The sequence below is a fragment of the Flavobacterium aestuarii genome (genome assembly GCF_040049115.1).
In the GTDB taxonomy this organism is placed as follows: domain Bacteria; phylum Bacteroidota; class Bacteroidia; order Flavobacteriales; family Flavobacteriaceae; genus Flavobacterium; species Flavobacterium aestuarii.
In genome coordinates, this window is record NZ_JBDLZZ010000006.1 from 115,343 (window position 1) to 173,013 (window position 57,671).

36 protein-coding genes (1 of these 36 cut by a window edge) are annotated in these 57,671 nt (G+C 37.6%); 30 read left to right on the forward strand and 6 right to left on the reverse strand.

The features are described from left to right. Positions 1–57: 57 nt before the first annotated feature. The 3 genes from fsa to ABEG11_RS08310 form a co-directional block, all read right to left on the reverse strand. Positions 58–714: a fructose-6-phosphate aldolase gene (fsa, locus tag ABEG11_RS08300; protein ID WP_194643752.1), complete on the reverse strand. Its 657-nt coding sequence runs from the start codon at positions 712–714 to the stop codon at positions 58–60. Positions 715–855: 141 nt separating this feature from the next. Further along, positions 856–2,895: a transketolase family protein gene (locus ABEG11_RS08305; RefSeq protein ID WP_348823704.1), complete on the reverse strand. Its 2,040-nt coding sequence runs from the start codon at positions 2,893–2,895 to the stop codon at positions 856–858. 800 nt (positions 2,896–3,695) lie between these two features. Then, positions 3,696–4,694 carry a GntR family transcriptional regulator gene (locus ABEG11_RS08310; protein ID WP_348823705.1) on the reverse strand — a complete coding sequence of 333 codons (999 nt, stop codon included), beginning with the start codon at positions 4,692–4,694 and terminating at the stop codon, positions 3,696–3,698. A 96-nt stretch (positions 4,695–4,790) separates the two neighbouring features. On the opposite strand from ABEG11_RS08310, the gene ABEG11_RS08315 reads away from it, so the two are divergent. The 7 genes from ABEG11_RS08315 to ABEG11_RS08345 all read left to right on the forward strand — a co-directional run bounded on the left by ABEG11_RS08315 (position 4,791) and on the right by ABEG11_RS08345 (position 15,578). Beyond that, positions 4,791–5,831 (forward strand): aldose epimerase family protein, encoded by a 1,041-nt coding sequence (locus ABEG11_RS08315; protein ID WP_348823706.1) that lies wholly within the window; start codon positions 4,791–4,793, stop codon positions 5,829–5,831. A gap of 51 nt (positions 5,832–5,882) precedes the next feature. After that, positions 5,883–6,923, forward strand: a complete 1,041-nt coding sequence (locus ABEG11_RS08320) for a glycoside hydrolase family 53 protein (protein WP_348823707.1) — start codon at positions 5,883–5,885, stop codon at positions 6,921–6,923. An 87-nt stretch (positions 6,924–7,010) separates the two neighbouring features. Beyond that, positions 7,011–8,183 (forward strand): galactokinase, encoded by a 1,173-nt coding sequence (gene galK / locus ABEG11_RS08325; RefSeq protein WP_348823708.1) that lies wholly within the window; start codon positions 7,011–7,013, stop codon positions 8,181–8,183. 140 nt (positions 8,184–8,323) lie between these two features. After that, entirely contained in the window at positions 8,324–9,373 is a 1,050-nt protein-coding gene (locus ABEG11_RS08330) for a UDP-glucose--hexose-1-phosphate uridylyltransferase (RefSeq protein ID WP_348823709.1), read from the forward strand. A gap of 1 nt (position 9,374) precedes the next feature. Next, positions 9,375–12,500 carry a beta-galactosidase, LacZ type gene (lacZ, locus tag ABEG11_RS08335; RefSeq protein ID WP_348823710.1) on the forward strand — a complete coding sequence of 1,042 codons (3,126 nt, stop codon included), beginning with the start codon at positions 9,375–9,377 and terminating at the stop codon, positions 12,498–12,500. Between the two features lie 59 nt (positions 12,501–12,559). After that, positions 12,560–13,594 carry a UDP-glucose 4-epimerase GalE gene (gene galE, locus ABEG11_RS08340; protein ID WP_348823711.1) on the forward strand — a complete coding sequence of 345 codons (1,035 nt, stop codon included), beginning with the start codon at positions 12,560–12,562 and terminating at the stop codon, positions 13,592–13,594. Between the two features lie 298 nt (positions 13,595–13,892). Next, entirely contained in the window at positions 13,893–15,578 is a 1,686-nt protein-coding gene (locus ABEG11_RS08345) for a sodium/sugar symporter (RefSeq protein ID WP_348823712.1), read from the forward strand. Positions 15,579–15,624: 46 nt separating this feature from the next. Here ABEG11_RS08345 and ABEG11_RS08350 read toward each other — a convergent pair whose 3' ends face one another. Continuing rightward, on the reverse strand, positions 15,625–16,065 hold the full coding sequence (locus ABEG11_RS08350) for a LexA family protein (protein WP_348823713.1): 441 nt from the start codon (positions 16,063–16,065) through the stop codon (positions 15,625–15,627). Further along, on the reverse strand, positions 16,056–17,330 hold the full coding sequence (locus tag ABEG11_RS08355; protein ID WP_348823714.1) for a Y-family DNA polymerase: 1,275 nt from the start codon (positions 17,328–17,330) through the stop codon (positions 16,056–16,058). Before ABEG11_RS08355 ends, ABEG11_RS08350 begins: the two co-directional genes overlap by 10 nt. Positions 17,331–17,682: 352 nt before the next feature. Here ABEG11_RS08355 and ABEG11_RS08360 point away from each other — a divergent pair, with 352 nt between their 5' ends. The 7 genes from ABEG11_RS08360 to ABEG11_RS08390 all read left to right on the forward strand — a co-directional run bounded on the left by ABEG11_RS08360 (position 17,683) and on the right by ABEG11_RS08390 (position 26,893). Then, entirely contained in the window at positions 17,683–18,468 is a 786-nt protein-coding gene (locus ABEG11_RS08360) for an L-fucose dehydrogenase (RefSeq protein ID WP_348823715.1), read from the forward strand. A 29-nt stretch (positions 18,469–18,497) separates the two neighbouring features. Then, positions 18,498–19,802 carry an L-fucose:H+ symporter permease gene (gene fucP / locus ABEG11_RS08365; protein WP_348823716.1) on the forward strand — a complete coding sequence of 435 codons (1,305 nt, stop codon included), beginning with the start codon at positions 18,498–18,500 and terminating at the stop codon, positions 19,800–19,802. Between the two features lies 1 nt (position 19,803). Then, positions 19,804–21,444: a UxaA family hydrolase gene (locus tag ABEG11_RS08370; protein WP_348823717.1), complete on the forward strand. Its 1,641-nt coding sequence runs from the start codon at positions 19,804–19,806 to the stop codon at positions 21,442–21,444. Between the two features lie 138 nt (positions 21,445–21,582). Further along, positions 21,583–22,347 (forward strand): SDR family NAD(P)-dependent oxidoreductase, encoded by a 765-nt coding sequence (locus ABEG11_RS08375; RefSeq protein ID WP_348823718.1) that lies wholly within the window; start codon positions 21,583–21,585, stop codon positions 22,345–22,347. A gap of 91 nt (positions 22,348–22,438) precedes the next feature. Continuing rightward, positions 22,439–23,290 carry a fumarylacetoacetate hydrolase family protein gene (locus ABEG11_RS08380; protein ID WP_348823719.1) on the forward strand — a complete coding sequence of 284 codons (852 nt, stop codon included), beginning with the start codon at positions 22,439–22,441 and terminating at the stop codon, positions 23,288–23,290. Between the two features lie 106 nt (positions 23,291–23,396). Next, positions 23,397–24,224 (forward strand): amidohydrolase family protein, encoded by an 828-nt coding sequence (locus tag ABEG11_RS08385; RefSeq protein ID WP_348823720.1) that lies wholly within the window; start codon positions 23,397–23,399, stop codon positions 24,222–24,224. Positions 24,225–24,463: 239 nt separating this feature from the next. Then, positions 24,464–26,893, forward strand: a complete 2,430-nt coding sequence (locus ABEG11_RS08390; RefSeq protein WP_348823721.1) for a T9SS type A sorting domain-containing protein — start codon at positions 24,464–24,466, stop codon at positions 26,891–26,893. Positions 26,894–27,042: 149 nt separating this feature from the next. Here ABEG11_RS08390 and ABEG11_RS08395 read toward each other — a convergent pair whose 3' ends face one another. Then, on the reverse strand, positions 27,043–27,762 hold the full coding sequence (locus tag ABEG11_RS08395; RefSeq protein WP_348823722.1) for an NUDIX hydrolase: 720 nt from the start codon (positions 27,760–27,762) through the stop codon (positions 27,043–27,045). A 390-nt stretch (positions 27,763–28,152) separates the two neighbouring features. Between ABEG11_RS08395 and ABEG11_RS08400 the strand changes: the two genes are divergently transcribed. The 16 genes from ABEG11_RS08400 to ABEG11_RS08475 all read left to right on the forward strand — a co-directional run. After that, positions 28,153–29,646: a xylulokinase gene (locus tag ABEG11_RS08400; RefSeq protein ID WP_348823723.1), complete on the forward strand. Its 1,494-nt coding sequence runs from the start codon at positions 28,153–28,155 to the stop codon at positions 29,644–29,646. Positions 29,647–29,648: 2 nt separating this feature from the next. After that, positions 29,649–30,974 (forward strand): xylose isomerase, encoded by a 1,326-nt coding sequence (gene xylA / locus ABEG11_RS08405; protein ID WP_348823724.1) that lies wholly within the window; start codon positions 29,649–29,651, stop codon positions 30,972–30,974. A 48-nt stretch (positions 30,975–31,022) separates the two neighbouring features. Then, entirely contained in the window at positions 31,023–34,124 is a 3,102-nt protein-coding gene (locus ABEG11_RS08410) for a SusC/RagA family TonB-linked outer membrane protein (RefSeq protein WP_348823725.1), read from the forward strand. Positions 34,125–34,136: 12 nt separating this feature from the next. Next, complete coding sequence (locus tag ABEG11_RS08415; protein WP_348823726.1) at positions 34,137–35,720, forward strand: RagB/SusD family nutrient uptake outer membrane protein; 1,584 nt, start codon at positions 34,137–34,139, stop codon at positions 35,718–35,720. A 24-nt stretch (positions 35,721–35,744) separates the two neighbouring features. Continuing rightward, positions 35,745–36,626, forward strand: a complete 882-nt coding sequence (locus ABEG11_RS08420) for a hypothetical protein (RefSeq protein ID WP_348823727.1) — start codon at positions 35,745–35,747, stop codon at positions 36,624–36,626. Positions 36,627–36,873: 247 nt separating this feature from the next. Further along, entirely contained in the window at positions 36,874–39,357 is a 2,484-nt protein-coding gene (locus ABEG11_RS08425) for a glycoside hydrolase family 2 TIM barrel-domain containing protein (RefSeq protein WP_348823728.1), read from the forward strand. A gap of 30 nt (positions 39,358–39,387) precedes the next feature. Then, positions 39,388–41,787: a glycoside hydrolase family 31 protein gene (locus ABEG11_RS08430; RefSeq protein ID WP_348823729.1), complete on the forward strand. Its 2,400-nt coding sequence runs from the start codon at positions 39,388–39,390 to the stop codon at positions 41,785–41,787. Between the two features lie 85 nt (positions 41,788–41,872). Beyond that, a complete protein-coding gene (locus ABEG11_RS08435) occupies positions 41,873–43,879 on the forward strand; it encodes a glycoside hydrolase family 97 protein (protein ID WP_348823730.1) in 2,007 nt (668 codons plus the stop codon). A 119-nt stretch (positions 43,880–43,998) separates the two neighbouring features. Then, positions 43,999–46,158 (forward strand): glycoside hydrolase family 3 C-terminal domain-containing protein, encoded by a 2,160-nt coding sequence (locus ABEG11_RS08440; RefSeq protein ID WP_348823731.1) that lies wholly within the window; start codon positions 43,999–44,001, stop codon positions 46,156–46,158. Between the two features lies 1 nt (position 46,159). Beyond that, positions 46,160–47,740, forward strand: a complete 1,581-nt coding sequence (locus tag ABEG11_RS08445; RefSeq protein WP_348823732.1) for a GH39 family glycosyl hydrolase — start codon at positions 46,160–46,162, stop codon at positions 47,738–47,740. A gap of 41 nt (positions 47,741–47,781) precedes the next feature. After that, the gene (locus ABEG11_RS08450; protein ID WP_348823733.1) at positions 47,782–50,010 is read left to right on the forward strand and encodes a glycoside hydrolase family 3 C-terminal domain-containing protein; all 2,229 of its coding nucleotides are present in this window, start codon (positions 47,782–47,784) and stop codon (positions 50,008–50,010) included. A gap of 52 nt (positions 50,011–50,062) precedes the next feature. Next, positions 50,063–50,257 carry a hypothetical protein gene (locus ABEG11_RS08455; RefSeq protein WP_348823734.1) on the forward strand — a complete coding sequence of 65 codons (195 nt, stop codon included), beginning with the start codon at positions 50,063–50,065 and terminating at the stop codon, positions 50,255–50,257. Then, positions 50,203–51,567 (forward strand): cellulase family glycosylhydrolase, encoded by a 1,365-nt coding sequence (locus ABEG11_RS08460; protein WP_348823847.1) that lies wholly within the window; start codon positions 50,203–50,205, stop codon positions 51,565–51,567. The genes ABEG11_RS08455 and ABEG11_RS08460 overlap by 55 nt, the downstream gene beginning before the upstream one ends. Positions 51,568–51,718: 151 nt before the next feature. Beyond that, positions 51,719–53,665, forward strand: a complete 1,947-nt coding sequence (locus ABEG11_RS08465) for a sialate O-acetylesterase (RefSeq protein WP_348823735.1) — start codon at positions 51,719–51,721, stop codon at positions 53,663–53,665. A 149-nt stretch (positions 53,666–53,814) separates the two neighbouring features. After that, positions 53,815–55,317 (forward strand): family 43 glycosylhydrolase, encoded by a 1,503-nt coding sequence (locus ABEG11_RS08470; protein ID WP_348823736.1) that lies wholly within the window; start codon positions 53,815–53,817, stop codon positions 55,315–55,317. Between the two features lie 169 nt (positions 55,318–55,486). Continuing rightward, positions 55,487–57,671: the 5' portion of a glycoside hydrolase family 95 protein gene (locus ABEG11_RS08475; RefSeq protein ID WP_348823737.1), read on the forward strand. Its footprint extends 224 nt past the window's final position; 2,185 of the gene's 2,409 nt are visible here — the first part of the coding sequence; its start codon is at positions 55,487–55,489; its stop codon lies off the right edge, out of view.

Here is a 57,671-nt window from a genome sequence, read left to right on the forward strand (position 1 = left end):
AAAAAAAGGAAGATTCAATCGAATCTTCCTTTTTTTATTTGGGGACAAATAGGGTTTTTAGCTGTTGCCTTTCTGGTAATCAGCCAGGAATGTTGCCAATCCGCTGTCAGTCAAAGGATGTTTTAATAATCCGGTGATTGAAGATAAAGGTCCAGTCATTACATCGGAACCTACTTTGGCACAATTAATTACGTGCATAGTATTTCGTACAGAAGCTGATAAAATCTGCGTCTGGAAATCATAATTGTCATATACTTGTCTGATTTCGGCAATAAGTCCCATACCGTCAGTACAGATATCATCCAGTCTTCCTAAAAATGGAGAAACATAGGTAGCGCCGGCTTTGGCGGCAAGCAGTGCCTGCCCAACTGAGAAAACCAAGGTCACATTTGTTCTGATTCCTTTATCCGAAAAATATTTGCATGCCTTTATTCCGTCTTTAATCATTGGGATTTTAACCACAATCTGCGGATGTAAAGCAGCTAGTTTTTCTCCTTCGGCAATCATTCCTTCAAAATCGGTCGAAATTACTTCGGCACTTACATCGCCATCAACCAATTCACATATTTTTACATAATGTGCAAGAATGTTGTCGGCTCCAGTGATTCCTTCTTTTGCCATAAGTGAAGGATTTGTAGTTACTCCGTCTAATATTCCTAAATCATTGGCTTCTTTGATGTCTTTTAAATTTGCTGTATCGATAAAAAATTTCATATTTTTTTAAGTTGTTAAGATTCTAAGTTGCTGAAATTCTAAGTTTTTTTATCTCAGAACTTGGAAGCTTATGGTTTATAATTAGTTTTTTTAAGTTGCTGAGATTCTGTTTTTTTCTCAGTAACTTAGCGGCTCAGTAACTTAGTTACTTCCTTTAATATATTTCAGTATTTCTGCAGCAACGCTTTGGCTGTTAAATCCGAATTTTTCGTCCAGAACACCGGCCGGCGCCGAATAGCCAAAGTGATCCAGTCCTGCTATTTTTCCGCTGTCGCCTATCAATCCTTCAAGGTTTACAGGAAGTCCTGCAGTGAGTCCAAAAACAGGTTTTCCTTTTGGAATAACGCTTTCCTGATACAATTTGGACTGTGATTTAAATAACCCTTCGGATATAATTGAAGCGATATTTATTTTCAGATTATGTTCTGATTCTAAAATCACAGCAGCATCGATAAGCGTAGAAACTTCCGATCCGTTTGCGATTAAAGTAATATCCGGATCTGCAGTCTGTTTTACCAGATAACCTCCTTTTTGGGCTCCAAGAGCTTCATCATATCTTGAATTTTGAACTGCCGGAATATCTTTAATACCTTGTCTGGAAAGGATTAAGGCCGTTGGAGTGTTAGTGTTTTTCAAAGCCATATCCCAGGCTACCGAAGTTTCAACGGCATCGGCAGGGCGAAGTGCCAAAAGGCTTTGGTGTCCCTTATGATTTTTTACTTTTTCTAATAAACGCATCTGAGCTTCTTGCTCAATAGGCTGGTGCGTAGGCCCGTCTTCTCCTACGCGGAAAGAGTCGTGAGTAAGCACATATTTTACAGGAAGTTCCTGTATAGCTGCCAGTCGGATGGCTGGTTTCATATAATCTGAAAACACAAAGAATGTTGCTACTACAGGGATTACACCGCCATGAAGTGCGATTCCGTTAGCGATGGAAGTCATCGTAAGTTCGGCAACTCCTGCCTGTAAAAAGGCACCGCTGAAATTATTTTTCTGCAGTACAGATGATTTTTTCAAAAAGCCGTCGGTTTTATCACTGTTGGATAAATCGGCAGAGGAAACGATGATATTTTCTACGTTTTCAGCCAGATAAGCCAGCACTGCAGACGAAGCATCTCTGGTTGCCGCATTTGGTTTCTGAACCACTTTGCTCAAATCCAGTTCCGGTAATTTTCCGGATAAAAACAGTTTCATTTTTTGTGCCAATGCCGGGTTTTCATTCTCCCACTGCGCAATCTGCTGTTTTTTGGCAGAAGCTTTTTCTGTTTTTTTGGACAGAATAGCAGCATAATGCGAAGCTACTTCCTGATAAATTGTAAAAGGATCTTCTGGATTTGCCCCTAAGTTTATTAAGGTTTTAGTATAATCCGCTTTGGTATCGCCGATAGGTTTTCCGTGCAGTTCGCATTCACCTTCATACATGCCTCCGTCAGCAGTAACACAGCCTTTCCCCATGATTGTTTTTCCGATAATCAATGTTGGTCTTTCTTTTTCCTGATTGGCAGTATCGAGTGCTTTTCGGATCTGCGAATGGTCGTGGCCGTCAATGGTGATTACATTCCACCCCCAGGCCTGGTATTTCATGGCAGTATCTTCGGATGTTACTTCATCAGTCATTGAAGAAAGCTGTACGTCATTTGAATCATAAAACATAATGAAATTGTTCAGTCCCAAGTGTCCTGCGATTCTTCCGGCTCCCTGCGAAATCTCTTCCTGAACACCTCCGTCGGTGATGAATCCGTATATTTTGTGGTCAAAAAGACCTTCGAATCTTGCTCCAAGGAATTTAGCAGCGATGGCCGCTCCAACTCCCATTGCGTGGCCTTGTCCAAGAGGTCCAGATGTGTTTTCGATTCCTCTCAATACATCTACTTCAGGATGTCCCGGCGTTACCGATCCCCATTGCCTGAACTGCTGTACATCTTCTTTTTTATAGTTTCCCAATAAATAATACTGTGCATACATCAATGCCGATAAGTGTCCCGCATCCATAAAGAACCGGTCTCTGAAAGGCCAATCCATCTGTGATGGATCATAATTTAAATATTCAGTATATAAAATGTGCATAAAATCAGCACCTCCCATGGCACCTCCCGGGTGTCCTGAATTTGCTTTTTCTACCATAGAAATAGCCAGAGCTCTTATGTTGTCTGCGGCTAATTGGTCAATTTTCTGGTTCATAATCTGTTTATTGTAATTGTTTTTAATAGCGGTCAATTAGTTTCTTAGGTTTTATGACGAATCATTTTATCCTGTTTTCGAAACTTTATCAGGATTTTAAACAGCGGTATAGATGTAAATGCCTTGCGATTTAAAATGATGAATGGGGTTTATTTTTTTATTTCGTGTATCGTAAACTCTTTTAATAACTTCCTATTTGTGAGATGATAATGGAAAATAAAATAATAAGTGTAAAAAATACATTTGCAAATATAACTAAATTTGTTTTACGAATACAAAAAAATAAATATCATTTTTTAATGATTTAATTGTTTAGCTTTTTGACGAGTAATCATGCTTTTGCTTTAAGATTTACAAGTTTATTGGCCGATCATATTTGGATACGTGGCATATAGAGAGGCAGTTTGTCTTTTCTTATGATAATCTGAGCCAAAAAAATTGCGATTTTGACCTTTGTTTTTTACCAATTTGACCCTCTTATAACTTGTAAAATAGCCGTTACTTTGTACCTGTAGATTCAATAATACAGTGGTTTGGTTATTGCAATTCATAAATTGGTTATTGGTTTTGCCAATGTGATTTTTTTGAATCATTTTGGTATAAATTAAAAATTTTGGTTCATTATTTATGCCCAGGGCAAATACTCTGGGTGTAAATAATTTTAAAAGAAAAATAAGGATTAAAATTTGGTTTAGTTTAGTTAGTTTAAAATAAGAAGGCTGTTGTGGCCTTCTTATTTTAATGTTTTAAATTATACTTAAATACTAAGTTTTATAATTTATAAGAATGCGAAATTTGTTTTATAATGAATTTCTAATAATCAAGGCGCTTTTGTTTTCTATCTGTTCTTTTTTGCCTGAAAGAACCATTTGGGCCAAAAGTTTTCCCATGGTTGTAAAATCTGTCGAAATAGTGGTAATTCCATTCGATACTACTTTTTTTAATGGAGTTTCATTATAGGAAATGATGCCAAAATCTGTTCCTAATTTTAGATTTTGTTCCCGGGCTTTCTCAATTACGCTAACAAGATCCCGATCATTTGGAATGATATAAACACTGCCCATTTTTATTTCATTGTCCGAGAATTCATTGATGACCTCATAGTCGAAAGCATATTCGGAGCAAAAATTTTCAAATCCTGTTTTCATACTCAGCGGTTCCCTGAATCCCGGGAAAATCATAATGAGTTTTTTATATTTATTAAGTTTTGTTTTTCCTTTATATAAGCCCTCAAAAATGTCTTTTTTGTGATTTTGGTAAATAGCGGGAAACGATTTCAATTCATCATTAGTCTGATCCAGAATGATTACATCATTTACTGGCAGGGCTTTTATCGAGTCGGTTATACCAGTTAAATTGGTTGGCATAATGATGTATTTTGTATAATTTCCATTGCTGTCATTTATCAGTTTCTGGAAAACGGTAACATTGAAATGATGAAAAAAGATATCGACCTGCACGTTCTTTCCAATGTTTTTTAAAAACGAATTATAAATGTCTTCTTTAAAGGTATTGAGTTCGTCAAAAAGCAGAAATATTTTCTGTTTTATATTGATTTCGACGCTTTTTACATAATAGCCTTTGCCAGGGATAGCATAAATAATTCCTCTTTTTTTCAGATCATCATATCCTAATAAGACAGTATCACGGGATAATGAAAAAGCCAGGCATACTTTATTGACAGAAGGCAGCCGGTCTCCTTTTATAAGTTTTTCTTCGTCAATGGCTTTTTCAATCGATTGGATTATCTGTTTGTATTTTGGAATTCCAATATTGTCTTGGATAGAAATAATTTTCATGATATTTTTTTTCAAATATACAAAAAACTGGTAGGTACTGGTATGTATATCTTGAATTTTATTTTAATTTTGAATTTCAAATTTCATAATAAAACCATGGAAATAAAACACAATTCACAAATTACGACTGCATCTGCAAAGAATCTGTTCGGCTTGATGCCAAATGCAGAAGAGATATACTCCTACGAAATATCAGGAAAAAACGGAATGACCTTAAAGGTAATCACTTATGGGGCCACAATAACAGAATTAAAAGTTCCTTTGAAAAACGGCGATATTGCTGATGTTGTCTTGGGTTTTGAAACCCTGGAAGGCTATCTGCAATCATTTCATTTAGATGGTGCTCCTTATTTTGGGGCTATTGTAGGGCGTTTTGCGGGCAGGATTCATAACAGCAGTTTTGAGTTAAATGGACAAAAAATACTATTGAATAAAAATAATAATGGCAATTCTTTACATGGCGGAACTGTTGGGTTTAGCCAAAAAGTATGGACAGTTGCAAAAGTTACCGGTTCAGCAATTACGTTGAGTTATACAAGTCCGGCAAGCGAGGAGAATTATCCAGGAAGTTTAACTGTAGAAGTGACATATACAGTTACTGATTCCAATGAATTAAATATCGAATATAGTGCGAAAACGACTGAAGATACCATTGTTAATTTAACCAGCCATAGTTATTTTAACTTAGAGGGGCATTCCGCAGATGTGAAAGATCAGGATTTACTTGTAAATGCAGATCAGGTTCTGGAGACAACAGCCGACAATATTCCAACTGGTAGGTTTTTAGAAGTTGAAAATACATCATTTGATTTTTTAACTCCTAAAAAATGCCCTTCACAAATAGACAACACTTTTGTAACTCAAAAAAATGAATTTGCAGCTTCACTTTTTAGCAGAAAAAATAATTTAAAGATGACGGTATATACTGATCAGCCTGGAGTTCATATCTATGTTGGCGGTAATTGCCAAAATGCAATAAAAGGAAAAGAAAATGCCGATTATCATTCATTGAGCGGCATCTGTTTTGAAACTCAGAATTTTCCAGATGCACCCAATCATGAGCATTTTCCAAGTGCCGTTCTGAAAAAAGGAGAAGAATATGTTCAAAAAACAACTTATAAATTTGAAACAGTTTAATCGTATGATTTAATCGTTGTTGTCCTGCCAGTGTTTAATTTAAATTAAAGAATGATGAAGAAAGTGATTTATTTAATTACCGTTGCTTTAGCAGTTTTTTTTGCAAGCTGTACAGAAAATAAAGCAGTCGCCCAGCCCAAACCAGCTGCTTTTGCAAAAGGAGGCGATGTGGGATGGCTGTCGCAAATGGAGGCCACAGGATATAAGTTTTATGATGCCGACGGAACCGAAAAAGACTGCCTGCAATTATTGAAGGATCGGGGAATGAACACTATCAGGCTTCGTGTTTGGGTAAATCCTTCGGATGATAAAGCTAGCGGACACTGCAGCAAAGAGGAAACAGTGGCAATGGCTGTCCGTGCGCAAAAAATGGGCTTTCGAATAATGATTGATTTTCATTACAGTGATTCCTGGGCCGATCCAGGAAAGCAGAATAAGCCGCTGGAATGGAGAAACCATACTTTTTCAGAATTGTTAAACGATGTTTATTTCCACACCGAAGACGTTTTGCTGACTTTAAAAAAGGCAAATGTTACGCCAGAATGGGTTCAGGTAGGGAATGAAATCCCGGGAGGAATGCTTTGGCCGGAAGGAAGCACAGATAACTTTAATCAGCTGGCTCAATTACTCAATAAAGGATATGATGCAGTTAAATCTGTAGATAAAAAAATTAAAGTCATTGTTCACTTAGACGAAGGAAATAACAGTAAAAAATTCAGATGGTTTTTTGATAATGCCAAAGCCAATAATGTAAAATATGACGTAATTGGATTATCGTATTACCCTTTTTGGATCAAAACAGATTATAAAGAAAACATTGCCGATCTGGCCAATAATCTAAATGATATGGCAGCCAGATACAATAAAGAAGTCATGATTGTCGAGGTGGGCGGTGTGGATACACAAGAGCAAAACACGCATGACATGCTGGCTGCGGTGATAAAAGCAGTTAAAGCTGTGCCTCATAAAAAAGGGCTTGGCGTAATTTATTGGGAACCTCAAGGAGCCAAATCCTGGAGCGGCTATGAATTGAGTGCGTGGAGAGCCGATGGAAAACCCTCTATGGCTTTGGATGCATTCAGAGAAAAATAGCCTCTATGTTCAGTGCAATTTTTAGCCAGAACAAATATAAATCCAAAAACAGATTAACAATTTCAAAATAACAGTAATTCAAAGAAAATGAACGATTTATTAATTAAAAAAACGACCGGCTTTTTTCAAGAAGCATTTGGTAATGCTCCTGAAAAAACAGTGCTTTCTCCTGGAAGAATTAACATTATTGGTGAACACATCGATTACAATGACGGCTATGTCTTGCCAGCCGCTATAGACAAGATTATTTGTTTTGCTTTTGCAAAAAGCAATTCGAAGAAATCGAAGATTATCGCGATCGATTTAAATGAGGAATTTGAAGTTGATCTAACGCAAGAGATTGTATTAAGCAAAGTGGTTTGGACCAATTATATTTTGGGAGTTATCAAGCAATTACAGGATAAAGGATTTTCTTTTGATGGTTTCAATTGCGTGTTCAGCAGCAATATTCCTGTTGGGTCTGGATTGTCTTCTTCTGCAGCTCTGGAATGCGGGACAATTTTCGGCATCAAGGAACTTTTTAATCTGCAGATTCCAAAAGTAGATATCGCATTGATGGGGCAAAAAGCAGAACACTGGGTTGGAATCAACTGTGGGATTATGGATCAGTTTTCGAGCGTGATGGGCTTGGAAAATAAAGTAATCAAAATTGATTGCAAAACATTGGAATATGAATATCACAATGCCAACTTTAATGATTATTCCCTTATTTTATTCGATAGCAATGTAAAACATTCTTTGTTTACATCAGCCTATAATACAAGACGTGAAGAGTGTGAAGAAGGACTTTCGATCATTAAAAGCAATTTTCCAGAAATTACAAGTTTTAGAGATTGTAATGAAAGCCATGTGCTTCAATTAAAAGACAAAATGTCTCCCAATGTATTTGTAAGAAGCCATTTTGTAGTAAAAGAAATTAATCGTGTTGCTCTTGCGTGCGAAGCTTTGGATAACGGAAACATTGAAGAACTTGGCAAGCTGCTTTTTGAAACTCATGAAGGATTGTCCAAAGAATATTTAGTAAGCTGTGATGAGCTTGATTTTATTGTTGATACTCTGAAAAAAGAAAAAGCCGTAATTGGTTCCCGATTAATGGGAGGCGGTTTTGGAGGCTGTACCATCAATTTGATCAAAAAAGGCGAAGAAGAAGCGATCAAAACAAAACTCACTCAGTTGTACAAAGAAGCTTTTGATATTGATTTAAAAATTTATGATGTAAAAATTGGAAACGGTACATCATTATATCAGCCTGTTGGATAAATAATAATTTAACCGCAAGGAGTGCAAAGATTTCTTTTTTTGAAAGCGCAGGGAACGCAAAGTTTTGCGCCCCTTTGGCAGATAGATAATTTGTAAAAATCATTGCGCACTTTGCGGTAAAACCATAAAAATGAAATAAAATGAAAAATTTTGATATAAACGAAGACCCGCACAGACGTTTTAATCCATTGATAAACGAATGGGTTTTGGTGTCTCCGCACAGAGCAAAAAGACCTTGGCAAGGACAAAATGAAACAATTCAAACTGAGGCACTGCCTCAATATGATCACACTTGTTATTTGTGTCCAGGAAATGTTCGCGCCAATGGCGAAAACAATCCAAAATATGAGTCTAGTTTTGTTTTTGAGAACGACTTCGCAGCTGTAAAACAAGAGCCAATTGCATTTGAAGAAGATGCTAAACCTACTTTTTTTAAGGCACAGCCCGAAAGAGGAATTGCAAGAGTTGTCTGTTTTTCTCCAAGACACGACTTGACTTTGCCAGAAATGGAATTGCCAGGGATTGAAGCTATTATCAGGACTTGGCAAAAAGAATATACGGAGTTAGGAAGTGTAGATTACATCAACCACGTTCAGATTTTTGAGAACAAAGGAAGCGTTATGGGATGCAGCAACCCGCATCCGCACGGACAGATCTGGGCGCAGTCTTCTTTGCCTACTCAGGTTGAGAAAACGCAAAACAGCTTGAAAGCTTATTTTGAAAAAAACAACAGCAATCTTTTGATCGATTATCTTCAGGAAGAGCTAAAACTTCAGGAGCGTATTGTAATTGAGAATGATCACTTTGTAGCTTTGGTTCCTTTTTGGGCAATCTGGCCGTTTGAAACGATGATTATCAGCAAACGTCATATAACAAAAATTACAGAATTCACTTCTGAGGAAGTTTCAGCTTATGCCTCAATTTTAAAGGCATTAACGGCAAAATACGATAATCTTTTTGAGACATCTTTCCCGTATTCATCTGGAATTCATCAGGCTCCAACTGATGGTGAAGAGCATCCAGAGTGGCAGTTTCACATGCATTTTTATCCACCATTATTGCGTTCGGCTTCTGTAAAGAAATTTATGGTTGGATATGAAATGATGGGCGAGGCACAAAGAGATATCACTCCCGAAAAAAGTGCGGCAGTATTAAAAGCGCTTTCGGATATACATTATAAAAACAAATAGAATGAAAAAGTCAATCCTTTTAAGCTTTGTTTTCGTTTTCCTTTCTTTAGCTGCTGCTGCCCAAAATAAACAAACAGCTAATGACTGGGAAAATCCTGAAATTTTCCAGATCAATAGAGAACCGGCTAGAGCAGCATTTTTGCCGTATGCTGATGAGTCGTCTGCTATTGCTGATAATTATACTCGTTCTCCTTGGTTTCTAAGCTTGAATGGCAGGTGGAAATTCAATTGGTCTCCAACGCCAGATGAAAGACCAAAAGATTTTTTCAAAACTAATTTTAATACAACAAACTGGAAGGAAATTGCTGTACCTGCAAATTGGGAACTGCAAGGTTATGGAATTCCAATTTATACAAATATCACTTATCCATTTGTCAAAAATCCGCCATTTATAGACCACGCCGATAATCCGGTAGGTTCGTATAAGCGTACATTTGAACTGCCCGAAAATTGGAATAACCGCCGGGTATATATTCATTTTGAAGCTGGAACATCGGCAATGTATGTATGGGTAAATGGAGAAAAAGTGGGCTACAGCGAAAACACAAAAAGCCCAACGGAATTTGATATCACTAAATATGTAAAAGCAGGGAAAAACCAGCTGGCTGTTGAGGTATACCGCTGGAGTGATGGCTCTTATTTAGAAGATCAGGATTTTTGGCGTTTATCAGGAATTGACCGCGATGTCTATTTGTATAGTACCGCTAATGTCCGTATTGCTGATTTCTTTGCACGTCCAGATTTAGATGCCTCTTATAAAAACGGAAGCCTGTCTGTTGATGTTAAGCTTCTGAATAAAAATCCGGAATCAAAAAACAATCAGGCTGTGGAGGCTAAACTGGTTGACAAAAACGGAACAGTACTCTTTACAAAAGAAGTTAAGATAAATCTAAAAGCGAATGCGGCCGAATCAATTTCATTTAATGAAAATGTTGCTGCACCCAAATTATGGAGTAACGAAACTCCTTATTTATATACTTTATTGCTTTCGCTTAAAGATGAAAACGGAAAGCTTATAGAAACAGTTGGCACCTCAATAGGTTTCCGAAAAGTGGAACTGAAAAACGGACAATTATTAGTCAATGGTATCCGTATCATGGTTCATGGGGTAAACATTCATGAACATAATCCTAAAACAGGTCATTATCAGGACGAAGAAACGATGATGAAGGATATTAAGATGATGAAAGAATTAAACATTAATGCGGTACGCTGCAGTCATTATCCTAATAATTTATTATGGGTAAAACTGTGTAACAAATATGGCTTATTTCTTGTAGATGAAGCAAATATTGAAAGCCACGGTATGGGTTCTCTGTCCTGGATTTCTGATTATGCTAGTCATCCGGCATACAGGCCAGATTGGCATGCAGCACACATGGACCGCATTTACAGTCTGGTAGAGCGGGACAAGAATCAGCCTTCGGTTATTCTTTGGTCTTTGGGCAATGAATGTGGCAACGGGCCCGTTTTTAAAGATGCTTATAAATGGATTAAAAACAGGGATAAAACCCGGCTGGTTCAGTTTGAACAGGCCATGGAAGAGGAGAATACAGATATTGTTTGCCCTATGTATCCAAGTATAGCGTACATGAAAGAATATGCTGGCCGCAAAGATGTAAAGCGCCCATTTATTATGTGCGAGTATTCACATGCCATGGGAAACAGCAGTGGTAATTTTCAGGAATATTGGGATATTATCCATGCCAGTCCAAACATGCAGGGCGGATTTATCTGGGATTGGGTCGATCAGGGTTTTGAAATGACAGATGAAGTAGGCCGTAAATACTGGTCTTATGGTGGTGATATGGGAAGCCAGAATTATACCAATGACGAAAATTTCTGCCATAACGGACTGGTTTGGCCAGATAGAAAACCACACCCTGGCGCTTTTGAAGTAAAGAAAGTATATCAGGATATTTTATTCAAAAGTGTCGATCTGAATAAAGGAATTATTGAAGTCGAAAATGGATTTGGTTACACAAATCTTGACAATTATATATTCAAATACGAAGTTTTAGAAAATGGGCAGGTTATAAAAACCGGAACGATAGATATTAATCTGGCTCCTTTATCCAAAAAGGAAATACAATTAGAACTGCCTAAATTAACTGCAAAAGAAGGAACAGAATATCTTCTGAATATTTATGCTTTAACACGTCATGGATCCGAAGTTCTGCCTCAGAATTTTGAAACAGCGAGAGAGCAGTTTTCAATTGGTACTGATAATTATTTTGTTAAAGCTTCGAGCAAAGGAACAAATCCTGTTGTAAAAGAAATAAAGGATGCTGTTGTCCTTACTTCCTCTGGTGTTGAGGTTGTGATTAACAAGAACACCGGTTTGATCCAGGATTATAAATCGAAAGGGGAACGGTTTTTCAACCAGTTTCCAGTTCCTAATTTCTGGCGGGCACCCACAGATAATGATTTTGGAAATAATATGCAGTTCGAAAGCAATGTCTGGAGAACCGCAGGAAAGTCCAGCAAATTGAATTCTTTTGAAATTAAAGTGGCTGGAGGAAAAACAAGTATTGTGGCTACTCTTTTTTTAAGAGATGTTGCGTCTTTGTATACTATCATTTACACTATGAACGCCGACGGAAGCCTGGAAATCTCAAATTCATTTAAAGCAGGCAGCAATCCATTGTCCGAGATGCCTCGTTTTGGAATGGTATTTTCTCTCAAAAGGGAGTTAGATAATTTTGCCTATTATGGAAGAGGTCCTTGGGAAAATTATCAGGATAGGAATACCGCTTCTTTTAAAGGAATTTACAGCAGTAAAGTTGCGGATCAGTACGTTCCTTATACACGCCCACAGGAAAATGGATACAAAACAGATGTCCGCTGGTTAACACTTGCTAATAATACTGGAAACGGAATTGAGATACACGGTTTACAGCCTTTGGGAGTGAGTGCCCTGCATAATTACCCAGAAGATTTTGATCCAGGGCTGACAAAAAAATACCGTCACCTCAATGATATAACTCCTAGAAATGAAGTGGTTGTCTGTGTTGATTTGGCACAAAGAGGTGTAGGCGGAGATAATAGCTGGGGCGCATTACCGCATAGCCAGTATCAATTAAAAGAGAAGGAATACAGTTATGGTTTTGTGATAAAGCCAAAATAAATGAATTTTTGAACTGAATCAGATTTGAAAAAAAAATTAAAGAAATAAAACAAATAAAAATGAGTAAGATAGTCGTTACAGGCGGTTTGGGTTTTATAGGATCCCACACCGTTGTCGAATTGCAGAATCAGGGTTTTGAAGTGGTAGTAATCGATAATCTTTCCAATTCTTCTATCGAAGTATTGGATGGTATCGAACGTATTACTGGAAAAAAACCAATTTTTTCTGGAATTGATTTAAGAGAGAAGAAAGATGTTCAAGCTTTCTTTGCTGCGCATGCCGATGTTGCTGGTGTAATACATTTTGCAGCTTCGAAAGCAGTTGGCGAAAGTGTAAAAAATCCTTTGCTGTATTATGAAAATAATTTAGGTGCATTGGTTTATATTCTGCAGGAATTAGAGAAAAAGGCAGCCGCTCATTTTATCTTCAGCTCGTCTTGTACAGTTTACGGCCAGGCCGAAGTAATGCCAATTGCAGAAAGTACTCCAATTCAGCCTGCATTGTCTCCTTATGGAAATACTAAACAGATTGGCGAAGAGATTATAGAAGATGTGGTGAAAGTAAGCGGGATCAATGCTATTCTGCTTCGTTATTTCAATCCTATCGGGGCACATCCTTCTGCAGAAATTGGAGAATTGCCAATTGGCGTACCGCAGAATTTAGTTCCTTTTATTACTCAAGCAGGAATGGGACTTCGTGACGAATTATCTGTTTATGGTAATGATTATCCAACTGTTGATGGAACCTGCGTGCGCGATTATATTCATGTAGTCGATCTGGCAAAAGCACACGTAATCGCATTGCAAAGATTATTAAGCAAAAAAAATACCGAGCCATTAGAGATTTTTAATTTAGGGACAGGGACAGGAAGCTCAGTGCTGGAAGTAATTGCTGCTTTTGAGAAGGTGAGCGGAACAAAATTGCCTTATAAGATTGTTGAGCGTCGAGAAGGGGATGTAACCTCTGCTTATGCCAATACCGATAAAGCAAATAATGTTTTGGGATGGAAAACCGTTTCGACATTGGAAGAAGCCATGGCGAGTGCTTGGAAATGGGAACAGAAAATTAGAAAAAACCCTGAATTTAAGTCTTAAAAAGCTGTAGTCAAATAGCCGATTTGATAATGGCTATTGTTAAAAAAACAAAATAAATGTAAAAAATACATTTATAAGCATTGCTAATAAATTTTTTTATTTTACATTTGGCTTAATAATTCATAATAAAACAATAGAATTAAAACATATTTTTTATTTTATGTTTGATTTGAGTGAGAAATTGCCTCTTTTTGTTGAAAAGATGTATTATATTGGCATCCCAAAATCAAATTAGATTGCAATAATAAAAAGAGCAAACAAATAACCCTTATATTAACTTTTAAAAAATTATTTACTAATGAGCAATAACTTAGCTTTTGCAGATTACGCAGTATTTATCATCTATTTTATAGTGGTATCCGTTTACGGGTATATCATTTATCGCAAGCGCGAAAGAAATGAACACGATGCCAAAGCTTATTTCCTTGCCGAAGGAACTTTAACGTGGTGGGCTATTGGAGCATCATTGATCGCGTCAAACATTTCAGCAGAACAATTTATCGGAATGAGTGGTGAGGGATTCTTTTTAGGGATCGCTGTTGCCGCTTATGAGTGGCTTGCCGCTATTGCCCTGATTATTGTGGCTGTCTGGTTTATTCCTGTTTATTTAAAAAACAAGATTTATACCATGCCTCAGTTTTTGAAACAAAGGTATAACGAATCAACAGCTTTGATTATGGCTGTTTTTTGGCTGTTTTTATATGTTTTTGTAAACTTGACTTCTATCTTGTATTTAGGAGCGGTTGCAATTAACGGATTGGCAGGAGGAGAATACCTTCATGCTATTATGATTGGATTGGCTGTTTTTGCCTTAATTATTTCTTTGGGAGGTATGAAAGTTGTTGCTTATACCGATGTAATTCAGGTGGCAGTTTTAATTATTGGAGGTTTGGTAACTTCTTACATTGCTTTGGCAACAGTTGGAGACTATTTTGGTATGGGTCACGATGCAATTGCTGGTTTTCAGGTATTAATGGAAAAAGCTCCTGAGCATTTTAAAATGATTATCCCTGAGCCAACGGCGAATTCTACTCAATTAGAGATTGATAAATACCTTACTTTCCCTGGTTTAATGTCTTATGCTGCAGGTATCTGGATTATTAACCTGAACTATTGGGGATGTAACCAGTACATCACTCAAAGAGCTTTGGGAGCTGATCTGCAAACTGCACGTACAGGTATTTTATTTGCTGGTTTCTTAAAATTATTAATGCCGCTTATCGTAATGCTGCCTGGTATTGCTGCTTATGTATTATACCAAAACGGACACTTGCCACAATTAGTTGGAGGAAAAGATGGTGCTTATTCTGCAATGTTAACTTTCCTTCCTACAGGAATTAAAGGATTATCAGTGGCGGCTTTGACTGCAGCAATTGTTGCTTCATTGGCTGGAAAAGTAAACAGTATTTCTACTATTTATACTTTGGATGTTCACAAAAAATACATTCAGAAAAATGCTTCGGATAATGCACAGGTAAATATCGGAAGATATACTGTTTTTGCAGCGATGCTTTTAGCGGTGTTATTTACTTGGGATGACTTGTTAGGAATTGGCGGTGTAGGTGGTTTTACTTATATCCAGAAATATACCGGGTTTATTAGTCCAGGGGTATTCGCTATGTTCTTCCTTGGTATGTTCTGGAAAAGAACAACTGGTACTGCAGCTATTGTTGGTGTAATTTCAGGTTTCTTATTATCTGTTTTATTCAATGAATTTGCTCCTGCATTATTCGGAAATGAAACATTATTATACACTGCTTATCAGACTGCTAAAGGAACTTACGAAATTCCTTTCCATATTTGTATGGGATTATCATTCTTGTTTACAATGATTTTGATGATTGCTATCAGTATGACTGGACCAAAAGTGAATCCAAAAGCATTCGAATTGGATACTGAAATGTTCAAATTGAAGCCACAGACTACCGTAATGATTATAATCACTTTGCTGGTTATTGCAGCCTTGTACGTTAAGTTCTGGTAAAAAAAATAAGTTAGTTATAAAAGTGTGGAGCTGAATTCGTTTAGTTTCACACTTTTTTTATGACATAAGTTACCATTCCCCAAATGATAAGCTGATTTTCTTCGGTTACTTTTATAGGTTCATAACTGGAGTTTTCGGGCATCAGGTATAAACAGTCTTTCTCGACCCGAATGCGTTTTACGGTAAATTCTCCATCAATACAGCAAATGGCAATTTTATTATTTCGGGGTTCCAGGCTTCTGTCAACAACTAGAACATCTTTGTCATTAATGCCAGCATCAATCATTGAGTTTCCTTTGACTTTGATGTAGAAAGTAGCCAGAGGATTTTCGCTCAGTTCTTTATTCAAGTCGATATTGGTTTCCATAAAATCGGCAGCAGGTGAAGGAAAACCCGCCGAAACACCTTCATTGATATATGGTATCTGTATCTCGCTTTCCAAATCTGGACGAAAGAAAGTTAGCTTTGATTCCTTTTTCATAGACATTGTATTTCCAGTATTTCTTTAAACCTGGTAGTGTATTTTGGAGAAAGATGCTTCTGATTCATATTCCAGGTAAGGTTTAAGTTTTGACTTGCCAATTTTACTTTGGTATCCCCAATTTTATGATTCAGTGTGTCCATGGCTTTCATTAAGGCCAGATGTTTTGGATTTTCTTCCTCAAATAATTGCAATTGTTTTTTGTTTTCGTCTATCAGTTCGGTAACAATAACGCCAGCTTTTTTGAACTTAATGCCTTCATTGCCCTGATGTAATTTTTTTAGTATAGCTACAGCTGCATTTGTGATAGTTAGAGTCGAATGAGTTGCATACGGGAGCGTTACTGCCATATTAAAATAATATTTGGACGCCTGAATGGTATGTTTATCTATTACCAGCATCACAATAATAGTGTGGCAGCAGGAATGCTGTCTGCGCAGTTTTTCGGCACAAACCGCCGCAAAAGTGGTTACTCGTTCTCGAAGCAAATCAAAATCGGCTATCTGTTTTGGAAAACTTCTTGTGGTGGCAATGCTTTTCTTTTGTTCTGCAATTGGCTCTAAGTCTAAAACTGATTTTCCTTCCAGCTCATATTTTAGGCGAAGGCCTATAACCCCCATTTCTTTTTTGATCCAGGCTTCGTGCTGTGGCTGGATAAAGTCGAGGGCAGTATTTATTTTACGGAGTTTTACTTTTTTGACAGTGCGGTAGCCAATACCCCAAACATCTTCAATTTTGGTCCATTTTAAGGCTTTGATGCGTTTTTCTTCGCTGTCAATTACATATACGCCCTGGGTTTTGCCTTGGAATTCTTTTGCTATCTTATTGGCAATTTTAGATAAAGCTTTGGTTTCGGCAAAGCCAATGCACACTGGAATACCAACCCATTTTCGAATGCGGTTTTTCATTTGAAGGCCATAATCATGAAAGCTGGGAATTTCTAAGCCATCAAAATTAAGAAATGCTTCGTCAATACTATAGATTTCGACATTTGGAGTAAACTGTCCTAAAATAGACATTACCCGGCTGCTCAAATCACCATACAGAGCATAATTAGAAGAAAAAAGCTGAACATTTTTCTCTTTAACTAGCTCTTTAATTTTAAATGCTGGTGCCCCCATTGGTACTCCTGCTTCTTTGGCTTCATTGCTTCTCGAAATCACGCAGCCGTCATTGTTAGATAATACAGCAACAGGTTTTCCGTTGAATTTCGGCTGAAAAACACGTTCGCAGGAAGCATAGAAATTATTGCAGTCGACTAATGCATACATATTGCAAAATTACTGAATACTGTCATGCGCTTTTAGGTATTAAAAGTTAATTTTTTTAGGACTATTAATAATCTGGATAATTTGGGAGAGTCTGCATTTTGCAGGACAGATTTTGTATAATTAAGAAATGATTGTAAATATTTGAAAATTATATCTTAAATGATTAGTAATTATTAAATTTATCATATTAATTATTGCTGATTTAAAAATATTGGCTATACTTGTAGTCAAATTAACCATAAGATTGTTTTTAATTGATGAAATCTCAGATTCTGATGAGAGTTTTACAGTCTGAATAATTGAAAGAAATGTTTCATTTGAAATCGAAAATAACTAATCAAAAATACAGCAGATGCAACTATCACTGAATGATAAAATTATTGTGGTAACTGGAGGAGCAAAGGGCATTGGTTTGGGAATATGCAAAGTATTGGCTTCTGAAGGTGCCATTCCCGTTATTGTAGGCCGAAATGAAGCTGATAATAAAGCTGTGATAACAGACATAGAGGCTTCGGGCGGAAAAGTATTGCAAGTCGTTGCCGATTTGACAAGGCCTGCCGACAGTCAATACGCTATTGAAACTATTATTAAGCAATGTGGCAGCATAGATGGCTTGGTCAATAATGCAGGAGTCAATGACGGCGTGGGCTTGGAGAACGGCAATTATGACTCTTTCATGGCTTCGCTGCATAAAAATCTGGTGCATTATTATCTGATGGCACAGCACGCTTTGCCACATCTTATCAAATCCAAAGGGAGTATTGTAAACATAGGTTCCAAAACTGCCGATACTGGTCAAGGAGGAACTTCGGCTTATGCTGCCGCAAATGGAGGACGCAACGCTCTAACCAGAGAATGGGCTGTTGAATTATTGAAGTACAATATCCGCGTAAATGCGGTTGTGGTGGCAGAATGTTTTACTCCGCTGTACGAGAACTGGATTAACACATTTGAAAATAAGGAAGAAAAGCTGGCCTCAATAACCAGTAAAATTCCTTTAGGAAAACGCATGACAACAGCAGAAGAAATCGCTAATATGACTGCTTTTCTTTTATCCGAAAAATCGAGCCATACGACAGGCCAGATAATATATGTTGATGGAGGCTATACCCATTTAGATAGAGCAATTTCAGAATAAATATATTTATAATTTAACAAATCACAAATATGACCAAAACCCCACATCAAGATGCAGTGAATGAAGCGGTTTCTAATGGAAGCAGGAAAATGTTTTTCCCCTTGATTTTAGTAACAAGTTTATTCTTTTTCTGGGGATTTGTGCATAACCTGGATCCTATACTTATTCCGCATCTGCGAAAGGCTTTCAATCTTTCGGATCTAGAATCTTCGCTGATAGATTCCTCTGTATTCATTGCTTATTTTGCGATGGCTTTGCCGGCAGGCTATGTAATGAGGAAGTATGGTTATAAGTCAGGTATTCTTATCGGGCTGGTTTTATTCGGATTGGGTTCTATTTTGTTTGTACCCGCGGCCAATTCGCTTCAGTACATGTATTTCCTGGGAGCTTTATTCATAATTGCCTGCGGTCTTACCTTTCTGGAAACAGCTGCGAATCCGTATGTCACTATTTTGGGTCCGGCTTCGACAGCGACCCGTAGATTGAATTTTTCACAATCGTTTAATGGGCTGGCGGCTTATATCGCTCCAGCTTATATAGGCCCCATGATTTTGTCAGGAAAAAATTTGACGCAAGCAGAGATGGATGGGATGAATGCTCCAGAATTGCATAATTATCTTTTGGAAGAGGCTGCAAGCGTAAAAATGCCTTATCTCGTTTTGGGTTTAATCATTTTGGCAGTAGCGGTTATCATTTATTTTACGGCTATGCCCGACATTAAAGACGAAGACAAAGAAGGAGCTGACGGTGCTAGTTTTACAGGAGCTTTAAAGTCAGGAAAACTAAGAGGGGGAATTATTGCTCAGTTTTTTTATGTGGGCGCACAGGTTTGTGTGGGTAGTTTTTTTATCAAAATGGCGACAACTGCTGCAGGAATGGGCGAAGATTCGGCGGCAAAATATTTAGGTTTTTTTGGATTAGCATTTATGCTGGGGCGTTTTGCGGGAACTTTTATTATGAAATATATAGATGCGCAGAAACTGCTGCTGATATATGCTTTAATTAATATCCTGTTATGTGTTTTGGTAATAAACGGAACAGGAATGATAGTAGTGTATGGACTTATAGCGATTGCTTTTTTTATGAGTATCATGTTTCCAACTATTTTTTCTATGGGTATCGAGGATTTAGGGCATAATACAAAAATTGGTTCATCACTGATTGTAATGTCTATTGTAGGCGGAGCACTGCTGCCTCCGGTTTTAGGAATGATTTCGGATAAAACTGGCAGTATCCAAAACGGATATATTGTGCCGTTAATGTGTTTTGTGGTAATAGTGTTTTTTGCTTTCGCAAGAAGAAAGAATAGAATTAATAATAATGCTGGAGAATAAAATGAAAAGATCAGTTGTAAAAATGCATCCAAAGGATAACGTTCTGGTGGCATTAACAGATTTGCAAAAAGGTGAAACAGTTGTTTTCGAATCTGAAACATATATTTTGACAGAAATAATTAAGGCGAAGCATAAGTTTTATACAACTGATCTGCCTGTTGGTGTCCAAGTGATTATGTATGGAGTTTTGGTTGGAAAAGTACAATGTGATGTAAACAGAGGAAGTTTGATGACTACTGAAAATCTTAAGCACGCAGCAGAACCGTATCGATATAAAGAAAGCAGTTTTTCATGGCAGGCTCCAGATGTTTCTAAATATAGAGACAAGACATTCAAAGGATATAAAAGGAAAGATGGCCGAGTGGGAACAGCAAATTACTGGCTGTTTGTACCGACTGTTTTTTGTGAAAATCGAAATTTAGATGTCATCCGAGAAGCATTGCATAACGAACTGGGTTATTCTGTGAGTGATAAATATACGCAGTTCACGCATCAGTTATTGAAAAGCTATCAAAGCGGAGAGGATATAAATGCCGTGGATTTGCAGCTGATACCAGCCAATACTGCAAATCGTGTTTTTAAAAATGTTGATGGAATAAAATTCCTGAATCATCAGGGAGGCTGTGGCGGTACACGCCAGGATGCTGCAACGCTGAGTGCCTTATTGGCTTCGTATGCAAATCATCCTAATGTGGGCGGGATTACGGTATTGAGTTTAGGCTGTCAGCATCTGCAGGTGCAGGATTTTTTAAACGATGTCAAAAAACAGAATCCGTCTTTTGATAAGCCGTTGTTCGTTTTTGAACAGCAGCAGACCGAAAGTGAAGAAGTATTGATAGCAAATGCTATCAAAAAAACATTTCAGGGACTCATAGAAATCAATCAATATGAAAGAGAGGAAGCTCCTTTGAGCGAACTCTGCATTGGTGTAAAATGTGGGGGAAGTGACGGCTTTAGCGGTGTTTCTGCAAATCCAGCCGTTGGGTATACTTCGGATCTGGTAGTAGGCTTGGGCGGAAAAATTTTATTGGCAGAATTTCCTGAATTGTGTGGTGCCGAACAGGACTTGATTGACCGCTGTGTTTCAGAAGAGACAGCTCGCAAATTTATAAATCTGATGGAATCTTATGATGCTTTGGCACATAAAGTGGGTTCTGGTTTTCACATGAATCCTTCACCCGGAAATATAAAAGACGGCTTGATTACAGATGCTATCAAGAGTGCGGGCGCTGCCAAAAAAGGAGGCACCTCGCCAGTTGAAGATGTACTCGATTATACCGAATTGGTTACTAAACCTGGATTGAGTCTTGTATGCACGCCAGGAAATGATGTTGAGGCAACTACTGGAAAAGCGGCTTCTGGAGCAACATTGATTCTATTTACTACCGGTTTGGGAACACCTACGGGAAATCCTGTCTGTCCGGTTATAAAAGTGGCCACCAACTCGGCTTTGGCTTCAAAAATGAGTGATATTATCGATATTGACTGCGGTTCAATCATTAGCGGTGAAAAAACTATTGAAGAAATGGGAGAAGAAATTCTGGATTACTGCATAAAAGCGGCCAGTGGGGAAATTATTCCTAAAGCTGTGCAGTTAAATCAGGATGATTTTATTCCTTGGAAAAGGGGAGTGTCGCTGTAATAAAGCTGATTTAAGATTTTTGAATAACGATTTAAGATTTCAGAAGGATTAAACTTCGTGAAATTAATGATCTTTAGGTTCTCTAATGAGAAAATCAAAAATCAAAAATCATTAATCTGAAATCAAAAATTTATTTATATGTTTTCTTTAAAAAATAAAAAAGCAATTATAACAGGCGGAGGAAGCGGTATAGGTAAGGCCATCTCAATATTGTTCGCAAAACATGGTGCCGAAGTGCATATTTTAGAACTTTCGCTGGAAAGTGCCCAGTCTACTGCAGGCGAAATAACTTCAAATGGAGATAAGGTGTTTGTTCATGCCTGTAATGTGGCTAATCAGCAGGAAGTAATCACAGCATTTGAAAAAATCGGGAATATTGATATTCTTGTAAATAATGCAGGGATTGCCCATGTAGGCAGAGTAGATACTACTCCCGAAGCCGATTTTGACCGTGTGATGAATGTTAATGTGAAAGGTGTATACAATTGTCTGTATGCTTCAATTCCACAGTTTAGAAAATCAGGTGGCGGAGTTATTCTTAATTTGGCCTCTATTGCGTGCTGGGTCGGAATCCCGGACAGATTTGCATACTCTACTGCCAAAGGCGCTGTAATGGCAATGACTTTATCAGTAGCCAAGGATTATATTAATGAAAATATCCGCTGTAATTCGATTTCTCCGGCAAGGGTTCATACGCCTTTTGTAGATGGGTTTATCAATAAAAATTATCCGGGTAATGAAGCTGAAATTTTCGAAAAATTATCTAAATCACAGCCTATTGGGCGTATGGGAAAACCTGAAGAGATTGCAATATTGGCATTGTTTCTGTGCAGTGACGAGTCTTCTTTTATCACAGGGTCGGATTATCCTATTGACGGTGGTTTTATTAAATTGAATAATTAAATATAGACGCTAAGAGTCTAAGTTCTAAGCAGCTTGGATTTTTGGTTTAAAAACACAATAACTTAATAAACAGTAATTTAAAAAATAAAAAATGAAACTAATACGATTTGGAGAAGCTGGAAAAGAAAAACCAGGTCTTTTGATTAATGATAAGCGAATAGATGTTTCGTCTATAGTTGACGATTATAATGAAGCTTTTTTTGAAAATAACGGAATTAAGAAATTGCAAGAAGCTTTAAAAAATAACACTTCTTTTCCAGAAGTTAGTGATGCAGTTCGATTGGGTTCTCCAGTTGCGAGACCATCAAAAATCATCTGTATTGGACTTAATTATGTAGATCATTGTGAAGAAACTGGAGCTGCTATTCCAGACGAGCCTATTATCTTTTTTAAATCGACTACTTCCTTATGTGGTCCTGATGATAATCTGGTAATCCCAAAAGACAGCAAAAAAACAGATTGGGAAGTGGAGCTGGCTTTTGTAGTGGGCAAAAAAGCAAGTTATGTACCGGAAGCTGATGCTTTGGATTATGTGGCTGGGTATTGCCTGCTTAATGATTATAGCGAAAGAGCCTATCAGCTGGAGCGTGGCGGACAATGGGCAAAAGGAAAAGGAAGTGATACTTTCGCTCCTCTTGGACCTGTTTTGGCTACACCAGACGAGGTTGGAGATGTGAATAATTTATCTATGTGGCTAACAGTAAACGGCAAAAAATATCAAAACAGCAATACTTCGAACCTGATTTTTAAGATTCCATTTTTAGTGCATTACTTAAGTCAGTTCATGACGCTGCTGCCAGGCGATGTTATTAGTACAGGAACCCCTCCAGGAGTTGGTTTGGGGATAAAGCCAGAACCGGTATATGTAAAAGCTGGTGATGTAATTGAATTAGGAATTGAAGGATTAGGCACTAGTAAACAGTTAGCTGTTGCTTATTCTTAAAAGATAAGAACGTAAATCAGCTTGTTATCTGCACAGACCTGGCAGGTTTTTAAATCTGTCAGGTCTAATTTCACACAGAAATAGCCCAATTTAAAAAACTGAACCAGTGAAAATCGACAGTCATATTCATTTTTGGAAATACCATCCCCTGAAAGAAGCGTGGATTACTGATGAAATGAAAGTGATTCAGCGTGATTTCCTGCCTCAAGATATTGTTTCAGTTTTTAAGGCTAATGCTATCGATGGCTGTATTGCTGTGCAGGCTGATCAAAGCGAAGATGAAACTCATTTTTTACTGCAGCTGGCTGATGAAAATGATTTTATAAAAGGTGTAGTAGGCTGGGTTGATTTGAAAGCGCTAAATCTCGAAGAACGGCTGCAATATTTTTCCCAGTTTAAAAAATTGAAAGGTTTCAGGCATATAGTCGAAGCAGAATCAGATGCTGATTTTTTATTGAATATAGATTTTTGTAACGGCATAAGTAAGCTGGCTCAATATAATTTTACGTATGATATTCTTGTTGCTGCTTCCCAGCTGCAGACAGCTGCAGTATTTGCAGAAAAATTTCCAGAACAGGCATTTGTTATTGATCATTTGGCAAAGCCAAATATTAAACAAGCTGATTTTCTGGTTTGGGAAAAGCATATAAAAGAGATTGCATTGCTGCCCAATGTGCATTGCAAAGTCTCAGGACTGGTTACCCAAGCCGATTGGAATCATTGGAAAAAAGAAGATTTCACCTTTTGTTTGAATGCTGTAACTGCTGCCTTTGGAATGGAGCGCCTGTTCTTTGGCAGTGATTGGCCAGTAAGTTTATTGGCTGCTTCTTATAATCAATCTGCCTCAATTCTTAGAGATTATTACAGCCGTTTTCCATTAATACAACAGCAGGCTTTTTGGGGCGAAAATGCTGCACTTTTCTATAATCTATAACTTTTATGCACCATATTCACATTTGTTTAAAGTCTATTAATTTTGATAATTCAATAGGATATTATCAAAAATTAACAAGTTGTTTTAAAATTAACAATCCTTTTTTTGTGAATATAAAAAAATGTATGTATACTTGTAGTCAGTTTAACCATAAGAAAAATAATTTCTCTTTAAAATTGTTTTTTGAGCGGATACCAAGATGAAATTTTGTAAAAAATTTAATTTTTTAATTAATTAAAATGAAGAAAAACTACTTTTTAGTATTGATGCTTTTTTCTGCAGTTTTAGGAATTCAGGCACAGGCAGTGTGGAAGAACGTGCAGATTGGAGGAACGGGTTTTGTAACAGGTATTGTTGCCAGTAAGACAGAAGCAGATTTAAAATATGCCCGAACAGATGTTGGCGGAGCCTATAGATGGAATAAAATAAGTGGAACGTGGATTCCTTTACTGGACTGGACAAGCGTTAATCAGACAGGTTATCAAGGCGTAGAATCTTTAGCAATAGACCCGCAAAATAATGATGTTGTGTATATATTAGCAGGTACTGATTATTTTAACAATGGCAGAACAGCTGTTTTAAAATCAACTGATAGAGGAAATACTTTTACCGAAACTATTGTTACCTCACAATTTAAAGCACATGGCAACGGAATGGGGCGTTCTAATGGAGAACGTTTGGCCGTAGATCCTAATAATTCGAACGTACTCTTTTGCGGAACAAGACGTAACGGATTGTTTAAAAGTACTGATGGTGGTTCAACTTGGACAAAAAACAGCGCGTTTCCAGTGACTGCTACTGCTAATGATAATGGGATCTGTTTTGTAATTTTTGATCCAAATACCGCTTCGGGCGGCACTACACAGACAATTTATGCGGGAGTTTCCAGAACAGGAGCTTCAAATCTGTATAAAAGTATCGATGGAGGTGCTTCATGGACAGCGGTTACCAATAGTACAACTGCTTATATGCCACAGCGCGCGGTACTTGATTCCAATGGAACATTGTTAATTACTTATGCAGATAAAGAAGGACCTTGGAATCCAGGCAGTGGACAAATTTGGAAATTAAATTCGACAGGTACATTAACTAACATAACGCCTGCAGGTATTGCTAAGCCTTTTGGAGGTATTGATGTTGATCCTGCAAATCCTTTGAGAATTGTAGCTTCAACTATGAATACTTATTTGCTGCAATACACACCATCTGGTGGTTCCGGAGTTTATGGTGACCGCTTTTTTTTAAGTACCGATGGAGGGGCGACTTGGAAAGATCTGGTTGGGACATCAGGAATTAAAATGATGGACAATGGCTGTACTTGGATTTCTGGATCGTCGGCCTCGATTCATTGGGCAGGAGATATTAAATTTAATCCATTCAATACTGCACAGGCCAGTGTTGTTTCTGGTAATGGTATTTTTACTTGTGATGATGTAAATGCTGTACAGACAACTTGGAAATTTGATGCAAAAGGCCAAGAGGAAAGTGTGCCTTATGATTTAATAAGTATACCGTCGGGTCCTGCTTTGAGCGTTATTGCCGACTATGATGGATTCAAGCACACCGATGTTTCGGTTTATGCATCGCAGTATGTTCCCACTATGGGATCGTCCACAGGAATTGCTTATGCAGCAGGCAATACAAACAAATTAGTCAGGCTGGGAGATAAAATGTATTATTCTTCAGATCAGGGAACAACCTGGACCATGACTGCAGCTACGCTTCAAGGCAGTAAAGGCAGTGTTGCATTATCTTATGACGGTACAAAAATTCTGCATTGTCCTGAAAATGCCAACGCATTATACCGTACTGCCGATAATGGGGCAACTTGGACAGCTTCTACGGGTGTAAGCTTTAATACTGTTCCAGTCTCGGATCCAGTCACTAATAATAAGTTTTATGTTTATAATTCAGGTAACGGGGATTTGATGGTAAGTACCAATGGTGGTTCCAGTTTTACTAAAGCGGGCAGTGCCGGTTCAGGAGGGTCAAAAATAATACGTTCGGTACCAGGAAAGGCTGGCCATCTCTGGATTGCAAAAAATAATGGAGGACTGATCCGTACTATCGATGGCGGAGTAACTTATACTACACCATCAGCTGCAGTAACTGCTGCATCAGCGGTTGGAATTGGAAAAGCTGCTCCAAATGCAAATTATCCAGCAATTTATATTTGGGGAACTGTAAGCGGAGTGACTGGGGTTTTCCGTTCGATTGATCAAGGTATGACTTGGGAAAGGGTCAATGATGATCTGCATCAATATGGCGGTACTGGCAACGGAAATTTCATAGTGGGTGATATGAATGTCTATGGGCGCGTGTATATGAGTACCGTAGGCAGGGGGATTGTTTATGGTGATAGCGATCCAACTTTAGGCATTGAAGATAATGGAAATAATCAAATTAATAATGAATTAGGAATCAGTATTAAACCGAACCCTGCTAACGATTATCTGCAGATAAAATTGCCCGATAACACTTCAGATAATGAGGTATATGTAACTGTATATGATGTTTTAGGGAGGCTGATGCTTCAAAATACTTATGATGTTCAAAATAATTCAGTAAATGTTATGCTGAATGAAACTTCGAATATTGCAGCAGGAGTTTGTATTGTAAAAGTAAAGACTAGCCAAGGAGTGTTTTCTTCAAAGCTGTTAAAAGAATAATTTCTAATGTTTATTTGGAATGTAAAATAAAAAGAGAGTTTTGGTTAGTTATTGAAAACTCTGACCCGATAGCGTGATTAACTATCGGGTCTTTTTATATACTAGTGATTGTATTACTATAGGTAAGAAACAAAGTTTTATTTTCTAGATCAGAACTCAAAGTTGAAGCCTTTTTGAGTAAGCTTCTCGTAGATTTCGGAGTCAAACTTATAGAGTTTTGCAGCTCTATGGGAAACGTCCTGTTGTTTTTCATCTAGGGCAACCAGCAGTTTCATGTGAAGAATTTTTCTGCGAAAATTGGATTTGTCCATTTCTATTCCTAAAATTTCTTCATAAAGATGCATGAGCTGTAATAAAGTAAATTTTTCTGGCAAGAGGTTGAAGCCTATTGGAGCTTGACGAACCCTGTTGCGAAGATTTTTTAAGCTGTAATCCAGTATTTCATTATGGTCATAAATTAAATCGGGAATCTCGTTAATTTTGTACCATTTGGCATCCGAAGCTGTAAAACCTGCTTTGATATCATAATCTTCTCTTTTTACCAAAGCATAATACCCAATTGTGATGACTCTTCGTAAAGGAAAGCGGTCAGGTTCTCCAAACGCTTTCAGCTGCTCAAGGTATATATTATCCATACCAGTGAGTTCAGCCAATAATCGGTGAGCGGCATCATCAGTACTCTCTTTCTTTTTTATCCAGCCTCCTGGCAGTCCCCATTTTCCTTTACTGATCCCTTCGGCATGTTCTACCAGCAGCACTTCTAATATTCCATTATCAAAACCAAATATAACACAGTCAATAGTAATCGCATTCATGGCAGATTGCTCCGTAGTTTGTATTAAATCCTTATCGATACTTTTCGCGCTCATAGTCATACTGAATTTTTGGGCCAATTTAATGAATTTTTAAGAGTTGTGTTAGGTAAGCTTATAAAATATTGCAAAAGAATTGTGAATAAACTGGATTTTTATTAAAATCTTAGTTCTCTGTTGTTTTTTTTATTCTTCATTGTTAATTAATTGAAAACTAATAGATTTTGATATAGTTACTGCTTTAAAATGCTTTTTAAAGCCTTTTAGGGATACTGTCAAATCAATAATTTTAAAAGTATTTTTTAATAATAATGATAATTTAATTCTAATTTTTTGTTAATATCAAAAATAGGCCGTATACTTGTAGTCAAATTAACCATAACGTTATGGTTTTTTTGACCAAAAGCACGAAAAACAATATTAAGTTACTCATATAATACAACGATTATGCTTTTTTTAGGAATCGATTTAGGGAGCTCATCTATAAAATTATCGGTATTTGATGCCGAGAAAGGGACAACAGTTGCCTCGGTAACAGCTCCTGAATTTGAAATGGATATTATAGCTCCAAAATTTGGCTGGGCCGAGCAGGATCCAAATAAGTGGTGGGAATATGTAAAAAACGGAATCCAGTCTCTTGGTTCTAAACATCACATAGATTTAAAAAGAATTGCAGGAATTGGAATTGCCTATCAGATGCATGGTCTGGTTTTGACCGATGAAAACATAAATCCAGTACGCTCATCTATCATCTGGTGTGATAGCAGGGCAGCAGTTATTGGGAATGAAGTATATGACAGGATGGGGCATGAATTCTGTCAGCAGCAGATTCTAGGAAGCCCTGGAAACTTTACGGCTTCTAAATTAAAATGGGTTCAAACCAATGAACCAGAGATTTTTCAAAAAGCGGTTTACATGATGCTTCCTGGGGATTTCATAGCTGCAAGACTATCAGGAAAAGCACAAATAAGTACTTCGGGCTTATCGGAAGCCGCTTTATGGAATTTCTCCAAAGGAACTTTAGCAGCCGATGTATTGGATGGAATGGAATTACCAGCGGATATGATTCCTGAGATCGTTCCCAATTTTGGATATCAGGCTGCAGTTCATCCAGATGTTGCGTCAATGTTAGGATTAAATTCTGATGTTAAAATCACTTATCGTGCAGGTGATCAGCCTAATAATGCTTTGTCCTTGAATGTTTTGAAACCAGGGGAAATTGCAACTACAGCAGGTACATCGGCAGTAATATATGCTGTAAGCAATCAAGATGCCTATGACAAAGAGAACCGTGTGAATACTTTCTTGCACGTAAATAATACCGAAGCTCAAAAAAACAATGGCGTTTTGTTATGCATCAATGGTTCAGGAATTTTATACCAATGGCTGCGCAAAATTATGTCAGTTGATAGAACAAATTTAATTGCTTATGACGCACTAAACGCCGAAGCGGCAAAAGCAGCTCCAGGAAGCGATGGTTTGCGTTTTTATCCTTTTGGGAATGGTGTAGAACGAATTTTCAATAATAAAAATGTCAATTCTGGCATTCAAAATCTAAATTTTAATATTCATCAATCTGGGCATTTAATACGTTCGGCTTGCGAGGGGATTGTTTTTGCCATGAATTATGGTTTTGATGTAATGAAATCAGTTGGGGCTTCTGGCAAAATTGTGAGAGCTGGAAATGCCAATCTTTTTTTGAGTCCTGTTTTTAGAGAAATTTTCACCAATACTACACAAACTACATTAGAATTATATAACACTTCTGGGCCTGAAGGTGCTGCAAGAGGAGCTGCGTATGGTTTTGGCTATTATGCTTCTTTGGAACAAGCTTTTGAAGGATTAAAATGTATAGAAAGAGTTGAGCCAAATCCGATATTGACTTCTCAGTATCAGGAAATATATCAAGAATGGAAAAATAATATTAAAATAGAATTATAATAATGAGTACAACAACAACACAATCGTATTTTAAAAACATCGATACCATAAAATTTGAAGGTAAGGATAGTACAAATCCTTTAGCGTTTAAATGGTATGATGAAAACCGTGTAGTGGCAGGCAAAACCTTGAAAGAGCATTTACGTTTTTCAATGGCATACTGGCACACATTATGCAATACTGGAGGTGATCCTTTTGGTGCTGGAACTGAAACATTTGAGTGGAACAAAAGCGAAGATGTTATTCAGCGTGCCAAAGATAAAATGGATGCCGCTTTTGAGTTTATGAGCAAACTTGGTATTCCATACTACTGCTTCCACGATATTGATATGGTAGACGATGCGCCTACTTTGGAAGAATTTGAGCAGCGTGTAAAAGCTTTGGTTGCTTACGCAAAAATCAAACAGGAAGAAACGGGAATCAAATTACTATGGGGAACTTCAAATCTATTCAGCAATCCTCGCTATATGAATGGAGCTTCTACAAATCCCAATTTTGATGTCGTGGCTTATGCCGCAGCCCAAGCCAAAATTGCAATTGATGCAACGATTGCTTTAGGTGGCGAAAACTATGTGTTCTGGGGTGGCAGAGAAGGTTATATGAGCCTTTTGAATACTGATATGAAGAGAGAACTGGAACACATGGGACGTTTCTTGACTATCTGCAGAGATTACGCGCGCAAGCAGGGGTTCAAAGGAACTTTTCTTATTGAGCCAAAACCAATGGAACCTATGAAACATCAATATGATTTTGATGCGGCTACAACTTTAGGATTCCTTCATAAACACGGGCTTCAGAATGACTTCAAGCTGAATTTGGAAGTGAATCATGCAACACTTGCGGGACATTCTTTCGAGCATGAATTACAAGTTGCTGTTGATGCTGGAATGTTAGGAAGCATAGATGCAAATCGTGGAGATTACCAAAACGGCTGGGATACAGACCAATTTCCTATAGATGTTTTTGAAATTACCCAATCTATGCTGGTTATTTTAGAAGGCGGTGGAATTCAAGGAGGCGGAATAAACTTTGATGCAAAAGTGCGAAGAAACTCAATCGATATAGAGGATAAATTCATTGCACACATTGCCGGAATGGATGTTTTTGCCAGAGGACTTATCTGTGCCGACCATATATTGAAAAATACAAATTATAAAGAATTACGCAAACAGCGTTACGGATCATTTGACGTAGATAATGGTGCTAAATATGAAAAAGGAGAACTTTCTCTTGAAGATCTTAGTGCTATTGCGCGTGCAAAGGGAGAGCCTCAGCCAATTAGTGGTAAACAAGAATTATTTGAACAGATTATCTCGAATGCATTTTAATTAGATTAAGAACTACTAACAAACAATTTAACCAAATTATTAATTATTATGAAAAGCAATTATTGTACTAAACCAAGAATGCTCCAATTATGCCTGGTGCTTTTGCTTGCTATATTTACGATACAGTCTGGCTTTGCGCAGCAAAAAGCCATTTCTGTAACAGGAAAGGTAACCTCAGCAGCTGATGGCTTGGGTATTCCAGGAACAAATATTATCGTAGAAGGAGGAACGGCCAGTACTTCTACAGATTTTGACGGGACTTTCAAAATTACTGTAAATCCAGATGCTCAGCTAAAATTTACTGTTTTAGGATTTAAAACTCAAAAAATATCAGTAGCAAATCGATCAGTTATTAATGTTTCAATGCAATCAGAAACTTCAGATCTTAAAGAAGTTGTAGTAATAGGATATGGCAGCCAGAAAAAGAAAGTATCTACAGCAGCAACTTCAGTTGTATCTGCCAAAGACATTCAGGCTGTAGCTGTTGGAGATGTTGTAAATGCCTTGCAAGGGCAAACCTCGGGAGTTAATATTACTTCTGTTTCTGGACAGCCAGGAGCAGGAATGGCGATCAACATTCGTGGGGTTGGTACAGTTGGAAACAGTTCACCTTTATATGTTGTAGACGGAGTGCTTGTGGACAATGGTATAGGATATTTAGATCCTTCATCTATTGAGAGGATTGATATTCTTAAAGATGCAGCAGCAGCTTCTATTTATGGAGCTAGAGCGGCCAATGGAGTAGTACTGGTAACCACTAAAAAAGGAAAAGAAGGTAAAATAAATGTTGTTTTGAGCACTTATACAGGGTTTCAGTATGTTGCAAAAAAAATTGACTTATTAAATACTAAAGAATACACTACTATCATTAATGAAGCAAGAGTAAATTCGGGAATGTCTCCACTATATACTCCAGAACAAATTGCTTCTTTCCCAAATCATGACTGGCAAGATGATCTGTTTAATGAGGGGGCGAAAAAACAAAATCATTCGTTAATGATTACAGGAGGTGATAAAAAATCGACTATTGCGACTGGATTATCTTATTATGGTCAAGAAGGACTTATTGGGGGGCAAAACAACCAATCCAAATATGGCCGTACGACTTTTATGGTGAATTCGACTTCCGAACTTATTGAAAATCATTTAAAAGTTGGAGAAAACTTTTCTTACTCTAACATCAAAAGCAATGGTGTTTCTGACCAAGGGATCTATTATAACAGTGTAAGATCATTTTTGAATGCTGCTCCAATAGATGCTGCATATGATGAAAACGGTGACTTTGCACATTCAGTTGTAGCTCCAGACATTAGCAACCCTATAGGATCAATGTATTATAGTAATTTCAATGAGAATAAGATTGACCGTTTTGTAGGGAACTTTTTTGCGGAAGCAAAATTCTTGAAAAACTTTACTTTCCGATCTAGTTTTGGTGTTGATATTACAAATAGTGCATATCGTTCTTATCTTCCAGAATATAGCCTTTCTTCAACCAACAATAATACTGTTTCTAGTGTTACGCAAAGTTCTAATAAAGGAGCGGGCTGGTTATTTGAAAATACTTTGCAATACAAAGCTTCTATAAAAGACATTCATCATTTTGATGTATTAGTTGGAACATCTGCAAAAGAAAATATCTCGGAATACATGAGCGCGACGGGTAAGGAATTGAGCAGAGAAGGATTCAAATACGCTTATCTGAGTAATGCCACAGACAAAATTTCAAGTTCGGTATCAGGAGGACGTAATGATTATAATATGCAGTCTTATTTTGGGCGTTTATTGTATGATTATGACAACAAGTATTTATTCTCGGCTACAGTAAGAAGAGATGGTTCTTCTAATTTCGGGCCAAATAACAAATATGCTATATTCCCATCATTTTCTGCAGGCTGGAATGTGGATAGAGAGAATTTCTTTCCTAAAAATGATGTGTTAACCAATTTAAAAATCAGAGGAAGCTGGGGACAAAATGGTAATGATCAGATTAGAGCATTTTCATATATGTCAACTATAAGTTCTTATGATAAAAATTATCACTTTGGAACGGCGGGTGCTCTAGAGGATGAGAATCTTGTAGTGGGATCCAGCCCAGATAATATTGATAATCCAGATGTAAAATGGGAAACTTCAGAACAATTAGATTTAGGTTTTGATCTTACATTATTCTCTTCACTAACATTTACTTTTGATTATTATAACAAAGAAACCAAAGATTGGTTAGTTCAAGCTTCTATTCCAGATCTTGCTGGAGCAAATGCGCCTTTTATCAATGGAGGGGATATAACTAATAAAGGTATGGAATTTGGTTTAGGATATAAGACAAATTTTGGAAATGATTGGACTTTCTCAGTAAATGGAAATCTTTCGTACAATAAAAATGAGGTTACAAGAATTGCAAATGCTGAAGGAATTATCCATGGTGATACCAATTTATTATTCCAGGGAATAGACGAAATTAACAGAGTTGAGGTAGGACAGCCAATCGGTTATTTCTATGGATTGAAAACAGATGGAATTTTTCAAAATGCCTCTGAAGTTGCTGCAGGAGTACAGCCATATGCGCAACCTGGAGATGTTCGTTTTGTGGATTTAAATGGAGACAAAAAAATTGATGCTAATGACAAAACAAAAATTGGTGATCCGAATCCTGATTTCACATACGGCTTGAATATGGATGTTTCATATAAAGCATTTGATTTCTCTGTTTATACTTATGGAGTATCTGGCAGCCAGAATGTTTTTGGAATTCATGATTATTCTCGTGCTTATAATAATTACACTACCTCTATTTTGAATAGATGGACAACTGAAGGTTCCTCAAATTCAATACCAAGAGTAACGTATGGTACAGATGCTAATGGGAATTATACCAAATTCTCTGACTTATATGTTCAAAATGCAGATTTTTTCAGAATCAAATCGGTTACACTAGGCTGTGATTTAAAAAAACTGATCAATACGCTTGATTTCTTTAGCAAATTCAGACTTTATGTTGCAGCAAATAATTTATTTACGTTCACAAATTACCAAGGTATGGATCCAGAAATTGGTTTCGGAAATTCAAATCAAGGCTGGGCCAAAGGGATTGATGTAGGATACTATCCGCAGCCAAGGACATATATGATGGGTCTAAATGTTAACTTTTAAAAAATGATACTGATGAAAAAATATATAAAGATAGTTGCACTATCAAGCCTTTTTGTATTAGGTGCATGTTCAAGTGATTTTTTGGAAAATGAACCATATACTGAAAAAGTAGCCTCGAATTTTTATAAAACGCCAAAAGATGCATTTGAAGGACTTGTTGCGGTTTATGATGTCTTACAACGTGATGAATATGGCTCCCCATTATTGATTAGTGAACAGGCTTCAGACAATTGCTTTGGAGGATATGGAAATGCTGATGCTCAAAATGATTTGGAATGGGATCGTTTTTTATTCGTTGCAGACAAAGACATGAACAAAAACGCTTGGAAAACGCCTTACCAAGGAATTTACAGAGCAAACATTCTGTTGGCTAATTTAGATAAAGTGGATTGGGGAACCGAGACAGCGCTTAAAACTAAATACGAAGCAGAAGCTAGATTTTTGAGAGCTCATTTTCATTTTCAATTGGCTAAAATGTTTGGTGATGTTGTTGCTGTTGATAAGCAGCTTTCTCCGGATGAATTATACGCTCCAAGAGTATCTCCAGAAGTTACTTACGCATTAATTGCAAATGATCTAAAATTTGCAGCGGATAATCTAGGCAACGATAACTATTCTCAACCAGGAAATCCTAATTACGGACGTATTACAAAATGGGCGGCTGAGGCATACATTGCCAGAACATTTTTGTTCTACACTGATTACTATAAAAAAGCTGATTTGGCTGGCGTTGTAAGCAAAGCACAGGCTGCTGCTTATATAAACGATGCGGTAAATAATAGCGGACATGATTTGGTGCCTAATTTTGCCAACTTATGGCTTGCAGCTTCTCTTGAAAATTTTGTTGGAGAAGGAAACACTGAAATGGTTTGGGCTGTGCGTTACAATAGTTCAGGAAAAGGTGATTGGAATCTTCATGAAGGCAATCGTTTTCAAGTGCTTATTGCACCACGTGGGGGTGCTATAGGACGATATGCAACAGGATGGGGTGGTGCCACTGTTAATGAAAAATTGTATAAAGCTTACGGTGATGGTGATACTCGTAGAGATGCCACAATCATTAATTTTGAAGGAGAAGGTTTAGATTTTGATCCAGATCCAACAGCAAGAGATCAGCGCCAATACACTGGATATGCTTGGAAAAAATATTGCCCAATTACAGACGCAGCCGGAAAAGCTATTGTTGAAATTAAAGGAGGAAATTTCCAGATTGATAACTATCAGGACTTTGCAGTATTTCGTTTTTCAGATATACTGTTAATGGCTGCTGAACTTAATCTGGGTACCAATACGGGGTTTGCCCAAACGTGTTTAGATAGGGTTCGTGATCGTGCATATCAAGATGCGACTCATCGTTTGTCAGTTACCAAAGATGTGATAATGAATGAACGCCGCTTAGAATTCGCACTTGAAGGACAACGTTATTTTGACTTGATCAGACAAGGGATGAATGTAGCCAAAGCTGCTATTGATAATGTTTCTGACGATCCACAGTTTAATGTAACTTTTAGATCAGAAACATTAGGCTGGTTTCCATTGCCTCAATCTCAAGTCACTCTTTCAAACGGTGCTATGACACAAAATCCTGGTTGGTAATTTTAACTAATAAAAAAAGAAACTATGAAACGCATATTATACATACTGATATCAGCAATTACTCTGGGATCACTTTTTTCCTGTGAACCAGTAGAAGACCGTGATAGCCTTCCTGCGATAACATTAACTCCCGAAACTCTTAAATTTTCGGTAGTACAAAATCCGTCAAAGAACAATGAAGTAAAACTGACAAATTTAGATTCTTCGGTTATTCCGTATTGGTCTTGTTCTGATTCTAATGGAGAATTGGCACACTATAATACAGATGAGCAAACTGTTTTCTTCCCATTTGCTGGAAATTATACGGTTAATTTTACTGCTTTTACGCGAGGAGGTGCAGTTTATGCCAAGCCTGTAAATGTAAAAGTTGATCATAATGATTCAAGTTATTTTTCAGATCCAAAATGGAATTTACTTACTAATGGAACAGCAGGAAAAACATGGATTATCAATTTTGTAACAGAAAGCCCTTTTGCTTTCGTACCGGCTGAATATGTTAATACAACAGTTGGTGGTGGGAGCTGGTCTTGGTTTCCAGGAAGTGTAAATGACGTATCATGGTCAGGAATTGAAGTTAAGGATTGGGGGGAAGTAACATTTGATCTTAACGGAGGTTACAATGTTTCGGTTACTCAAACTTCTTTAACAACAGGAAGTCATGAACAAACTACAACCAAAGGAACTTATACTTTTCAAAGAACAGACGATTTTACAAATGATCGTTTGATGCTTAATGGTGGAATTCAAATGTTGCATACTAATGCATATTACAATGAAACAATGTCAGGATTCTCTTTTTCGGATGTTAGATTATTGGAGCTTACTGCAACTTCATTACGTTATGCAATTATTCGTAATGATGGTGTTCAAGTCGTTATGAATTTGGTTCCAAAAACTGCAAATTAGGTCATTTGTAGTATTAAAACATTGAGGTTAATAAAAGTTTTTTGGATTTTGGAAACGGGTTTAATATCAAGAGCTTGTGCATACACTGCTCTTGATAATATTCCCTAGATAGCGGGAACCAGTTTTTAAAGTAGAAAGAATCTGAAAACTGTAATGAAAAATTATAATGTATCGATAAGTGGTTGTTATTTAAACACTTATCGGTACATTTATATTACTTTAAAAAAATATTTATAATTTAGTAAAAATGAAATATCTAAGCACTTTTATTCAAACTTTAATGCTGCTGGCAATTACAATTCTGGCAGTGTCATGCAATAGAAATGATACTGGCTTCGGTTCCAGAAAAATTTCTTTCAATTCGGATTGGAGTTTTCATTTAAACGACAGTTTAAAAGATAATGATACAATTGGCAGTGCTACAGTTTGGAGAACCTTAAATGTACCTCATGATTGGAGCATTGAAGGTAAATTTGATGAAAAAAGCCCTGCTGGATATGGAGGAGGCGCTCTTGATGGAGGATTGGGATGGTACAAAAAGACATTTAAAGTTGCTTTAGAAAATAAAGAAAAAATCACGTCAATTGTTTTTGACGGCGTTTACAGAAACAGCCAGGTCTGGATAAACGGGCATTATCTTGGCAAACGCCCAAATGGTTATATTGGCTTTCAATACGACCTTTCTCCTTATTTAAATTACGGAGATAAAACCAATGAAATTATTGTTAAGGTTGACAATTCAAAACAACCCAATTCACGATGGTATTCCGGTTCTGGAATATTTAGAAACGTATGGCTGGAAACAACTGATAAATTACATGTTGAGCAATGGGGAACATATATTACAACCCCGAAAGTTACTGCCGAAAAAGCTTCGGTAAATTTGGAAACTACGATTAAAAATCAATATTCAGTTTCAAAAAATGCGATAGTAACAACTACTATTTTTAAAGAAGACACCAAAGTAGCATCTGTTACTCAGAATATAGCAATAGCTGGAAATGCGAGCCAAATCATTAAACAGGAAACTCAAGTGGAGTCACCAGTTTTATGGTCTGTCGAAAAACCAGAATTGTACACAGCAGTTACCGAAATTACTGTTGATGATAAAATTATCGATCAATACAAAACCAGTTTTGGAATCAGAGATTTTAAGTTTGACTTGAACAAAGGTTTTATTTTAAACGGAAAACAAGTCAAAATCAAAGGAGTCTGCCTGCATCACGATTTAGGGCCATTGGGGTCGGCAGTCAATACGCGCGCTATCGAACGCCAGCTGGAAATCATGAAGGAAATGGGTGTAAACGGCATCAGAACCTCACATAATCCTCCAGCACCAGAGCTATTGGATCTATGTGATAAAATGGGTTTCATTGTCATGGATGAAGCTTTTGATATGTGGAAGCAAACCAAAACCAAATACGATTATGGCAATGATTGGGATCAATGGCATAAAAAAGATTTAATCGATCAATTGCTTCGTGACCGCAATCATCCAAGCATTTTTGTGTGGAGCATTGGTAACGAAATTCCAGAACAATGGAATGCTGAAATAGGAGTAGCAATTGCCAAAGAGTTAGCAGCTATTACACGTCAATATGATAAGACGCGTCCACTTACAGCAGCAATGAATCCTCCTGTAAATATGAATATTGATGCAGTGACTCTGCAATTTGATAAGGCTAAAACCTATTTCAATGTAATAGCGGCCTCTGGTGTTTTAGATCTGATAGGTTACAATTATGCACATCAAACGTATGAACACCATCAGAAAAATTTTCCAAATACTCCTTTCATTGCAACCGAAACTACTTCGGGCTTGCAGACTCGCGGGTATTATGACACTAAATCGGATACTATAAAAAAATGGCCAGTACGCTGGGATATTAAATTTACAGAAGGAAATCCTGATAATACCGTTTCGGCTTACGATCAGGTACAGACTCCTTGGGGATCTACGCACGAGGCTACTTGGAAAGTAATTAAAAAATACGATTTTCTATCCGGAATGTACATCTGGACTGGATTCGATTATATTGGAGAGCCAACTCCGTATGAGTGGCCATCTATCAGTTCTTATTTTGGGATTGTAGATTTGGCTGGTTTCCCAAAAGATGTGTATTATATGTACCAAAGCGAATGGACAGACAAGACAGTTCTTCATATTTTTCCACATTGGAATTGGAAAGCAGGACAAAATGTTGATGTCTGGGCATACTATAATAATGCCGATGAGGTTGAGCTTTTCTTAAACGGAAAATCAGTAGGCATTCGAAGTAAAAAAGGAGATGATTTACATGTAATGTGGAGAATTCCTTTTCGGGCAGGAACTTTAAAAGCAGTTTCCCGTAAAAACGGAAAAACAGTTTTAGAATCTGAAATAAAAACTGCCGGTACTCCATCAGCCTTACAATTAACGGCAGACAGAAGTACAATTAAAGCTGATGGAAATGATCTGTCGTTTGTAACAGCTGATATTGTAGATGCAAATGGAACTTTGGCGCCAACAGCTAATAATGAAATTAGTTTTTCGGTTACTGGAAATGGAAAAATTGTGGGAGTCTGCAGTGGTGATCCTGTAAGCCACGAATCGTACAAAGGTTCAAAACACACTGCCCTTAACGGAAAATGTTTAGTTGTCGTTCAGTCTGATGCTAAAGGCGGTAGAATAGAATTAACAGCCAAGGCCAATGGTTTGAAACAAAAAACAATTGTAATTACAGCAGAATAAATATTTAACTAATAACCAAAAATAAACACAATGAAGAAAATACAGTTAGCTTCCTTATCGCTTTTTATGGGCTTTGGTTTGCTGCTTTCGCCAAAAGCTTCAGCACAAATTCAAAACGCAGATGTGTTGAATGCACCAATAGACATTAGCAAGGACTTTCAGAATTATCTGAATACCTTTTATTTTGCAGATGAATTAACCAATTTCGATCCTGCAACAGGAAAAGGAACTATTAAATATTTGCGTTACAATTACCAGACTCGTCAGGCTTTCAACAATATGATGATGAAACCAGGAGTGGTTCCTGCCAATGAATTTCCAACTACAGAATACGAAGTTTCACCTGAACTTCCTTTCCAGATTCAGTTTGTGTCGGATCGTTCTATCCGCATCAAAATCACTTCGGGACCTCAGTTCCATCCAGAAAAAGAGTCACTGATGTTGATTAACGGAACTGCTCCGAATCATCCAGAATTATGGAAATCTTCTAAAATTGAAGGCGGATATAAATACACGAGCAAGCACGGTTCTGTAGAAATTTTATCAAAACCATGGCACGTAAAAATTTATGATGAAAAAGGAAAACTGCTTACCAGCACACTTCACGATTCTGATTTTAAAAACACCTATACACCAACACTTCCGTTTTCGTATGTGCGCAGAAACAGCGATTATTCCAGAAGTATGGGAGCGGCTTTCAGCTTAGAGCCAGACGAAAAAATCTTTGGCTGCGGGGAGTCTTTCACCCAATTCAACAAAAGAGGACAGAAAGTAGTTTTATGGACAGATGATGCCAATGGTATCCAGAACGAAACGATGTACAAACCGGTTCCGTTTTATATGAGCAGCCGCGGTTACGGCGTTTTCATGCACCATTCTACGCCGATCACAGTAGATTTTGGACGGTATTTTAACAGTGCCAATGAAATGTATATTGGTGATGACGAAGCCGATTTGTTTTTCTTTATTGGTGAACCAAAAGAAATTCTGGACGAATATACAAACCTGACTGGAAAAGCTGCAATGCCTCCGCTTTGGTCATTTGGTTTCTGGATGAGCCGTATCACTTATTTCTCCGAAAAAGAAGGACGCCAAGTTGCCAAAGACTTACGTGCTTACAAAATCCCGACCGATGTGATTCACTTCGATACTGGCTGGTTTGATGTAGACTGGAGAAACAATTATGAGTTTGCAAAATCCCGTTTCCCTGATGCTCAAAAAATGATGTCAGATTTGAAAGACGACGGTTACCATGTGTGTTTATGGCAATTACCCTATTTTACTCCAAAAAATACTTTGTTCAATGAAATCATGGACAAAAATCTGGCAGTGAGAGACCGCAAAGGAAATCTTCCGTACGAAGATGCAGTGCTGGATTTCTCGAATCCTGAGACAATTACGTGGTACCAGGGAAAATTAAAAAAATTATTTGATCAGGGAGTTTCAGTTTTCAAAGTAGATTTTGGTGAAGCAGCACCGCCGGAAGGAATTTATCATTCTGGCCGTACAGGTTTCTACGAGCATAATTTATACCCATTGCGTTACAACAAAGCCGTTGCCGAAATTACTCAAAAAGAAAAAGGCTATACTTTAATCTGGGCTAGAAGTACCTGGGCAGGAAGCCAGCGTTATCCATTGCATTGGGGCGGTGATGCCGAAACAAGCAACGGAGCAATGTCTGCCGAATTAAGAGGCGGGCTTTCATTAGGCTTAAGCGGGTTCAGTTTCTGGAGTCATGATGTGGGAGGATTTGCTACTAAATCTCCTGAAAATTTATACAGAAGATGGGCTCCGTTCGGAATGTTTACTTCACACGTGAGAAGCCATGGAGAACCTCCGCGCGAACCTTGGTTATACAGCAAAGACTTTTTGGAAACTTTCAGAAAAGCTGATAACATGCGTTACGAGTTAATGCCTTACATCTATGCTCAGGCAAAAGAAAGTTCTCAAAAAGGACTGCCGATGATGCGCGCTTTGTTCTTGGAATATCCAAACGATCCAGGGGCTTGGTTAGTAGATAATGAGTATTTATTTGGATCAAGTATGTTAGTAGCTCCTTTATTTGAAGAAGTTACAGAGAGAGACGTTTACCTTCCAGAAGGAACCTGGATTGATTACCAAACCAAAAAAGTTTACCAAGGAGGATGGCATAAAATTCAGGCAGGCGAAGTGCCAATCGTAGTTTTAGTAAAAGACGGTACTGCACTTCCTCATATTGGATTGGCTCAGTCTACCAAAGATATGGATTGGAGCAAATTAACTTTAAAAGTATATGCATCTGATGCGGCAAAAGCGGCTGAAGCCAAAGTGTTCCTGCCAGATGGCGATGCAGTACAGACAATTATAGTTTCTAAAAAAGGAAACAATTTTGAAACAGCATCAAATCCATTACAAGGAAAAACCACTTTCAAAACGGAGTGGGTAAAATAATTTAAGTTGAGTTTTGTTAGATTGAAAATCGGGGGCAGGTTAGTCATTCCCCCGATTAAAAAAAATACAATTAAAAAATAATACCATGTTAAAAAAAATAATACTTCCAGCATTTTTAGCAGCATTGACTGTAGTAGGTACAGCTCAGGCTCAAAAAAGCAAATCCTATGAGCTGGCTTCTCCAAAGGGCATAAACAAAATTAAATTCAGCCTTGATAAAACGGCTCCGAAATATGAAGTGTCTCACGGAAAAACTCAAGTGATTACACCATCGGATATGGGATTTATACTAAAAAACAATGATGACTTCAGTACTGATTTTGAGGTGGTTGATGTAAAAAACAGCACTTTTGACGAGACTTGGGAACAAGTGTGGGGAGAAAAGAAAAAAATCAGGAATCACTACAATCAAATGGTGGTGATGCTGCAGCAGAAAAATGCAGAAAAACGCAAACTGGAGATTCAGTTCCGTGCTTATGATGATGGAATTGCTTTCAGATATGTATATCCAAAGCAGGGGACGAAAGACAGTATTTTTATCATGGATGAAAAAACAACTTTCAACCTGAAAGAAGAAGGAAAAGCCTGGTGGATTCCGGCTTATAAGGAAAATCGCTATGAGTATTTATATCAAAATTCGAGTATAAATGCAATTGACACAGTTCATACGCCATTAACAATCGAAAGCAAAAGCGGATTGAAACTTAGTTTTCACGAAGCAAACCTTATTGATTATGCCAGTACAACATTGGTAAACAGCACAGGAACACAACTGAAAACTGACTTAGTTCCTTGGGCAGATGGTGTAAAAGTAAGAGTAAAAGATACCTTTACTTCTTCCTGGAGAACACTTCAGATTGGCGAAAAATCAGGCGACTTGATAGAATCCTATCTGATTCTAAATTTAAATGAACCTAACAAAATGGGTAATCCTTCGTATGTAAAACCATATAAATACTTCGGGATCTGGTGGGCAATGCACATAGGGAAATATACTTTCTGGGAAGGCGAAAAACAAGGAGCTACCACGGCACATGCCAAAGAATATATTGATTTTACTGCCAAAGAAGGCTTACATCATTTATTAATCGAAGGCTGGAACAAAGGCTGGACACAGCAATGGTACGAAAACCACATGCACATGTTCAGTTTCACGCAATGTGCTGATAATTTCGACATAGAAAAAGTTGTTGAATACGGAAAAGAGAAAGGGGTTGAACTTATCGGGTACCATGAAACAGGTTCGAACCTGATTAACTACATGAAACAGATTGATGCAGGTTTTGCCTTGTACAAAAAATTAGGAATCCACACCGTAAAAATTGGCCACGTAGGTTCTAAACTAAACATGAAAGAATGGCATCACGGACAATTCGGGGTGAATTATTTCAGATATGTTTTGCAAAAAGCTGCCGAATATGAGTTAGCCGTTTTCTATCACGAACCAATAAAAGACACTGGAGAACGCAGAACTTATCCAAATATGCTAGCCAGAGAAGCAGCAAGAGGACAGGAATATAATGCCTGGAGTGAAGGAAATCCGCCAAGTCACGTAGTAATTCTTCCGTTTACAAGAATGCTGTCTGGACCAATGGAATATACGCCTGGAGTTCTAGATGTAGAAATCAAACAAGGATATCCTGGAAAAAGAGTTCACGGAACTACGGCACAGCAATTAGCGATGTATGTAACATTCTATTCGCCAATTCAAATGTTAGCCGACCTTCCGGAAAACTATGCAGTGCCAGCCTATCAGTTCTTGAAAGACGTTCCTGCCGATTGGTCAGATACAAAAGTATTAAATGCCGAAATTGGTGAATACCTTACCACCGTTCGTAAAGATCAAAACAGTGAAGACTGGTATTTGGGAAGTATGACTAACGAAAAAGCAAGAGATTTAAAAATTTCTTTGTCATTCTTAGATCCAAAAGCAACCTACGAAGCACAAATTTATGCTGATGCCGAAGGAACAGACGAAACACACAACCCAACTGCTGTAGCAATTTCGAAGAAAACTGTAAAAGCTTCAGATTCTATGGAATTGCGTTTAGGAGGTGCTGGAGGGACAGCAATTAGATTCAAAAAACTTTAGTACCACAAACCTAACAGGTTTTTAAAACCTGTTAGGTTTAAACACATTTTTAATAAACTTTAAGAATTATTGATTGTCTGCTGTTGCATTAACAAGCAGTTGCAATTTTAATTTTAAAAATGAAAAAAACCGTAACATATATTTTTTTTCTATTGTCTGTTGTGTCTGTTTTGGCACAAAAAAAACAGCAGTACGCTTTTCAGAATCCGAATTTGGATACTGAAAAGCGTATTGATAACCTATTGTCATTAATGACTCTAGAGGTAAAAATAGCAGTATTAAGTACTAATCCTTCCGTTCCCAGACTGGGAGTTGTGGGTACTGGTCATGTCGAAGGATTACATGGCTTGGCTCTTGGGGGGCCGGCCAAATGGGGAGGAAAAGACAAAGAGCCAATTACAACAACCACTTTTCCGCAGGCATATGGTCTGGGCGAAACCTGGGACACGGATTTGATTCAAAAAGTGGCACAGATCGAAGGATATGAAGCACGCTTTGCATTTCAAAAATACCAGCGCGGAGGCCTGGTAATCCGGGCTCCAAACGCTGATATAGCAAGAGACCCACGCTGGGGACGTACCGAAGAAAGTTATGGTGAAGACGCTTTTTTTAACGGAACAATGACTGTAGCTTTTGTAAAAGGCCTTCAGGGGAATCATCCAAAATACTGGCAGTCGGCTGCGTTGATGAAACATTTTCTGGCCAACAGCAATGAAGATGGCAGAACCTATACATCATCCAATTTTGACGAAAGGCTCTGGAGAGAATATTATTCAGTTCCTTTCAGGATGGGTGTTGAGGAAGGCGGTTCACGTGCTTTCATGGCTTCCTATAACAAAGTAAACGGCATTCCTGCCACGGTACATCCAATGCTGAAAGAGATTTCGCAGAAAGAGTGGGGACAAAACGGAATCATCTGTACCGATGGAGGTGCTTTCAGATTATTGCTTTCGGATCATAAATATTATCCCGATCAATACTTGGGTGCTGCGGCTGCAGTAAAAGCAGGAATCAATCAGTTTTTGGACGATTATGAAGAAGCTGTTAACGGCGCTGTTGCTAAAGGATATTTAACAGAAAAAGATATAGATAAAGAAATCCGGGGCAATTTTCGGGTAATGATAAAACTAGGAATGCTCGATGCTTCTGATGAAAATCCGTATGCAAAAATTGGCAAAGAACAAGACACAATTGATCCGTGGAAAACAGAAGCTCATAAAAAAATCGCTTTAGAGACCACTCAAAAATCGATTGTGTTGCTTAAAAATGATTCTAAATTTTTGCCTTTAAAAAAAGATAAAATAAAAACCCTTGCCATAATTGGAACCCGAGCCGATCAGGTGCTTTTGGACTGGTACAGCGGGACACCGCCTTATACAGTAACACCTTTGCAGGGAATTAAAAATAAATTAGGCGCAAACGCAGAGATTTTATACGCCAAGAATAATGCTGATGGCAAAGCGGCAGAAATTGCCAAAAAAGCTGATGCAGTTATTGTAATCGTTGGCAATCACCCCGTTTGTAACGCTGGCTGGGCAGATTGTCCTGTGCCAAGTGAGGGCAAGGAGGCTGTCGATCGCCAGTCATTGACATTGGAACAGGAAGACTTAATCAAAATTGTGTATCAGGCTAATCCTAAAACGGTGGTTGCCTTAATCAGCAGTTTCCCGTATGCGATTAATTGGACACAGGAGCACGTTCCAGCCATTGTACACATGACGCAAAACAGCCAGGAATTGGGAACAGCACTTGCCGATGTACTTTTTGGGGATTATAATCCAGCTGGCCGCTTAACGCAGACCTGGGTAAAGGATATTACAGATTTGCCTGATTTATTGGATTACAATATCCGCAACGGAAGAACGTATCAGTATTTCAAAGGAAAGCCACTGTATGCTTTTGGTTATGGTTTGAGTTACACTGATTTTAATTATAATTCATTGAAAACCAATTCAGAAACTATCAGTAATAATGACGAAATAAAAGTTACGGTTTCAATCACAAATTCAGGAGACAAAGACGGAGACGAAGTGGTTCAGTTGTATGTTAAGCATTTGAATTCAAAAGTGGAACGTCCAGAAAAAGAGCTGAGAGCATTTCAACGGGTATTTTTTAAAGCGGGAGAAACCAAAGAGGTTTTATTAAAGGTTAAAGCCAAAGATTTACAATATTGGAATGTTGGAAAACAGCAATTTGAATTAGAAATAAATACTGTCGAATTACAGATAGGATCAGCTTCGGATACAATTCATTTTAGCAAAAAAATAAATATAAAATAGTATGAGAAAAAATTTAGTATTAATGATTGTTTTATGCTGTCTAAGCAATGCTCCAATGTTTGGGCAAAGCAGTAATTCAGGCAGCAGAACTATACAAGTAAATTACAACGATTCAGCCGGTAAAATGAGTTCCATGTTCAAGGAATGTATTGGTGCGGGCCGTGCCAATGAAGGTCTTCGTGCCGATTGGCAGCAGCAATTGGCAATGACCAAAAAAGAATGTGATTTCAAATACATCCGCATGCACGGACTATTGACTGATGATATGGCGGTGTATCGAGAGGACAGCAAAGGAAATCCGGAATATAATTATCAATATATTGATGCTCTTTACGATTTTTTATTAAGTATTAATGTAAAGCCATTTGTAGAATTAGGATTTATGCCAAACGCTTTGGCGAGTGGCAAAGAAACAATTTTCTGGTGGAAAGGGAATGTTACGCCACCAAAAGATTATAATAAGTGGGGAGATTTGATCAAAAACTTAACACAGCATTTTACTGAGCGTTACGGAGCCGAAGAGGTAAAAACATGGTATTTTGAAGTTTGGAACGAACCTAACCTGACACCTGGTTTCTGGACAGGAACACAAGCCGAATATTTTAAATTATATGAATATGCCGCAAAAGCCATCAAAAGCGTAAATCCGGCTTATAGAGTGGGAGGGCCAGCTACTGCAGGTGCAGGCTGGGTTCCTGAGACAATTGATTTTTGTGCTAAAAACAATGTTCCGTTAGACTTTATTTCAACACATACTTATGGTGTAAATCAGGGATATTTAGATGAATTTGGTTCAACGGGTACTGTTTTAAATAAAGACGAAGCTAGTATAAGCGGCGATGTTCTCAATTCAAGAAAACAAATTACCAATTCGGCAAAGCCAAATCTGGAATTGCATTATACCGAATGGAGCTCATCGTATACTCCTGCTGATCCAGTTCATGACAGTTACCATTCGGCTGCTTACATTCTTCAAAAATTAAAACAAGTGGGTAAGGCTCCCAATTCTATGTCTTATTGGGTTTTTACCGATATTTTTGAAGAGCCGGGACCTAGATTTACTCCTTTTCATGGAGGATTTGGTTTGTTGAACACTCAAGGGATTAAAAAACCGGCTTATTTCTCTTATTATCTGATGAATAAATTAGGCGAAACCGAACTGAAAAACACTGATGCTTCATCTTGGGCTGCTAAAAATGATAAAGGCGATGTACAGCTGCTGTTTTGGGATTCTACCTTCACACTTCCAGAAAAGGATGTTAATAATCAGGCGTATTACATAAAAGACTTGCCGTCAAAACCAAAAGGAGAAATCAAAATCGAAGTGGAGGGTTTAAAAAAAGGAAAATACAATCTGGAGATTTACAAAGTGGGTTATAAAGTAAATGACGCTTATGCAGATTATCTAGCAATGGGCAAACCTAGCCAGCTGAGCCTTGAGCAGGTAAAATCAATCAAGCAGAAAAACAATTGCGCACCGATTGCAACTGAGAAAATAAACATAGATGCATCAGGAAAGTATAGCGCAAAATATAAGATTAATGAGAACGATGTTGTCTTTTTTAATTTTGTAAAACAGTAGTTAATTAAAATTAAACCAATAATAATTACAATAATACCATAATGAAAAATATATTCAAATATGTTGCGATGGCTGTGTCTATTCTAGCATTTGCTGATGGTAATGCACAAGCGTCCAAATCTAAAAAAACACAAGCAGCTTACGTTGGGAAGGAAATAACAAGTGAAAATGATGCCGCTATCGAAAAGCTGATTTCACAAATGACCCTTGAGGAAAAAATCGGAATGCTGCATGGAAACAGCATGTTTACTTCTGGCGGTGTACAGCGTCTCGGTATTCCAGAATTAAAAATGGCCGATGGACCATTGGGAGTCCGTGAAGAAATTAATCGTGACAATTGGGGGCCTGCAGGCCTGACTAACGATTTTGCAACTTATTATCCGGCTGGTGGAGCATTATCGGCTACTTGGAATGCAGAAATGGGGTACATCTTTGGAAATAGTTTGGGACAGGAAATGCGTGCCAGAGATAAAGATATGCTGCTTTCGCCTGCAATTAATATCGTTAGAACACCGCTAGGAGGGAGAACTTATGAGTATATGAGTGAAGACCCATTCTTGAATAAAAAAATAGCGGTGCCATTGATTGTTGGTTTGCAAGACAACGATGTTATGGCCTGCGTAAAACATTTTGCAGCCAATAATCAGGAAACCAATCGCGATTTTGTTGATGTGCAGATTGATGAGCGCACACTTCGTGAAATTTATCTGCCTGCTTTTGAGGCATCTGTGAGAGAGGCAAAAGCATACAGTATAATGGGAGCTTATAATAAGTTCAGAGGTGAATACTTATGCGAGAATGATTATATGCTTAATAAAGTACTGCGTGACGAATGGAATTTTAAAGGGATTGTAGTTTCAGATTGGGCTGCAGTGCATTCAACTGTAAAATCTTTAGAAAACGGATTGGATATTGAAATGGGGACACCAAAAAAATTCAACGAATTTTTCTTGGCAGATAAATTAATTGCTGCTGCCAAAAATGGTGAAATTTCAGAAAAAGAAATCGATAAGCACGTGAGACGCATTTTGCATACTTTGTACCAGGTAAAAGCAATGGGAGGCAAGAAACGCGCTGCTGGAAGCATATCTACAGAAGCACATTATCAAGATGCATACAAAATTGCTGCTGAAGCAATAGTACTATTAAAGAATGAAAACAACGCATTGCCGCTACAATTAGATGGAGTAAAATCTATTGCTGTAATAGGTAACAACGCTACTAAGAAAAATGCTTTAGGCGGATTTGGTGCTGGTGTAAAAACCAAAAGAGAAGTAACACCGTTAGAAGGTTTGCAAAACAGATTGCCATCATCTATTAAAATCAATTATGCTGAAGGGTATTTGGAGCGCTATGACAAGAAAAATGCCGGTAATCTTGGAAATATCACATCTACAGGTCCAGTTACAATCGATCAATTGGATCCTGCTAAATTGCAAGAAGCCATAGAAGCAGCCAAAAATTCAGATGTAGCAATTGTCTTTGCTGGTTCAAATCGTGATTATGAGACTGAGGCATCGGATCGCAGGGATTTAAAATTGCCATTTGGCCAAGAGGAATTAATTAAAAAAGTGATTGAGGCTAATCCAAGGACTATTGTGGTATTAATTGCTGGAGCGCCTTTTGAAGTTAATGATTTAAGCAAAAAAACAAATGCTTTGGTTTGGAGCTGGTTCAATGGATCTGAAGGTGGAAATGCTTTAGCAGATGTATTATTAGGAAAAGTGAACCCATCAGGAAAATTGCCTTGGACAATGCCCAAAAACTTAATGGATTCTCCTGCTCATGCAACTAATAGTTTTCCTGGGGATAAAACCGTAGAATATAAAGAAGGAATTCTGGTAGGTTACAGATGGTTTGATACTAAAAATATAGCTCCAATGTATCCATTCGGATATGGATTATCATACACGGATTTTGCTTTTGCTGATGCTAAAACTGATAAAGCTTCTTATGGAATTACTGAAACAATAACAGTTTCGGTAACCGTTAAAAACACTGGAAAAGTCGATGGAAAAGAAGTTGTACAAGTATATTCTTCTAAAGCCGATTCAAAAATTGAACGTGCTGCTCAGGAATTAAAAGGATTCCAGAAAACAGCTGTTGGAGCTGGCAAATCGGAGATAGTAAAAATTCAGATTCCTGTAAAAGAATTGGCTTATTACAATGCAGTATCCAAAAGCTGGACTGTCGAGCCAGGAAAATATACGCTGAATATTGGAAATTCTTCCCGTGACATAAAAACCAGAATTGATGTTATTATAAAATAACATTTGCTATTAAACCAATGCTATTAAACCAACTAAAAAAACCAATAATAATATGAATAACAAGATTAAGAAATATAGATTTATTTTCTTTCTGTGCTTTGCTTTTTTAAATATTGTGGCATGCAGTTCAGATGATGGCAATCCTGAGGAAGCAAAGCCTGAAGCAAGAACACTCAAAACTATGTTAATAAGATTGATTTTGCAGCCAAAGGAAGTACAGCCAGCGTTACTGTTACAACAGATGTAAAAACATTTGCGATTGCTTCAAATGTAGGCTGGATTCAATTGAGTAAGACTTCTGGTATAAAGGGAACTAGTTTAGTGTCTTTTACAGCTTCAGAGAATACTGCGACAGTAGTAAGAACGGGTATAATTACGATAAGCTCCAGTGAAGCGGCCTCAGTTCAAATAGCAGTAACTCAAGCAGCTGGTACTGGAACAGTAACAGGTTTATATCCTAGTTACAACACGAACCCAATTGCTGATGATGCAACTGGAATGGGAAGTACTGCTGCAGAACTTGCATCCAAGATGAAATTGGGCTGGAATATTGGAAACACATTGGAAGCAAGCGGAAGTGAAACTGCTTGGGGTAATCCAAAAGTGACTAAAGAATTGATTGATTTGGTTAAGAAGAGTGGGTTTAATGCCATTAGAATTCCTTGCTCCTGGAATCAGTATGCTAATAGTACAACTGCACAAATCAGTGCTACATGGTTAGCAAGAGTAAAAGAAGTAGTGCAATATTGCGTTGACAATGATATGTACGTAATCGTAAATATTCACTGGGACGGCGGATGGCTGGAAAATAATTGTACTGAAGATAAAAAGGAAGCAAACAATGCCAAACAAAAAGCATTTTGGGAACAAATAGCAACTAATTTGAGAGGTTTTGATGAGCATTTGCTTTTTGCTAGTGCTAATGAACCACACGTTGATGATGCAACTGAAATGGCAGTTTTAAATTCCTATCATCAAACATTTATTGATGCTGTTCGTTCAACAGGTGGTAAAAACGCATTTCGTACTTTGATAGTTCAAGGACCAGCAACAGATATTGAAAAAACAAATAAATTAATGGCAACCATGCCTACTGACAAAATAGCAAACCGCATGATGGCTGAGGTTCACTTTTATCCATATCAGTTTACTTTGATGAACAAAGATGAATCTTGGGGTAAAATGTTTTACTATTGGGGAGCCGGTAATCATTCTACTACCGATACTGAACGAAATCCAACCTGGGGAGAAGAAGCATTTATAGACGAGGTTTTCCTATCAATGAAGACACAGTTTGTAAACAAAGGCATTCCTGTAATTTTGGGAGAATTTGGCGCAATACGCCGTGATTTAACTGGCGACGCTTTGACACTTCATTTAAAATCAAGAGCTGCTTTCTATACTTATGTTGTAAAAAAAGCCAAGGCCAATGGTATGATTCCTTTTTACTGGGACGCTGGGAATTTAGGAGTAAACACTATGTCTTTATTTGACAGAAGCACTGATACGGTTTATGATCAGCAGGCATTGGATGGATTACTAGATGGATTAAAGTAAGATAAATGAAGGGAGATTAAATTAGTTTCGGGATTATTATTTAGAGCATTTTTGTTTTAAATAATTGTCCCGAAATATTTTTTATAACTTGGTCATTTGTATATTTAAAGTATAAAATTAAATGACTAACATTTTCAAAATCAATAATAAAATGAAAAAAATATTTGTTCTCTTGTTTATTGCAAGTGGTTTTTGGGCTAATGCCAATGTTAAAATGCCTTTGGTATTCTCTGACGGAATGGTTCTGCAAAGGAACAAGCCAATTCCAGTTTGGGGATGGGCTGATGCCAATGAAAAAGTCCAGATTCAGTTTAATAAACAAACCAAAACCATCATTGCTGATAAAAACGGAAAATGGATGGTCAAACTGGATGCTGAAAAAGCGGGAGGCCCTTTTGAATTGACCGTTTCTGGTAACAATAAAATTGTCATCAAAGATGTTTTGGTGGGCGAAGTCTGGGTTTGCTCGGGGCAATCCAATATGGAATTTCAGATGTATAAACTTCCAGATTTTGAAGTTCAAAAAGAACAGTCTAACGAGCCAATGATTCGTCAGTTTTTAGTGGCTCAGGATTTGAGCGGTACACCAAAGGAAGATTTAAAAGCTGGAAAATGGGCAGTTTCCGATAAAGAAAACATAAAGGATTTTACCGCAGTGGGTTATTTTTTTGCTAAAAAAATATATGCCGAATTAAAAATTCCAATCGGAATCATCAATACTTCTTGGGGAGGAACCTGTGTAGAGACCTGGACTAGCCGTGAAACTTTCCAAAAAAGTGATGAGTTTAAGGATATGATAGCTGGGGTGCCTTCAGTAAATATGGATGCGATTTTTGAAACTTATAAAAAATCACTTTTAGGAAACATAGAAAAAATTCAGGGTTTTCCTGTAACCGAAGCCAATCAGGATCAATTTAAGAATCCAGATTTTAATGATGCAAACTGGCCAGAAATAAAAGTGCCTTCTCTTTGGGAAAACCAGCAGATTGGGAATATTGATGGCGTGGTCTGGATGCGAAAAACCATTACGTTGACAGCAGAACAAGTCAAAAAAGAAGCTGTTTTATATTTGTCAAAAGTAGATGATGAAGATCAGACTTATGTGAACGGAGTTCAAGTGGGAACTAATAATATATGGGAAGCCAAAAGAATTTACAAAATCCCTGCTGGAGTATTGAAAGAAGGAACTAATGTCATTGCTGTAAAAATCACCGATTACACAGGAGGTGGCGGAATTTACGGAGACCCTGCCGATTTGAAAATTGATTTCAACGGTTCAGCTGTTGCACTTGACGGGCTTTGGAAATTCAATGTGGTAAATGTGAAAGTTTCAGTTTCACCAAATAGTTATCCATCATTATTGTACAATGCGATGGTCAATCCGCTGGTTCCGTATGCCATTCAAGGGGTTTTGTGGTATCAGGGTGAAGCCAATGTTTGGAGAGCCAGTCAATATAAAAAAGCTTTCCCATTGATGATTAATGACTGGAGAACCAAATGGAATCAGGGTAATTTTCCTTTCTATTTTGTGCAATTATCTACCTTTGATGAACAGGGTGGCAATAGCAAAAAAGGAAGCCGCTGGGCAGAACTTCGCGAAGCACAATCCGAAACTTTAAAAGTGCTAAATACCGGAATGGCAGTAACAACTGATATCGGAAATGCCAAAGACATTCACCCAACCAATAAAAAAGATGTGGGATTGCGTTTGTCTGCTATAGCTTTGAACAATGTCTATGGAAAAAAACAAGTCTGCAGCGGCCCAACTTTTAAATCTCAGGAAATAAAAGGAAACCAGATCATATTGACTTTCGAGAACATCGGAAGCGGTTTGTCAACACCTAATAATACAGAATTAAAAGGCTTCGAAATCGCAGGTGCCGATAAAATTTTTCATTCTGCCAAAGCAATAATCAAAGACAATAAAATAATTGTTTCCAGCGAAAGTGTTCCTGATCCTGTTGCTGTGCATTACGGCTGGGCTGATGATGATACCGAAATCAATCTTTTCAATAAAGAAAAATTCCCCGCATCACCTTTCAGAACCGATAATTGGGAAATGATTACTGCGAAAGAAAAGTATAATGTGAGCAAATAATCACTCTCAAAGTTTGTCATTCCGTAGGAATCTAACATTGTCTGTTTGCGTTGTGTGAGATTCCTACGGAATGACAATATTGTATTAGATCTTTTGAAAACAATATACAAGTTTGCATAATTATTAATAAAATTTTGAAAAAAGTAACTATGAAAAAAAGCTTTCTATTATTTATATTTTCAATGTCGCTTGCTATCCACGCACAGCAACAAAAAAGCCAGCAAAAACCTGATACGTACAGCAATCCAATCTTTGCTGGCGATTACCCAGATCCGTCGATTCTTCGAGACGGGGAGGATTACTATATTGTGCATTCGTCATTCAATTATTATCCGGGACTGTTAATTTGGACTTCCAAGGATTTGATTAATTGGAAGCCCGTTACACACGCACTTACAAAAAGTGTGGGTTCCGTTTGGGCTCCGGATTTGGTAAAATACAGCAATAAATTTTACATCTATTTCCCTGCCAATAATACTAACTTCGTGGTTTCGGCAGATAATATAAACGGCCCTTGGAGCGATCCAATTGATTTAAAAATTGGAAGCATAGACCCAGGACATTTTACAGATGATAAAGGTAATCGTTTCCTTTATTTCAGTGATGGAAGTTATGTGCCACTTTCCAAAGACGGCCTTTCGGTAACTGGAAAAGCGACGCATGCCTATGATGGATGGAAAATTCCAAACGATTGGTCGATAGAGTGTTTTTGTCTCGAAGGCCCAAAAATGATTAAAAAGGGCGACTATTATTATTTAACCGTAGCCGAAGGAGGAACTGCAGGACCTGCAACCAGCCATATGGTAATTTCGGCACGTTCCAAATCGCCTTTCGGTCCTTGGGAAAATGCACCTCATAACCCGATCATCAGAACAAATAGTAGTTCCGAAAAGTGGTGGTCAAAAGGCCATGCTTCAATTATCGACGATGTTAAAGGAAATTGGTGGATGGTTTTTCACGGATATGAAAACGGCTATTACAATATGGGGCGTCAAACGCTTTTACAGCCTATAGAATGGACAAAGGATGGCTGGTTCAAAATAAAAGATGGCATTAAAACTGAAGATGCAATAAAAAAACCGGCGGGTCAATCCGTAAAAAATGATTTTACACTTTCGGATACTTTTACTGGAACAAAGCTTAATCCGCAATGGCAGTTTTTTGACGAATATGATGCTCAACGTACCACATTTTCTTCCAATGGAATAAAAATCAAAGGAAAAGGAACTGGTATTGGTCAAAGTTCACCGTTGTTATGTACACCTTCTGACCATTCCTACACTGCCGATGTTGAGGTTGAAATTGCAGGAAACGCATCGGCTGGACTGGTTCTTTTCTACGATACTAAATTGTTTACCGGTATCGCTTTTGACAAGGAAAATATCATGGCAATCCTTAGAGTTTGGCAGTTTCCAACGGTTAAAGGCGTGAATAAAAATCACTTATTTTTACGTTTGGAAAAAAAGGAACAAGTAGTAAATATGTTCTACAGCATTGATGGTAAGGATTGGCTGAAAATAGAGAATTCAGCTGAGGTAAGTTCTTTCAATCATAATGTGCTTAGCGGTTTTATGAGTCTTAAGCTTGGACTTTCTGCAGTAGGAGATGGCTCGGTGACGTTTAGGAATTTTGTTTATAAACCAATTGAATAATTATTTGCCTCCAGCTTTAGCTGGAGGAATGAAGAAAAAGTGTTTAATTGGCTTTAGCCAAATGCATAGTATTTTGGCTAAAGCCATTAATTGATTACTGATTTTATTTCTACAGCTAAAGCTGTAGGCAATTGAAAACTGAATAAATATAAAAAAACACCTAATAGTTATGCGTTCAAATTTTTTTAAAAAACTACTCGGAGTTTTGATTTTTACCCTTTTCCACGGAAAATCGGTAGCCCAATCTACCCACAAATTATGGTACAAACAGCCGGCCGAATATTTTGAGGAAACCCTTGTTTTAGGTAACGGAAAGATGGGAGCAACAGTCTTTGGCGGAATCAATTCGGATAAAATTTATCTGAATGACATCACACTTTGGTCTGGCGAACCCGTGAATGCCAATATGAATCCCGAAGCGTACAAAAATATTCCTGCTATCCGCGAAGCGCTGAAAAATGAAAATTATCAGCTTGCTGAAGAGCTGAATAAAAAGCTACAAGGAAAAAATGCCGAATCCTACGCACCATTGGGAACGCTTGAAATCAATAATTTTCATACGGGAAAAGTTATCAATTATTACCGAGAATTGGATGTTTCGAATGCTGTTTCCAAGGTAAGTTATGAAATTGATGGTGTAAAATATACCCGTGAATATTTTGTTTCTGCTCCGGATCAAATCATGGTGATCAAATTGACCAGCAGTCAGAAAGGAGCTTTGAATTTTGACATTCATTCAAGCAGTTTGCTGACTTCTAGTTCGGAACTCAAAGATAATGAGCTTGCGTTAAATGGCGTTGCACCGATACACGAAAATGAACAATACACCGTTCCGCTTGCTTTTCTGACCAATAAAGAAAGAGGAACCCGTTTTACAAGTTTGATAAAAATTAAAAATACGGACGGGACAATTGTAACTTCCGAAAAGAGTTTAGGAGTTAAAAACGCTACAGAAGCAGTGATTTTCGTTTCGGTAGCTACCAGTTTTAATGGTTTTGATAAAAATCCAAACACCGAAGGCTTGGACAACAAAGTAATTGCATCAAATCATTTGAATAAAGCTTTTGGTAAAACTTTCGATAAATTAAAACTATCCCACGTTGCCGATTATCAAAAATTCTACAATCGTGTCGATTTAAATTTAGGAAAAACAACAGCTCCAGATTTGCCAACTGATGAACGTTTACTGCGCTACGCGGATGGAAAAGAAGACAAGAATTTAGAAATACTGTATTTTCAGTACGGACGTTATTTGCTGATAAGCAGTTCAAGGACTTTAGGAGTTCCTGCCAATTTGCAGGGACTTTGGAATCCTTATGTAAATCCGCCTTGGAGCTGTGATTATACATTAAATATTAATGCTCAGGAGAATTACTGGCTGGCAGAAAACACCAATCTTTCCGAAATGCATTTGCCTCTTTTGGGTTTGATCAAAAATCTTTCGGTGACGGGAAAGATTACGGCGAAAACTTTTTATGGAGTTGATAAAGGCTGGACTGCCGCTCATAATTCGGATATTTGGGCGATGAGTAATCCTGTGGGTCAGTTTGGAAAAGAAGATCCAATGTGGGCCTGCTGGCCGTTGGCGGGAGCGTGGCTAAGCACGCATATTTGGGAACATTATGTTTTTACGCAGGATAAGAATTACTTAAAAAATGAAGGTTATTCATTGATGAAAGGCGCTGCTGAATTCTGTTTGGGTTGGATGGTTACGGATAAAAATGGAAATTTAATCACTTCACCATCTACTTCACCGGAAAATCAGTATCTCACGCCGGATGGTTTTGCAGGGGCAACATTATACGGAGGAACTGCAGATTTGGCGATGATTAGAGAATGTTTCGACAAAACCATAAAAGCTTCAAAAGTTTTAGATATTGATGCTGATTTTAGAGGAAAACTGGAAGAAGCTTTGGGTAAATTATATCCTTATCAGATTGGGAAAAAAGGCAATCTGCAGGAATGGTATTTTGATTGGGATGATAAAGATCCAAAACATCGTCATCAATCGCAGTTATTCGGGCTTTTCCCAGGGAATCATATTACGCCTGAGAAAACTCCAGATTTGGCGGAAGCTTCCAAAAAAACACTCGAAATAAAGGGTGATGAAACTACGGGCTGGTCAAAAGGCTGGAGAATTAATCTTTGGGCAAGGCTTTGGGACGGAAACCGCGCTTACAAAATGTTCCGTGAACTTCTCAGATATGTTGATCCAGACGGGAAGAAAACTGAAACACCAAGAAGAGGGGGAGGGACGTATCCGAATTTATTCGATGCGCACCCGCCGTTCCAGATTGACGGAAATTTTGGAGGTGCTGCAGCTGTTGCCGAAATGCTGGTGCAGTCGAATGAAA

Coding starts and splice junctions, on each gene's coding strand:
- xylA (WP_348823724.1), top strand. CDS start 29,649: ATGAGTACAACAACAACACAATCGTATTTTAAAAACATCGATACCATA.
- ABEG11_RS08410 (WP_348823725.1), top strand. CDS start 31,023: ATGAAAAGCAATTATTGTACTAAACCAAGAATGCTCCAATTATGCCTG.
- ABEG11_RS08380 (WP_348823719.1), top strand. CDS start 22,439: ATGAAACTAATACGATTTGGAGAAGCTGGAAAAGAAAAACCAGGTCTT.
- ABEG11_RS08420 (WP_348823727.1), top strand. CDS start 35,745: ATGAAACGCATATTATACATACTGATATCAGCAATTACTCTGGGATCA.
- ABEG11_RS08440 (WP_348823731.1), top strand. CDS start 43,999: ATGAAAAAAACCGTAACATATATTTTTTTTCTATTGTCTGTTGTGTCT.
- ABEG11_RS08400 (WP_348823723.1), top strand. CDS start 28,153: ATGCTTTTTTTAGGAATCGATTTAGGGAGCTCATCTATAAAATTATCG.
- ABEG11_RS08345 (WP_348823712.1), top strand. CDS start 13,893: ATGAGCAATAACTTAGCTTTTGCAGATTACGCAGTATTTATCATCTAT.
- ABEG11_RS08415 (WP_348823726.1), top strand. CDS start 34,137: ATGAAAAAATATATAAAGATAGTTGCACTATCAAGCCTTTTTGTATTA.
- ABEG11_RS08425 (WP_348823728.1), top strand. CDS start 36,874: ATGAAATATCTAAGCACTTTTATTCAAACTTTAATGCTGCTGGCAATT.
- fucP (WP_348823716.1), top strand. CDS start 18,498: ATGACCAAAACCCCACATCAAGATGCAGTGAATGAAGCGGTTTCTAAT.
- ABEG11_RS08315 (WP_348823706.1), top strand. CDS start 4,791: ATGGAAATAAAACACAATTCACAAATTACGACTGCATCTGCAAAGAAT.
- ABEG11_RS08465 (WP_348823735.1), top strand. CDS start 51,719: ATGAAAAAAATATTTGTTCTCTTGTTTATTGCAAGTGGTTTTTGGGCT.
- ABEG11_RS08455 (WP_348823734.1), top strand. CDS start 50,063: ATGAATAACAAGATTAAGAAATATAGATTTATTTTCTTTCTGTGCTTT.
- ABEG11_RS08450 (WP_348823733.1), top strand. CDS start 47,782: ATGAAAAATATATTCAAATATGTTGCGATGGCTGTGTCTATTCTAGCA.
- ABEG11_RS08350 (WP_348823713.1), bottom strand. CDS start 16,065: ATGTCTATGAAAAAGGAATCAAAGCTAACTTTCTTTCGTCCAGATTTG.
- lacZ (WP_348823710.1), top strand. CDS start 9,375: ATGAAAAAGTCAATCCTTTTAAGCTTTGTTTTCGTTTTCCTTTCTTTA.
- galK (WP_348823708.1), top strand. CDS start 7,011: ATGAACGATTTATTAATTAAAAAAACGACCGGCTTTTTTCAAGAAGCA.
- ABEG11_RS08390 (WP_348823721.1), top strand. CDS start 24,464: ATGAAGAAAAACTACTTTTTAGTATTGATGCTTTTTTCTGCAGTTTTA.
- ABEG11_RS08395 (WP_348823722.1), bottom strand. CDS start 27,762: ATGAGCGCGAAAAGTATCGATAAGGATTTAATACAAACTACGGAGCAA.
- ABEG11_RS08355 (WP_348823714.1), bottom strand. CDS start 17,330: ATGTATGCATTAGTCGACTGCAATAATTTCTATGCTTCCTGCGAACGT.
- ABEG11_RS08360 (WP_348823715.1), top strand. CDS start 17,683: ATGCAACTATCACTGAATGATAAAATTATTGTGGTAACTGGAGGAGCA.
- ABEG11_RS08305 (WP_348823704.1), bottom strand. CDS start 2,895: ATGAACCAGAAAATTGACCAATTAGCCGCAGACAACATAAGAGCTCTG.
- ABEG11_RS08310 (WP_348823705.1), bottom strand. CDS start 4,694: ATGAAAATTATTTCTATCCAAGACAATATTGGAATTCCAAAATACAAA.
- ABEG11_RS08435 (WP_348823730.1), top strand. CDS start 41,873: ATGTTAAAAAAAATAATACTTCCAGCATTTTTAGCAGCATTGACTGTA.
- ABEG11_RS08430 (WP_348823729.1), top strand. CDS start 39,388: ATGAAGAAAATACAGTTAGCTTCCTTATCGCTTTTTATGGGCTTTGGT.
- ABEG11_RS08330 (WP_348823709.1), top strand. CDS start 8,324: ATGAAAAATTTTGATATAAACGAAGACCCGCACAGACGTTTTAATCCA.
- galE (WP_348823711.1), top strand. CDS start 12,560: ATGAGTAAGATAGTCGTTACAGGCGGTTTGGGTTTTATAGGATCCCAC.
- ABEG11_RS08375 (WP_348823718.1), top strand. CDS start 21,583: ATGTTTTCTTTAAAAAATAAAAAAGCAATTATAACAGGCGGAGGAAGC.
- ABEG11_RS08320 (WP_348823707.1), top strand. CDS start 5,883: ATGATGAAGAAAGTGATTTATTTAATTACCGTTGCTTTAGCAGTTTTT.
- ABEG11_RS08370 (WP_348823717.1), top strand. CDS start 19,804: ATGAAAAGATCAGTTGTAAAAATGCATCCAAAGGATAACGTTCTGGTG.
- ABEG11_RS08470 (WP_348823736.1), top strand. CDS start 53,815: ATGAAAAAAAGCTTTCTATTATTTATATTTTCAATGTCGCTTGCTATC.
- fsa (WP_194643752.1), bottom strand. CDS start 714: ATGAAATTTTTTATCGATACAGCAAATTTAAAAGACATCAAAGAAGCC.
- ABEG11_RS08445 (WP_348823732.1), top strand. CDS start 46,160: ATGAGAAAAAATTTAGTATTAATGATTGTTTTATGCTGTCTAAGCAAT.